We start from the raw sequence: 57671 nt of genomic DNA, 5'->3' as shown, positions 1-57671 counted from the left end.
GTACCTCGTGCCCGGTGTGCTGTTCCTGATGGTGTTCCAGATCTTCCCGGTGCTCTACACCATGAGCACCTCGGTGACCAACATGAGCGACGGTCACCGGGGAAGCAAGGAGCAGGCCATCTCCGCCGTGGAGTCCCTGTCCGTGACCCGGACCGCGGACTCGCAGGAGTACGACCTCACGATCGCCACGGTCGGCGACCCGGAGACCGGTGAGCTGGCCTTCCTCCTCACCGACGACGAGGGCGGCGCCTACGTCGGTGACGCGGACGGGCTCAGTGAGCTCAGCGGCGCCACCGTCGAGGACTCGGGGAAGGTCACCGAGGCGTTCGGCTACACCATCCTCACGCCGGCCGAGGTCAACGAGCGCAGCGGCGAGCTGGCGGAGTTCGCCGTGCCCACGGGCAGTGGCGCGGGTATCCGCTCCAGCGGCCTGTCCACCGCCTACGAGGGCAGGGCACTGCGGGTCTACGACGAGTCGTGCGACTGCGTGACCGACACCGAGACCGGCGAGGTGTACACGGCCGACGACGAGCGCGGCGCCTTCTACAACGACGAGGGCCAGCGCCTCCCCCAGGGGTGGCAGGTCAACGTGGGCGCCGACAACTTCGCGCGCTTCCTGCTCGACCCGACGTTCGCGGCGTCGTTCTTCAGCATCCTGCTGTGGAACATCGTCTTCGCCGTGGCGGTGACCGGCCTGGTGTTCGTCGTCGGTCTCGCCGTGGCCCTGACGCTGCACGTGCCGAGGATGCGCGGCAAGGTGTTCTACCGGGTTCTGGTGGTCCTGCCGTACGCGATGAGCTCCCTGGCCATGTACCTGCTCTGGCGGGACATGTTCAACACCGACTTCGGTGTCATCAACCAGATTCTCGGTCTGCGGATCGACTGGTTCGGCTCGGTGTGGGGCGCGCGGGTCGCGGTCATCCTCGCCAACGTCTGGCTGGGGTACCCGTACATGTTCCTCGTGGCCACGGGGGCGCTGCAGGCGATCCCGCGTGAGCTCGGACACGCCGCGCAGATCGACGGCGCCAACCCCTGGCAGTCCTTCCGGCACGTCACGCTGCCGCTGCTGATGGTGGCGATGACGCCGATCCTGGTCGCCACGTTCGCCTTCAACTTCAACAACTTCAACGCGGTATGGCTGCTGACCAGGGGCGGACCGCTGTTCTCCGACAACTCCACGGCCGGTGCCACCGACCTGTTGATCACCTACACCTACCGGCTGGCCTTCAACGAGGCCACCGCGCAGTACGGCTACGCCGCGGCGCTGTCGGTGATGATCTTCCTGATCGTCTCGGTGATCTCGGTGACCAGCCTGTGGCGGAGCAAGGCACTCAAGGAGGTGGCCTGATGTCGGTCGACACCGTGCGGACGACGCAGAGGCGCTACCGGCGCGGCGCGGGCACCCGGTTCGGTCTGTGGGCCACCCGCCTGGGCTGGCGCCACGTGGTCATGTGGGTGGTCGCGGCCTTCGCGCTCTTCCCGGTGATGTTCGTGGTCTCGGCCGCGCTCAACCCGCTCGGCACGCTGAGCAGCTCACAGCTGTGGCCCACGGGGGCCAGCCTGGACAACGCCCGGGACCTGTTCGCGAACACGCCGTTCACGACCTGGTACGCCAACTCGCTGTTCTTCGCGCTCACGAACGCGGCGGTGACGGTGCTGCTGTCCGCGCTGGCCGCCTACGCGTTCAGCCGGATGCGGTTCACGGGCCGCAAGGTGGGGCTGATCGGGCTGCTGGTCATCCAGATGTTCCCGCAGTTCCTGGCGATCGTCGCGCTCTATCTGATGTTCACCTCCATCAGCGAGTACTACCCGGCGATCGGCTTCGACACGCGCTGGGGCCTGCTGCTGGTGTACCTGGGCGGCGCGCTCAGCATCAACACGTGGTTGATGAAGGGCTTCTTCGACACCGTGCCCAAGGAACTGGACGAGTCGGCGCAGATGGACGGGGCCACACACGCCCAGGTCTTCTTCCGGATCATGCTGCCGCTGGTCACCCCGGTGCTGGCGATCGTGGGCCTGCTGGTGTTCATCTCGACCATCAACGAGTTCCTGCTGGCGAGCGTGTTCCTGCGCGACACCGAGGCCAAGACCCTGGGGCTGGGCCTGTACCAGGTGGTCGCCTCGTCCCGTAACGCGAACTTCGGGATGTTCTCGGTCGGCGCGATCATGCTGTCACTGCCCACCCTGATCGTGTTCTGGTTCCTGCAGCGCTTCATCACCGAGGGGCTGACCTCCGGAGCCGTCAAGGGCTGACCGCCCACCGCACATGACAGAGGCCGTGCCCCGAGGGGCACGGCCTCTGTCGTTTCGTCCGGCGCAGCCTGGAGGTCAGGCGTCCCGAACCACTACTTCTTCTTCTTGTCCTCGCCGCCGCTGTCGGTCGACAGCGCGGAGATGAAGGCCTCCTGGGGCACCTCGACCCGGCCGACCATCTTCATCCGCTTCTTGCCCTCCTTCTGCCGCTCCAGCAGCTTGCGCTTACGGCTGATGTCGCCGCCGTAGCACTTGGCGAGCACGTCCTTGCGGATGGCGCGGATGTTCTCACGGGCGATGACCCGGGCGCCGATGGCGGCCTGGACGGGGACCTCGAACTGCTGGCGGGGGATGAGCTCGCGCAGCTTCTTGGTCATCGCCACGCCGTAGGCGTAGGACTTCTCCTTGTGCACGATCGCCGAGAAGGCGTCGACCGGCTCGCCCTGCAGCAGGATGTCCACCTTGACCAGGTCCGCCGCCACCTCGCCCTTGGGCTCGTAGTCCAGGGAGGCGTAGCCCTTGGTCCGGGACTTGAGGTGGTCGAAGAAGTCGAAGACGATCTCGGCCATGGGCAGCGTGTAGCGCATCTCCACCCTGTCCTCGGACAGGTAGTCCATGCCGTGCAGTTCGCCGCGCCGGTCCTGGCACAGCTCCATGATCTGGCCGATGAACTCCGAAGGGCTGAGCACCGTGGCCTTGACCACCGGCTCGTAGATGGCCGCGATCTTCCCGGCGGGGAACTCGCTGGGGTTGGTCACCACGTGCTCGGTGCCGTCCTCCATGTCCACCCGGTAGATCACGTTGGGCGCGGTGGAGATGAGGTCGAGGTTGAACTCGCGCTCCAGGCGGGCCCGGGTGATCTCCAGGTGCAGCAGGCCGAGGAAGCCGCAGCGGAAGCCGAAGCCCAGTGCGGCGGAGGTCTCCGGCTCGAACACCAGCGAGGCGTCGTTGAGCTGGAGCTTCTCCAGCGCGTCGCGCAGGACCGGGTAGTCGGTGCCCTCGATCGGGTACAGGCCCGAGAACACCATGGGCTTGGGCTCCTGGTAGCCCTCCAGCATGTCGCTGGCCGGCCGGTTCAGGGCGGTGATGGTGTCACCGACCTTGGACTGGCGCACGTCCTTGACGCCGGTGATGATGTAGCCGACCTCGCCGACGCCCAGGCCGCCGCACTTGGTGGGCTCGGGCGAGCTGACGCCGATCTCCAGGATCTCGTGGGAGGCCCTGGTGGACATCATCTGGATGCGCTCGCGCGGGCTGAGCTTGCCGTCGATGACGCGGACGTAGGTGACGACGCCGCGGTAGGTGTCGTAGACCGAGTCGAAGATCATCGCGCGGGCGGGCGCGTCGGCGTCGCCGACGGGCGGCGTCATCTGTGTGACGATCTCGTTCAGCAGGTCCTCGACGCCCTCGCCGGTCTTGGCGCTGACCTTGAGCACGTCGGAGGGCTCACAGCCGATGATCCCGGCGAGCTCCTCGGCGTACTTCTCCGGCTGGGCGGCCGGGAGGTCGATCTTGTTGAGCACCGGGATGATCGTGAGGTCGTTGTCCAGCGCCATGTACAGGTTGGCGAGGGTCTGCGCCTCGATGCCCTGCGCGGCGTCCACCAGCAGGATCGCGCCCTCACAGGCGGCCAGGGAACGCGACACCTCGTAGGTGAAGTCCACGTGGCCGGGGGTGTCGATGAGGTTGAGCGTGTAGGTCTTGTCGTCGATCGCGGTGAAGGGGATGCGCACCGCCTGCGACTTGATGGTGATGCCGCGCTCGCGCTCGATGTCCATGCGGTCCAGGTACTGGGCGCGCATCTGTCGGTCCTCGACGACCCCGGTGATCTGGAGCATCCGGTCGGCCAGCGTCGACTTGCCATGGTCGATGTGCGCGATGATGCAGAAGTTGCGGATCAGCGCGGGATCGGTCCAGTTCGGCTGTGCCACCGTGCTCCGTTCACAAGTTGGGTTCGGGGCCGCGCGCGAGATCCGCGCCGTCCCGCCGTGGTCAGGGCCTACGGCATCGTCCATCATCCCACGACGGCGGGGTGCCCTCTCCGGGGGGACCGCCGCCGCCCGTGCGGCAGTATGGGCACGGACGCGGGACCGGGACCGGTCCCCCACGGCCTTCGCCGCTACCGGTGGATCACCGGGAACGGTCCGCGGACATCCGGTCCCGTGCCCAGATTATGCGACCTGGGACCGGGAAGGGGCCGTCGCGGCGCACATCGTGCGGGGTTGGCGGCCGTGGAAGGAGTGGGCCGGTGAAGTGGCTGTTGACACGGGTGCTGGCGGGCGTGGCCGCGGTCGCGGTCGTGCTGGCGGGGGCGGGTGCGCTGCTCGCCTACCAGTACTCGGGCGACCCCGCCCCGTGGGCGGCGTCCCAGGGGTCCGACGCCGCGTGGGTGGGTTCATGGGAGGACACCGACGCCCTGGCCGCGATCCTGGATACCGGGGGCGTCGACACGGTGTACGTCCACGCGGGGGACATCGGTGACGCGGGCGTCGTCAGCCGGGTGGAGGGCACCGGCGAGCTGTTGTCGTGGCTGGCCGACGAGTATCCCGACGTGCGCCCGCTGGCGTGGCTGAGGCACGTGCGTACGGGCTCGTCACTGGTCCGGGACCGGTTCGGGGCCGACGCGCGGGAAACGCTGGCGTCCCAGGCCGCGGAGGTGGCGGGTGACGGGTTCGCGGGCGTGCACCTGGAAGTGCGGCCGGTGACCGTCAACGACCCGTCGATGCCGGAGCTGGTGTCGATGGTCCGCGAGGAGCTGGGCGGGGATCCGGTGCTGTCGGTGCGGGCCCAGCACGTGGAGCTGCTGCCGGGCGGCCGCATGCCGTCGTTCGTGGTCCGGCGCGAGGAGAAGTACTGGTCGAAGGGGTACCTGGACCGGGTGACCGAGGAGGCGGACGAGGTCGTCCTGCCGGGTGTGGACGCGGGCATGCCGACCGAGGCGATGTACGGCGGCTTCATGGTCCGTCAGGTGCACGAGGCCGTGGCGGCGCTGAGCACGCGCGACGAGGTGACCCTGCGGTTCGGACTGCCCACCTATGACAGTCGGGCGTGGGGCGAAGGCGGGGAGCACGAGTCGCCGGAGACGGCCCTGGCGGGGGTGCGTCTGGGTATGACCGGCGCGGAGCCCCCGGAGTCGATGACACTGGGAGTGGCGTTCTACCTGGCCGACGAGGCGGACGCGGTCGACCTCGCGGCCTACCGCGCCGGCTGGCTCTGACACGGGATGCGCGAAGTGGTGCCGGGGTGGGGCATACTGGAAGTCCGTGTCTCGGACTTCCACGGTATCCCGTGGTCTCTCACACCCAGCGTCGGCGCCCACGCCGGCCTCTCGCGGAACGGCTGCCCGTGAGATGAGCCGCCTGATCGACCGACGCGCAGATCTGATCAACTGGAGCACGTTTTCGCATGGCGAACATCAAGTCGCAGAAGAAGCGCATCAAGCAGAACGAGAAGGCTCGTGTCCGCAACCAGGCGGTGCGCTCGCAGCTGAAGACGGCCATCCGCAAGTTCCGTGAGGCTGCCGAGGCCGGGGACGTCGAGAAGGCCACCGTCGCTCAGCGCGACGCCGCGCGACTGCTGGACAAGGCGCACAGCAAGGGCGTCATCCACAAGAACCAGGCCGCGAACCGCAAGTCCGCGATCGCCAAGCGCCTGCGGGACCTGCAGCCCGCCGCCTGATCCAGGCTCGACGGACCCGGCACGGTGGTGACACCGGGCCGGGTCCTCTCATGTGCGGGCGGAGTTATCCACAGCGGGAGATCGCCTGATGACACAGGGTTGAGGCTTCCTTACCGTTGCGTTCATGACCCTTCACCGCCGTCGGCGCCCGCACACTCCCGCACCCCAGGACCGGCTCCGTGCGCTCGGACCGGCGGCCTCCCCCGCCGTACAGCGCCTGCACGCCCGGATCCCCCGCCCGAGCGAGGCCGGGCCCGGGACGGGGCCGCCGCCGATCCCCCGCGCGCCGTACGCGCTCGACACGGCCGACGCGCCCTACGGCCCGCCCGTGGACGCCGCGGACGAGGCCGCGCTGGACACCACCGTCCAGCGCACCCGCCTGGTCCCCCCGGTGGAAGCCGACCCGGACGCCGTCCCCACCGAACGCCTCCGCCCGGCCCGCGGCCGCAGCCACGCCGAACCACGGGCCGTCCGGCCCGGCCCCACCGGGGCCGGGGGCCACCGCCCCGCCCGCGTGTGGCGGGGCCCCTCCCCCGCCCGGGAGCAGGAGGCACCGCGGGACCGGCCTCTCCGGCCGACGCGCGCTTCCCCGGGCCCTCACGCCCGGCCGGCGGATCCCGTCATCGGACCGGCGCACGGTACTCAGCACGGACACGGCGCCCGACCGGGCGCCGAGGCCCCGCCCGGGCCGGAGTACCGTGCCGGGGCGCCCGGTAGCGCCGACGCCGGGCGGGAGGGAAGTACCCGGGCGCAGCGGCGGGCCCGGGAGGGCGGGCCGCCGCGGGCGCGCGGTGTGGGGCCGGGTCTCGGCGGCGGGGAGGGAAGGCCTCCGTCGGGATACACCGAGTTCGATCCCGCCGAGTCCCTCCTGGAGCGCTGGACGCGGCGGTGGACCGCCCAGGCGGCGCTGTCGCGGCGGGCGGTGCTGGCTCTGACGGTCCTCGGGTTCCTCGCCGTGGGCGCGACGCTGATGGCGCTGCGGGACCGGCCGCAGACCGTCGAGCCGAACACGGCCGTGCAGGCGGCGGCCGGCCCCGCACCGCGGACGAGCGCTGCTCCGGGCGGGGACGTGGTCGTCCACGTGAGCGGTGACGTGGCCGACCCCGGGCTGTACACGCTGGCCCCCGGAGCGCGGGTCTCCGACGCCGTCGACGCGGCGGGCGGCCCGCTCCCGGACACCGATCTCGACCGGCTCAACCTGGCGCGCCCGCTCACGGACGGCGAGCAGATCGTCGTGGGCCCGCCCGACCCCGAGGGCACCGCGGCCGGTACGGCGGGCGGGTCACTGGTGAACGTCAACCGGGCCGACGCCGCGACGCTGGAGACCCTCCCCGGGATCGGCGAGGTCATCGCGGCCAACATCATCGCCCACCGGGAGGAACACGGCCCCTTCGTCCAGGTCGAGGACCTGGTCGACGTGAGCAAGATCGGCGACGCGGTCCTGGCGGACATCGCACCCCTGGTCACGGTGGGGTGAGCGTCCGGTGACGACGTGGCTCGGCACGGACGCCGACGGCTGGGACCGGCCGCCGGACCTGCGCCTGCTGGCACCGGCGGTGTCGGCGTGGCTGACGGCGCTGGCCGCGCTGGCGGTGCCCCCGTGGGTGTCGTGGTCGTTCGCCGCGGCCGCGGGCTGCGCGGCGATCGGCGCCTACGTCGCTGCCCGGCCGCCCTGGGAGGCCCTCGTCCTGACCGCCGCGGCCGTGCTGACCTGTGCCGGGACCGTGGCGGCGGTGACCGGCGCCCACGTGCACCGGGTGGTGTCCAGCGCCGCCGCCGAGGCGGTCGGGCACGGGCGCGCGGTGGAGTTCACGGGAATCGTCACCGCGGATCCGCGGGCGCGGTCGGGGACACCGCGGCCCGGGCGTGCGGAGTGGGTGATCCAGGCGCGCACCTCGTGGGTGGACGGCGCCGACCCAGAACGGGGCGCGCGGGCACCGGTGGTCGTCCTGGCCTCCGGTGAGGGCTGGGACGGGCTCCTGCCCGGGCAGGAGTTCCGGGTCGGCGGCCGTTTCGTCGCGGCCCCCGACGATCCCCTGACGGCCGCGCTCGTGCTCGTGCGCGGTCCCCCTGAGCACGTGGCGGAGCCGAGCCGGGCCCAGGCGCTCGCGGGCGACGTGCGCGCCGGGCTGCGCCGGGCCGCCGGTGAGCTGGACCAGCCCGAACGCGGCCTCCTGCCCGCGCTGATCGTCGGTGACGCGTCCGAGCTGCGGCCGCAGACCGCCGAGGACTTCCGGGCGACCGGGATGACGCACCTGTTGACCGTGTCCGGCGCCAACCTCGCCGTGCTGACCGGGTTCGTGCTGGCGGTGGCCCGGCTGGTACGGGCTCCCCCGTGGGCGTCGGTCCTGGGCGGCGCGGTGATGATCTGGGTGTTCGTGCTGGTCTGCCGACCCGAACCGAGTGTGGTGCGGGCGGCGGTGATGGGCTCGTTGGGGCTGCTGGCGCTGGCCGCGGGGCGGCCGCACGCGGCGCTGGGCGCGCTGAACGTCACCGTGGTCGGTGTGCTGTTCGTGTCGCCCGGGCTGGCCGACTCCTACGGTTTCGCGCTGTCGGTCCTGGCCACGGCGGGCATCGTGCTGTTGGCGCCGCCCTGGACGAGGTCGTGGTCGCGTCGGCTGCCGCTGCCACTGGCCGAGGCGTGCGCGGTCGCGGCGGCGGCGCACGTGGCGGTCGCCCCGGTGCTCGTGCTGTTGTCGGGCGAGGTCTCGTGGGTGACCGTCCCGGCCAACGTGCTCGCGGCGCCGGTGGTCGCCCTGGTCACCGTCTGCGGGGCCGTGGTGGCGGTGCTCGGCGTGGTCTGGGGTGCCGGAGCGGCGGTGGCGGTGTATCCGCCCGGTTGGGGAGCGGCGTGGATCGCGTCCGTGGCCGAGGTGGGGGCCAGGGTCCCCTTCGGAGCGCTGCCGTGGCGGTCGGACGTGGCCGGCGGTCTGCTCCTGGCCGGGCTGTTCGTGGTCCTGCTGCTCACGCGCGGGCGGGTCAGACGCGCGGTCGCGGCGGGTGCGGCGGCCGTGGTCGTGCTGGGTCTGGCCGCCCGCTGCCTGCCCGGCGGATGGCCCCCGCCGGGGTGGGCGCTGGTGGCGTGCGATGTCGGACAGGGCGACGCCTTCGTCCTGTCGGTGGGGCCGGGCACCGCGGTGGTGGCCGACACCGGGGAGGAACCCGAACTGATCGACGACTGCCTGGACCGGTTGGGGGTGCGCGACGTCCCCCTGCTGGTGCTCAGCCACGACCACGCCGACCACGTCGACGGCGCACCGGGCGTGCTGCGCCAGCGCCGGGTGCACACGGCGCTGGCGCCCGAGGGGTTCGCGGACTCCCCGACCGGCCGACTCCTGAAGGAGGAGGGGATCGACCTGTTGGCCGCCGAGCGGGGCCAGTCGCTGCGGGTGGGCCCGTGGCTGCTGCGGGTGCTGTGGCCCGAGGCGGGGTACGCCGGGACGTTGAACAACGCCTCGGTGGTGGCCCGCGCGGACGGACCGGCACTGTCGGTCCTGCTCACCGGCGACGTCGAGGAGGAGGCGCAGAAACTCCTGGTCGGCGGGCCGGACGCCGGGCTGCTGGCGGTGACCGTCCTCACGACGCCGCACCACGGCGCCGCGACGCAGGATTCCGCGTTCCTGGACGCCACCGCTCCCGTGGTCGCGGTGACCTCCGTGGGCGCCGACAACCCCTACGGCCATCCTGCCGCCTCGACCTGGAACCGGCTGGAGCGATCGGCCCGGGTGAACCTGCGCACCGACCGTGACGGGGACGTGGCCGTGCTCGACGGGACGGGGTCCGGTATCCCCCTGGTGGTCACGCGCGGTCCCGGGCCGACGCCGTGAACCAGCCGCCGGCGTCGGCGCGGGCGCGCCCTAGCCGGAGAGGAGGTCGTGCGGGGCGCTCCACGGCGACGGGGTGTCCTTGGCGGCGAAGAAGTCGCCGCCCTTGCGCTGCGTGTCGTCGGTCCCCCAGTCCTCGTCGTGGCCGACCTTGCGCAGGCGGGGGATGTGCTTGCGGCAGTGGATGTAGGCCTCTTCGACGTGGATCATGGTCCACATCATCGCCCGCTGCCCGGGCACCTCCGGCAGGGGCAGCCCACGGATGCGGGACCGCAGGTGGTCGTCCTCCACGAGCTTGGCCCGGCCGTTGACGTGCAGGCCGATGCGGTCGCGCTCGAAGTCGAGGAACATCAGCCCGATGTGCGGGTTCTCCATGATGTTCCCCGCGCTGGCGAACACCCCGTTGCCGCGGTACTCGGGGTAGACCAGGGTCTGGTCGTCGACGACGTGGACGAAGCCGGGCGGCCCGGCCCGGAAGCTGGAGTCGCACTCGCCCCTGCCGTCCGACGTGGCGATGAACAGCATCTCCTGCCGGGCGATGAACTCGCGCATCCGGGGGTTGAGGCGGTCCAGCATCTGGTCCTGGTAGAACCGGTCGGCGCGTGCGGCCGTCCCCGTCACGGCCTGGACATGGCGCTCGCCCGTGGTGCCCGGTGCGCGGTTCTGGTCGGTCTCACTCATTCTGCACGAACTTTCGACGGGGCGTGGGGCGGGACGGGGGTGTCGGCCGACCGGTCAGCGCGACGGACGGTAGGCCCGGTCGCGGCCCGGGACGGTGTAGGCGTGCCTGGGCGGGGGCGCCTGCGGGTTCCCCTGCGCTGGGGCGGGGACCGACGGCGGAGCCCCGTACGCGGGTGCGGGGGCAGGGACCGACGGAGGCGGAGCCCCGTACGCGGACCCGTGTGAGGGGACGGGAGCTGGGCCGCCCCCGGAGGCGGGCGGACCGGAGGGAGCGGACTCCGCCGAGGGCGGTGGAGCACCGGGCGAGCGCTCGGGGTCCGCCTGCCCGGCGGCCCGTTCCGCTCCGGCGAGCATGTTGGCGGTGATCCATTCGTAGACCAGTACCCACGCCGAGCTCATGGAGGACGACCAGGTCGGGGAGATCTCGCTGACCGCGCGGACCAGGGACCGGCCGACGAAGGGGTAGTGCTCGGGCTTGACGTGCAGCTCCCTGTGGTGCTGCGCGCCCAGGTCCTGCAGGTAGACGGCCACGTCGTCCGGGGAGTCCAGGTGCTGGACGACCTCCAGCAGCGCCGAGGCCATGCGCTTGTGCTGCGGGCGCAGATCGTCGGGGAACATGGCCCGGACGCCGGGTGCCATGGCGAAGAGGTTCTCGTAGAAGCGCTCCGCGAGCCGGGTCGATCCTGCGGGCAGCTTCGCGCACGACGCGCGGACCGCCTCGATGACCGACTCGTCGGGCAGTGGGACTTCGGTGATGCGGCGGGGAGACAAGGGCGGTTCCAGGTGTTCGGGTAGCGGGGACGCACCGGAGGGAAGCGCCGGAGCCCGGTGGGGGAACGGGCACGGAGGTCCGGACACGGGCGTTCGCCCCTGGACGGGCCGCCGGGGGACCGGTCGGGCTGCGGGTCTTCGCTGCCGGGTTCATGCCTCGGGCTCTGGCGGAGCCGGCGGTCCGGGGACCGCCACGGCTCCCGGCGAGCTCACTCCGATGGGGTGGAGACGGTCCGGACCCGTCGTCCGGGGTGCGGTCTCTGGCTGTAGGACGTCGGTCCGCTGGGGTCGCCTGTCCCGCCCGGGCCTACCGTCCGGGGGTGAGGGGAGGGGGTGCGGAGGCTGTCCGACAGAATCGAGAATGCGAGTTCTCTCAACGCTGCCTGGCCTTTTCCGGCCCCGAGATCCGCTGGTGAGCGGTTCCCGGGAGCACATGTCGGGGAGGCTGTGGGGCGCGTACGCACGCATACGTCGCTCTATGTGCCGATTTCGCGATGCACTGTAACAGAACATCCCACAGGACACACAGTTACCGGGGTGTAACTCGGGCACCACATCTGGGCATCGGCTCTCACCTGCGCGTCCAGACCGCTTCTCGTCCGTCTGCGGGACGGGCCGTGCGGAGCGAACCTCCCCGAACGCCCGCGCAGCGCGGTCGAACGGTCCCCGGACCGTGGCATGCTCGGTGTATGCCTGCACCCGCCCTGATCACCCTCATCGTCGGCGACGAGGAACTGCTCGTCGACCGGGCCGTCGCCGCCGTCGTCGCGGCGGCCCGGGAGGCCGACCCCGGCGTGGACGTGCACGACCTGACCCCCGCCCAGGTCGGCGTGCACACCCTGGTCGAAGTCACCTCGCCGTCGCTGTTCGGTGACCGCCGGGTGGTCGTCCTCCGCTCCGCGCAGGACCTCACCAAGGACCTGTCCGCGACGGTCACCGACTACCTCAAGGCCCCGGCGGACGACGTCTACCTCGTGCTCACCCACGCGGGCGGCGCCAAGGGCAAGGCGCTGCTCCAGGCCGCGACCAAGGCGGGCGCCCAGCGCATGGACTGCAAGGGTCCGAGCAAGGGCCCCGAGCGCGTCGCCTTCGTCAAGGGCGAGTTCGCCTCCGTCGGCCGCACGATCGCCCCCGACGCAGCTCAGGCCCTGCTGGACGCGGTCGGCACCGACCTGCGGGAGATCGCCGCCGCCTGCACCCAGCTGATCGCCGACACCGAGGGAAGGGTCGACGCCGCCGCGGTCGCGCGCTACCACTCGGGCAGGGCCGAGGCCTCCGGCTTCACCGTCGCCGACCGCGCGGTCGAGGGTCGGCTGCCCGAAGCCCTGGAGCAGCTGCGCTGGTCCCTGTCGGTGGGTACCGCGCCCGTCCTGATCAACAGCGCGCTGGCGGGCGCCGTGCGCGGCATCGCCGTGGCCGCGCAGCCGCCGCGCGGCACGAGCGAGGCGGACCTGGCCAAGCGCGCCAAGGTCCCGCCGTGGAAGATGCGCACACTGCGCCAGCAGGCGCGCGGCTGGAGCTCGGCCGGGATCACCCGCGCGATGAGCGTGGTGGCCGAGACCGACGCCCTCATCAAGGGCGCCGGACGCGATCCCGCGTACGCGCTGGAGCGCGCCGTCATCGAGATCGCCCGGGCCCGCGGGACCCGCTGACCGCCCGACGGGCACCGTCCGCCCCGGTTCCGCCCGCGCCTCAGCGGATGGTCTGGCCGCCCTGCCACACGCGCAGGGTGTTCAGCCCCATGGACCAGGCGAAGGCGCCCTCGTGGTCGGCGTCCCACTGGACCAGGTCGGCCAGGCTGCCCGGCACCAACAGGCCGCGGTCGTTGAGCCCGAGGGCGCGCGCACCGCCCACGGTCGCGGCGCTGAGCGCCTCCTGCACCGTCATCTCGAACATCGACACGGCGAGCGAGATCACCAGCGGCATCGACATCGCGCCCGACTGGCCCGGGTTGTGGTCGGTGCCCAGCCCCACGGGCACACCGTGGTCGAGCAGGGCGCGCACGGGCGGCATGCGCCGTTCGTGCAGCGAGGTGGTGGGGCAGGCCACCACGGGCGTGCGCGTGGCGGCCAGCGCGAGGATGTCCTGCTCGTCGGTCTCGTGGAGCAGGTCCACCGACGAGCACCCCAGCTCCGCGGCCATGCGCACGGCACCGTGCCGCGGGCGCGAACACGCGTGCAGCGTGGTGCGCAGGCCCACGGACTGGCCGACGCCGAGCAGCATGTGCGCGTCCTCGGTGGTGAACTGCTGGTTGTCGCAGTACACGTCGACGCCGTCGGCGCCCGCCAGGGCGGCGTCGCTGAGCCAGGACGCGGCGGCGCTCACGTACTCCCTGGGCCGGCCGAAGAACTCGGGCGGCACCCCGTGTGCCGGGAAGAACGTGACATGCAGGCGGGGCATGCCCGGTTCCTCCTCCAGTGAGCGCAGCAACCGCACGTCGGCGAGCTCGCCGTCCCGCGTCAGGTGGTAGCCGGTCTTGGCCTCCAGGGTCGTGCACCCGGACAGCACCCAGTGCCGCAGCCGCTCGCGGACCGCGTTGCACAGGGTCCAGGGGTCGGTCCCACGCGTGATGGTCACCGTGGTCGAGACCCCGCCGCCCGCGGCGAAGATGTCGCCCCTGGAGGCGCCCTTGGCCCACATGTTGACCTCGGCGTAGCGGTCGCCCGCGTACACCGGGTGGCAGTGGGCGTCGACCAGGCCCGGGGTGATCAGGCCGCCGCCGATGTTGATGACCTCGTCGACGTCGGTGAGGTCGTCCACGACGCCGGGGACGCGCTGGGGAAGCTCGGCCGCGGGGCCCACCCAGGCCACGCGGTCGTCGTGGATGAGGAGCGCCGCCTTGGTCAGCAGTTCGTTCCCGGTCCACAGCCGACCGATGTTGGTGAGCAGTACCACCGTCATGGCGTCAGTCCCGACCTCGCCGGTTCAGGCCCGCGTGCGCGGACGGGGGGCGCGGGGCGCGCGGGAGGACGGGGTCGGAGCCGAGGGCTCTCCGCCGAGGGTCGCGGGAAGGAGACGGGAGGGCGGCATGGCTTCCTCGATTATCTGCAGCGGTCCGACTGGGCCGGCCCTGCGACCGCCGGGGCCGCCGCGATGCCGCCGCAGTGGGATGGGGGAGGCTGTCGGGGGACAGCGGCCACTCTCGGCCAGTGCTCCAAAACCGTAGTCCATTCCCGGACTCCGTGTACACCTCTGCTGAATGACGAATGCGAGCGAACCGGAACGACACTCACAGATGCCAAGAGTGACGAACGCCACCCGGGAACCCGTGAGCTGCCCGTGAGCTGCCCTTGCGCCACCGCATCCGCACCGGTCACGCCGGTCGGCGAACGTGAGACCCCACGACGAACGGGCCGGGACACCCGGTCGGGCGTCCCGGCCCGCGGCCGGTCGGAGCAGACCTGCTCAGGCGGTACTGAGCACGTACTCCTCCAGCCGTGAGGCCAGCAGTTCGGGCACGAACGCGTGGATCGCGGTGCCGTCTCCGGTGTGCTCCTCGCTGAGGATGCGGCCCTCCTCGTGCACCTTGGCCACGAGGTCGCCCCGCGAGTACGGCACGAGGGCGTGCACCTCGTGCGCGAGTTCGGGCAGCGCCCCGGCGAGCGCCGCCACCAGGTCCGCCACCCCCTCCCCGGTGCGGGCGGAGACCTCGACGACGTCGGGGTAGCGCGTGCGCAGCACCTTGAGGAGGTCGGGGTCGGCGGCGTCGACCTTGTTGACCACGACGAGTTCGGGCACGTCCGTGGCCTCGATGTCGGCGAACACCTCGTGGACCGCCCGGATCTGGCTCTCGGGGTCGGGGTGCGACCCGTCGACGACGTGCAGGATCAGGTCCGAGTCCGCGACCTCCTCCAGCGTGGAGCGGAACGCCTCCACCAGCTGGTGCGGCAGGTGCCGGACGAATCCGACCGTGTCGCTGAGCGTGAACGCCCGGCCGTCCGGCGTGCGCGCCTGGCGGACCGTGGGGTCCAGGGTGGCGAACAGGGCGTTCTCCACCAGCACCCCCGCTCCGGTCAGGCGGTTGAGCAGGCTGGACTTCCCGGCGTTGGTGTATCCGGCGATCGCCACCGAAGGCACGGCGCGCGTGCGCCGCACGTCGCGCTTGACGTCGCGCGCGGTACGCATGTGCGCGAGCTGGCGCCGCAGCTTGGCCATCTTGTCGTTGATGCGCCGGCGGTCGGTCTCGATCTTGGTCTCACCGGGGCCGCGCAGGCCCACACCGCCGCCCGCTCCGCCGCCGCCGGAACCACCGGCCTGCCGGGAGAGCGAGTCACCCCAGCCGCGCAGTCGCGGCAGGAGGTAGCTGAGCTGGGCGAGTTCGACCTGGGCCTTGCCCTCGCTGCTGCGCGCGTGCTGGGCGAAGATGTCCAGGATCAGGGCGGTCCGGTCGACCACCTTGACCTTGACGACGTCCTCCAGCTGGCGCAGCTGGCCGGGGGTGAGTTCACCGTCGCAGATGACGGTGTCGGCCCCGGTGGCCATGACGATCTCACTGAGTTCGGCGGCCTTGCCCTTGCCGACGTAGGTGGCGGGGTCGGGCTTGGACCGGCGCTGGGTCAGGCCCTCCAGGACGAGGGCACCCGCGGTCTCGGCCAGGGCGGCGAGCTCGGTCAGTGAGTTGTCGGCGTCGGCCTGCGTGCCGTTGGTCCACACTCCGATCAGGACGACGCGTTCCAGGCGCAGCTTCCGGTACTCGACCTCGGTGACGTCGGTGAGTTCGGTGGACAGTCCCTGGACGCGCCGGAGCGCGTGGCGCTCGGCGAGTTCCATCTCGCCCCGGTCGGGTGAGGTGGTCGGGTCGTCACCCCCCTGGTCCGCGGCGGGCCCGGTGGTGTCGATCCCGTCAGTGGCGGTGATCGCCTCACGGAACCCGTCCTCACCGCCGGCCTCGCGGCCGGGCTGGGCGGTTCCGTGGTGGTCAGCTGTATTCATATCCCTCCAGGTGGGTCAACGCGTCCGGCGCCCCGGATCTTCCCGGTGCGACCATGGGTACGAGGTCGATCGTCGCACCTCACCATCGCTGTGGCACCTCAATTATCGCAGGAGGGGTGACCCGAGCCACGGTGCCGTGCGGCAGCGGAACCGCACGGAAGGAGGGGGTCTGCTCAAGAACCTCGGAAGTTTCCAGGAGAAGTTTGCGCAAGCTTCGCATAACGGGAAACTAACTGGTCATGTGACCCGCGAGTGACGTTGACCGCTCGACATCAAGATAGTAGCTTCGTTTCCACATACCAGAATCAACTTTCGTATTGCGGAAGGTCTTCCATGGGCGCCACACACGGGGTCGAGATCACCGGCCCTCTCCACGACCGCTTCGACGAGATCCTGACCGAGGAGGCCCTCGCCCTCGTCGCCGAGCTCCACCGCACCTTCGAGGCGCGCCGCCAGGAGCTGCTCTCCGCGCGCCGGACCCGCCAGGAACAGATCTCGGCCGGGGCCGACCTCGACTTCCTCCCCGAGACCAGGCACATCCGCGAGGACGACAGCTGGAAGGTCGCCGACCCCGCCCCGGGCATCACCGACCGCCGCGTCGAGATCACCGGTCCCACGGACCGCAAGATGACCATCAACGCGCTCAACTCCGGCGCGAAGGTGTGGCTGGCCGACTTCGAGGACGCCAACACCCCGCTGTGGGAGAACATGATCGGCGGGCAGCTCAACCTGCGCGACGCGCTGGACCGCGCCATCGACTTCACCTCGCCCCAGGGCAAGACCTACGCCCTCAAGGACGACGCCGAGCTCGCCTCCATCGTCGTGCGCCCGCGCGGCTGGCACCTGGACGAGAAGCACATCCTCGTCGACGGCCAGCGGACCAGCGGCGGGATCGTCGACTTCGCGCTCTACTTCTTCCACTGCGCCCAGCGCCAGCTCGACAAGGGCAAGGGACCGTACTTCTACCTGCCCAAGATGGAGAGCCACCTCGAGGCCCGCCTGTGGAACGACATCTTCGTCCTGGCCCAGGAGCGGCTGGGCATCCCCCGCGGCACCATCCGCGCCACCTGCCTGATCGAGACCATCCCGGCGGCGTTCGAGATGGAGGAGATCCTCTACGAGCTGCGTGAGCACTCCGCCGGTCTCAACGCGGGCCGCTGGGACTACCTCTTCAGCATCATCAAGACCCACCGCACCCGCGGGCGCAGCTTCCTGCTGCCCGAGCGCAACGCCGTCACCATGACCGCGCCGTTCATGCGCGCCTACACCGAGCTGCTGGTCAAGACCTGCCACAAGCGCGGTGCGCACGCCATCGGCGGCATGGCCGCCTTCATCCCCTCCCGCAAGGACGCCGAGGTCAACAAGACGGCCTTCGCCAAGGTCCGCGACGACAAGTCCCGCGAGTCCGGCGACGGCTTCGACGGCTCCTGGGTCGCCCACCCCGACCTGGTCCCGGTCGCCAAGGAGATCTTCGACGGCGTCCTGGGCGAGCGCCCGAACCAGATCGACAAGCAGCGCCCGGAGGTCGAGGTCTCCGCCGCCGACCTGCTCGCCGTCGACAAGACCGAGGGCGGCGTCACCCTCGCCGGCCTGCGCGGCAACATCAACGTCGCCCTGCAGTACCTGGCGACGTGGATGGGCGGCAACGGCGCGGTGGCCATCCACAACCTCATGGAGGACGCCGCCACCGCCGAGATCTCGCGTTCCCAGATCTGGCAGTGGCTGCACAACGACGTCACGCTCGACGGCGGCGAGAAGGTCACGGCCGAGCTGATCAAGCAGATCATCGACGAGGAGCTGACCGCCATCCGCGCCGCCCTCGGCGACGCCTTCGACGAGGGCCTGTACCAGCAGGCCAGCGAGCTCTTCACCGAGGTCGCGCTCGCCGACGACTACGTCGACTTCCTCACCCTGCCCGCCTACGAGCGCATGCCGTAGGTCCCGGCCACCCCGCGCGGTGCACCGCCGCGCAACACCCGGGCGGCGCCCCTTGCCTCGGCAGGGGGCGCCGTCGTACGGTCCTTCCGAGGAACCTCCGGAGAGCGGAATGCGCTTCTTGCGCTCTGGAAATCTCGGAAGGGAAGGCCCCCATGTCCGAGTCGACACGCACCGCGGCCACGGCCGTGGACGCGCTCATCCCCCGGCTGCGCGAGATCTGCGGTCCCGACGGAGTTCTCACCGACACCTCCCAGCGGCGCGTCTACGAGAGCGACGGCCTCACCCATCACCGCTCCCTCCCCGGCGTCGTCGTGCTGCCCACGACCGCCGAACAGGTCGCCGCCGTCCTGCGCCTGTGCTCGGACCACGGCGTCCCCTTCGTCCCCCGAGGCGCGGGCACCGGACTGTCGGCGGGAGCGCTTCCGCACACCGAGGGCGTCCTCGTGGTCACCTCGCGGATGCGCCGGATCATCGAGATCGACCCGGACAACGAGTGCGCCGTGGTCGAACCCGGGGTCGCCAACCTCGACATCACCCGGGCCGCGGCGCCGCACGGCTACTACTACGCGCCCGACCCCTCCAGCCAGCAGGTGTGCTCCGTGGGCGGCAACGTCGCGGAGAACTCCGGGGGCGCCCACTGCCTGAAGTACGGGTTCACCGTCAACCACGTGCGCGGCCTGGACGTGGTCACCCCCGGCGGTGACCTGGTCCGGCTGGGAGGCAAGTCCCCCAACGCCCAGGGCTACGACCTCATCGGCGCGTTCGTCGGCTCCGAGGGCACCCTGGGCATCGCCACCCGGATCACGGTCGGGCTGACCCGGTCCCCGCAGAAGACCGTCACCCTGCTCTCCGCCTTCCACTCCATGGACGCCGGGGGCCGCGCCGTCGGCGACATCATCGCCGCCGGGGTCCTGCCCTCGGCCGTGGAGATGATGGACGCCCTGGCCATCGAGGCCGCCGAGGAGGCCGTGGCCTGCGACTACCCCGAGGGCGCCGCGGCCGTGCTCATCGTGGAGCTGGACGGCCCCGCCGCCGAGGTCGACGTCCAGCTCACCGAAGTGGAGCGGCTGTGCCACGGGGCCGGGTCGTTCGAGACGCGCACGGCCGTCGACGACCAGGAGCGCGCCCGGATCTGGAAGGGCCGCAAGTCCGCGTTCGCCGCGGTCGGCCGGATCAGCCCCTCCTACATCGTCCAGGACGGCGTCGTCCCGCGCACCGCCCTGCCCGACGTCCTGCGAGCGATCGCCGCCCTGTCCGCCTCCAGCGGGATCAGCGTCGCCAACGTCTTCCACGCCGGGGACGGCAACCTGCACCCGCTCGTGCTCTTCGACGACGACGAGCCGGGCGCGGGGGCGCGCGCGGAGGTCGTCTCGGGCGCGATCCTCGACCTGTGCATCCAGCACGGCGGCTCCATCACCGGGGAACACGGGGTGGGCGTGGACAAGGTGTGCACGATGCCGCGGATGTACGCCCCCGACGACCTGGAGACCTTCGACCTGCTGCGCCGGGCCTTCGACCCGGCGGGGATCGCCAACCCCGACAAGCTCCTGCCCACGCCGCGCCTGTGCGGGGAGCAGGCGGGTGTGCGCAAGGGGGCGCACCCGCTGGTGGAGTCGGGGCGGGCCGAACTGTTCTGAGGCCGGACCCGGTCCGGGCCGCCGAGACGAGAGGGAGGCCGCGTGGCACTCGCTGAGGACCTGGCCGTCGAGGGCTGCGGCCTTCGGGCGGGCACCGCCGACGACGCGCTGGGCGCGACCGGCCCGCGGGCGGCCGACGGAGGACACGCGCTGATCCCCGGCCACGTGGCCCGGCCCGCCGGCACCGAGGCGCTGGCGCGGGTGATGGCGGCCGCCGCCCGCCACGGCCTGACGGTGCTCGCGCGCGGCCACGGCACCGCCGCCGACTGGGGCGCCCCGCCGCGCGCCCCGGACCTGCTCGTGGACACCACCGGCCTGTCCTGGATCGATCACATCGCCGGCGACCTGGTCGTGGAGGTCGGCGCGGGCACCCCGATGCGCGAACTGGGCGCGGTGCTGGCCGCCGCCGGGCAGCGCCTGTCCTACGACCCCGTCCGCGCGGACGCCACCGTGGGCGGCCTGTTGGCCACGGGGATGAGCGGCCCGCGCCGCCTGCTCACCGGTGCACTGCGCGACCTGGTGATCGGCATGACGGTCGTGCGCGCCGACGGCGCCGTGGCCCGCAGCGGCGGCCGGGTGGTCAAGAACGTGGCCGGATACGACCTCGCCAAGCTGCACACCGGCGCTCTGGGCACACTCGGCATCATCGTGTCGGCGGCCTTCCGGCTGCATCCGCTGCCGCCCGCGCTGCGCGTGATCACCGCGCGGGTCCCCTCCCCGGACCGCGGCCGGAGGATGCTGGCGGCACTGCGCGCCCGCACGGCCGTGCCCTCGGCCGTGGAGTTGGACTGGCCCGCGAACGGGCCCGGCCACCTGCACGTGGTGCTGGAGGGCACGCCCGAGGGCCTTCCCACCCGGGTCGACGACGTGTGCGCCGCCCTGGGAAGCGGGGCCGCCCCCGAGGTCGGCGAGGAGCTGCCGCCCGGGTGGGGTGTCCTCCCCGACCGGGGGACGCTCGGGTTCGTCACGTGTCCGCCCTCCGAAGCACTGCCCGTCGCGGCGCGTGTGGGCGAGGTCGCGCGCGCCGCCGGCGCCGACGTGCGCGTCCGGGGCTCGGCGGCCGCCGGCGCGCTCTACACCGCCTTCGCCCCGGGGACCGGTGCCGCCGCGATCGCGGAGGTCGCCGCCGGGGTGCGTGCACGGCCGGACTGCTCGCTGAGGGTGCTGCGCGCCGAGCCCGCCGTGCACGAGGCCGGGGTGAACCTGTGGGGCGAGGTTCCCGGGCTGCCCCTGATGCGCGCGATCAAGGACTCCTTCGACCCCGGTCACCGCCTCGCCCCCGGGCGGTTCACGGGCGGTATCTGACGGCGACCACGCAAGGGAGAGCCCCGTGAACGACCTGCCGGCCCCTGGAGCGGGCCAGGACCAGCGCCCCTTCGGCGAGCTCCTCGACGACTGCGTCCACTGCGGGTTCTGCCTGCCCACGTGCCCCACGCACGTCCTGTGGGGCCAGGAGATGGACTCACCGCGCGGACGCATCCACCTCATGGCGCAGATGCACGACGACGACGTCCTGACCGAGACCGCGGTCGGGCACTTCGACAACTGCCTGGGCTGTCTGGCGTGTGTGTCGTCGTGTCCGTCCGGTGTGGCCTACGACGCCCTCATCGAGCACACCCGCCACACGGTCGAAGAGCGGCACGAGCGCTCCCCCGGCGAGCGGCTGCTGCGCGGCGCCGTCTTCTCCCTGTTCCCCTACCGGCGCAGGCTGCGGCTCCTGCGCGGGCCGCTGCGCGCCTACCAGGCCAGCGGGGCGTCGTCGCTGGTCCGGCGGTCCGGACTGCTGGACCGTCTCTCTCCGTCGCTGGCCACGATGGAGCGGGTCGCGCCGCCGCTGTCGGCCGCCCCGCCGCCGCTGCCCGAGCGCCTCGCCGCGGTGGGCCGCCCGCGTGCCCGCGTGGGCATGCTGGTCGGCTGTGTCCAGGGCGCGTTCTTCCCGGAGGTCAACACCGCGACGGCACGCGTGCTCGCCCTGGAGGGCTGCGACGTCGTGATCCCGCGCGACCAGGGCTGTTGCGGAGCCCTGTCGGGCCACACCGGGCGCCTGGCGGAGTCGGCCCGGTTCGCCCGCCGGCTGGTGGAGGTGTTCGAGCGCGCGGGCGTGGACCGGGTCGTCGTCAACTCGGCGGGGTGCGGCTCCAGCATGAAGCACCTCGACCGGACGCTGAGCGAGGCCGGCGCCGACGCGGCGTGGGTGCGGCGCGGCCGGGAGCTCTCCGCCAGGGTCGTCGACCTCACCGAGTTCCTGGTGGAGCTGGGTCCGCGCGCCGAGCGCCACCCGCTCCCGCTGCACGCGGCCTACCACGACGCCTGCCACCTCTCCCACGGCCAGGGCGTGACGAGCGCTCCGCGCGAGCTGTTCGCGGCGATTCCGGAGCTGAGGGTGTCCGACCTGCCGGACAAGGAGATCTGCTGCGGGTCGGCGGGCGTGTACAACCTGCTCAAGCCGGAGCCCGCACGCGAGCTGGGCGACCGCAAGGCCGAGGGCGTGGTGACGACCGGAGCCCCGGTCCTGGTGTCCGGCAATCCGGGGTGCACGCTGCAGATCGCCGCGGCCGTGGAGCGCGCGGGCGCCTCCGTGGCGGTGACGCACACCGCGCGGCTGCTGGACGCCTCGCTGCGCGGGCTGAGCGTGGAGCGACTACTCGGGAAGGGGTCGGTGTCGGGGCCGAAATCAGCCGCGGCCCGCGATTAGATCCGACCCGATAAAGGAAACACCGACAGCGCACCTGACCTGCGAACACCACGGAAAGCACCCCATGACCTGCCGGAACGCGGATATTGGCAGGCCAGAACACGACCATTGTCCGCCCGTTCGGGAAAGACGGGTTTCCCGGCACCACGCCATTGATAGCCCGATCCCTTCCGGGTAGGTTCTCCCCTCGGGGGCCACCACGGAAAGGACCCAGCAGACGGCGGCCCCGGAGAGGGACAAATGAATACATGGAAGAAGGCCGTCGCGACCCTGCTCATCGGGGCCGGACTCGGTGTCGGCGCGGCCGGCGTCGCCGCCGCGCGCGAGATCACCCAGGTCGGCGGCGGCACCTGGTACCACGGCGTCACCCCCTCGTACGTGTACTCCGACTACTTCCACTCCACCCGCTGCCACGGGTCGACCGCCGTGGGCACCTACACCGTCCGCAGCGCCACCTACGGCCCCGGCTACACCTCCAAGGCCTCCGCGCCCCGTGCCGGTTGGGGCAACGAGACCTACTGGCGGGTGTGCTGACCCGCGTCCGCACCGGCGACCCGTCGGCCGCGCAGGCCGACGGGCCCCGAACCACTCACCGCCCCAGGGACCCATGCCTCGTCGGATCATCGTCTTCGCCCACGCGGCGCTCCTCTTCCTCGCCTCGCTCGTCGCCTTCCTGTTCTGCGCCGGGGTGGAGACGACGCTGCAGCTTCCCGCCGAGCGGTCGGCCAGCGTGTGGATCGTCGACAACGACGGCACCCACGACATCGACGAGGTCGCGGCCACCGTCCGCCGGTTCGCCGAGGACCGGGGCGCCGCCGTCGGGTTCGTCGCCCGTGACCCGGCCGACCTGGCGATGCACACCCACGTGTACCTGGCCGCCCCCGATCCCGACTCGCGCGAGGCCGGCTGGCTCAGCGACGGCTATCCGACCTTCGACCCGGCCTTCACCGTCGACGTGCACCCGTTGGAGGAGTTCGCCGGCATCGGCCCCAACGGGTACTACTTCGTCTTCGGCGCCCCGGAGTCCGCCGCGGCCCTGGAGGAGGCGCTCTCCGCCCACGGCCTGAGCACCGCGCCCGGTGCGACGACCACCGAACCGTGGCACTTCTTCGCCGGCGGCCACATGCTCCACCTCTCCGTGATCGCCCTGCTGGTCGTGGGATCGGCGACCGCGGCCGGTGTCCTGCTCGCCTCGCGCGACTACGCCGTCCTCCGGCTGAACGGCCACTCCTACGGCAGGATCCTCCTGGCCGACCTTGCCGCGATCGCCCGCCTGTGGGCCCTCCTCCTGCCCGCGGCCACCGTCGCGGTCCTGGCCCTGCTCGGCCTCTACAACGGGTGGAGCCAGATCTGGTTCTACGCCCGGGTCGCGCTGGCCTGCGCGTCGCTGCTGGCCGCCGCGGCCCTGGCGGTGCACGCCCTCACGCTGGCCCTCGTCCACGCCACCGCGATCCTGCCGGCCCTCAGGGGCCGCGTGCCCGTGCGCGGCAGCCTCGCGGGGATCTACCTGATCCGGGTCCCCGTCCTGGTGCTCGCCCTGACGCTCATCGGCACGGTCGTCGCCACGGCCCAGACGGTCCGCGACCAGAACACCGCGCTGGACCTGTTCGCCGAGCACGGCGACACGTCCCACCTGGCGCTGAGCCCGCACTACGGCTGGGTCGACGAGGACGACTACGCCGCCCTGGACGCGACCGTCGGTCCGTGGCTGCGCGAGACCGACCGTGCGGGCGAGATGGTGCTGGCCATCCGACTCCCTCCAGAGCAGTGGAGCCGCCCCACCGCAGACGCGCCCGACCGCGGGCCGCTGGTCGTCAACGACACCTACCTCGCCGAGCATCCGGTCACCGCCCCGGACGGAAGCCGCTACGGCGCCGACGACGGTGTGCGGGTCCTGCTGCCCGCGTCACGGGCCGCCGACGAGGACGCCGTCACCGAGAACGTGCGGGCATGGCTGGACATGGTCTCGGGGGACGCCGACCCTCCCCCCGTGAGCGTGCTGCCCTCCGCCGACGGCCAGACCCTGTTCACCTACGGTTCCCGGGGCACGGGCCCATCCCCGTTCCTGCCCCAGGTCACGGACCCGATCGTCATCGCCCTGCCCAACGGCGGCGTCCTGTCCGACACCAGCTACGCCAACAACCTGACCAGCCGAGCCACCGTCTTCCCCGACCCGGCCGTCGCCGAGGACTTCCGCGCCGAGCACCCCGACGCGGCCCGGTACATCGTCGCGGTGGAGACGCTCACGACCACCGCGCGCAACGACCTCGACGTCCACCGCACGATCCTGCGCAGCGAGCTGTTCAACCTCGTCGGCGTCGGCGCGGTGCTGATGGTGACCGCCATCGGCGCGTGCCTGGTCTACGTCCGCACCCGGTCCCAGCACATCTTCGTCCGGCACATCAGCGGATGGACGTTCGCCGCCACCCACCGCAGGCTGCTGCTGGCCGAGGCGGGCATCGCGGTGGCCTTCGTCGGCTGGGCCACCGGAGACACCCTCGCGGGGCTGGCCGCCCAGGGCGACCCGGCCCGGTACACGCCACCGGGTACGGCGACCACGACGGGCGCCGAACCGTTCTACGCCCTGGCCATCGCGCTGGCCTCGCTCGCGATCACCGCGGTGACGCTCGTCCACTTCCACCGCCGTATCGTCCGTGAGGGCGCCTCGCAGGCCTGACAGATCCGAGGAACACGATGATCACCGTGGAGAACCTGTCCAAGTCCTTCGGACCGCGCACCCTGTGGGAGGGACTCGGTCTGACCGTCGAGGCGGGCCGCACGCTCGCGCTGGTGGGGCCCAGCGGTTCGGGCAAGACGACGCTGCTCAACTGTCTGGGGCTGCTGGAGCGGCCCGGCGGCGGGCGGATCCTGTTCGAGGGCACCGACGTCACCCGCCTGGGCCCGGGCCGCCGCCGCAGGTTCCGCCGGGACAGGCTGGGCTACCTGTTCCAGGACTACGCGCTGATCGAGAACGCCACCGTCCGGGCCAACCTCGGTGTGGCCCGCCGGCAGGGCTCACCCGACGACGCGGCGGCCCTGGAGCGGGTGGGGCTCGCCGACCGGGCGCAGGAGAAGGTGCACCGGCTGTCGGGCGGAGAGCGGCAGCGCGTGGCCCTGGCACGGCTCCTGGTCAAGCAGCCGTCCCTGGTGCTGGCCGACGAGCCGACCGGAGCGCTGGACGCGGACAACGGCGCGATGGTGGTCGACGTGCTGCGGGAGTTGAGCCGTCAGGGCCGCGCGGTGGTCATCGCGACCCACAACGCGCGCGTGCGCGACGCCTGCGACTCCGTGTTCGACGTCGGCGCCCGGAAGGCGCTGGAACCGTCCTGACCCCGGGGGCAGCGCGGATCAGGCTCCGGTGAGGGCCAGGAAACGGTCCACGGCGACCCGCGCCTGAGCGCGCACGTCCCCCTCGACGGGCGCGGGCTCGCCCAGGAGCACCCGGATCTGCAGGTCGCGGACCACCAGGCCGTAGAAGAGCTGGAACGCCTCCTCCGGATCGTCGAGGCGCAGCACCCCCGCCCCGGCCAGGTGGCCAAGGAACTCCGCGACCAGGGGGCCGGTGGTGTGCCGACCGTGCCGCAGCAGGAGGCCGGCCAGTTCGGGTGAGGTCATGGCCGCTCGGTTGAGCGCCACCGAGACGTCGCCGACCAACAGGGTCAGCAGGTTCCGAGCGACGGCGGTGAGCGTGGCGCGCGGGTCGGCCGACCGGTCGAGCGCCGTCGCGACGGCCGCGTTCACCTGCTCGGCCTGCCACTCGATGAGTGCGGCCAGGAGCCCCTGGCGGTTCCCGAACCAGGCGTACAGGCTCTCCTTGGACGAACCGGCGCGTCTCGCCACAGCCTGCATGGTGATGCCCGAGACGCCGCGTTCGAGGAGTTCGGCGAGCGCGGCGTCCAACGCGGCCCGACGCCGTCGCGCCTGCTCTCCCGAGCGGGGCCGACCCCGGCGCGACGGTCCTCCTACTGCCATGGGCACCTCCAGGCCTTCCAGAAATCCGAACCCATGGGTACGATTAAAAATCGAACCCGCGCGTTCCATTGATACTCGGCTTCGGAGGCCACCATGGCAGCACTCCCCTCCCCCCGGACCCCCGCGAACCCGTCGTCCGCGGCCCTCCAGCACGCCCGGGGGTGGGCGCTGGGGTCGGCCGCACTGGCCATGGGTCTCATCGCGGGCTTCTTCTACGCGTACGCCTGCTCGGTCATGATCGGGCTCGCCCGCGTGGACGACCACACGTTCATCGACACCATGCAGTGGATCAACGCCACGGTGCGGAACCGGTGGTTCGCTCCCGGCTTCTTCGGCGCGCTCGGTCTGACCGCCCTCGCCGTCCTGCTGCACCTGCCGCGCGACGGTCGGCGGACGCTGGTGTGGACCGTCGGGGCCCTCGCGCTGTACGCCGCGGCGTTCGGCGTCACCATGGGGGTCAACGTGCCGCTCAACGAGCAGCTGGCGGCGGCCGGGGACCCCGCGCTGATCGACGACCCCGCCTCGGTCCGCGCGGCCTTCGAGGACCGCTGGGTGGCGTGGAACACCGCCCGCGCGCTCGCCTCCGCCGCGGCGCTCGGCTGCCTGCTCCGGGCCCTGGTCCTGCACGGCGGGGCGTCCCGGCCGAAAACCGCGGCTACACCAGGCCCGTCTCACCCTCGGCGACGATGACGGCCGGACCGCTCAGGCGGGCTCCGTCGGCGTCCAGGTAGACCGTGCACTCCCCCCCGAGCACGCGCACGCGCCACGTGGCGCCCTCGCCCTCGGGGGTCGCGGCGGACGCCGCGGCGACGATGCCCGTACCGCACGAGCGGGTCTCCCCCGAGCCGCGCTCGTAGACGCGCATCTCCAGCACACCCGGCGCCACCTGGGCGTAGACCTCGACGTTGGCGCCCTCGGGAAAGGCGTCGGTGTCCAGCTCCGGAGGCTGGGACAGGTCCACGCCGGCGACCGGGCCCTCGACCTCGCAGGCCAGGTGCGGGTTGCCGACGGAGATCTGCGCGCCGTGGACGACCTGGCGGGCGAGCTTGGCCGAGGAGGTGCCCTGCATCTCCACCCGGCCCATGTCGATGGTGATGTTCCCGTCGGCCTCCACCGACACCCCCTTGGCGCCGTCGCGGGTGCCGACCTCGAACCGGTCGCCGGCGACCAGACCCGCGTGGAGCAGGTAGCGGGCGAAGACCCGCACCCCGTTGCCGCACATCTCGGCGACCGAGCCGTCGGCGTTGCGGTAGTCCATGAACCACTCGGTCCGCTCGGCGGTGCGCGCCGCCGGGGCCAGGGCCTCGCCCAGGGCCCGCGTGCGCACGACTCGCAGGATGCCGTCGCCGCCGATACCCGCCCGGCGGTCGCACAGCAGGCGGACCGTCTCCTCCGTGAGGTCGGTCTCCCCGTCGGGGTCGGGGAGGATCACGAAGTCGTTCTCTGTTCCGTGGCCCTTGGCGAATCGCATGCCGACCATCCTAGGGTGTGCGCCGCGGACGGAGTCCACGGCGCACACCAGCGGGTCAGCGGGTCGGACCGTCAGCGGGTCGCGACGCCGCGCTTCCACCACGGGCGGGCCGCCCAGGCGGCCATCGCCAGCCCGGCGGCGATCACGCCCGCCGTCATGATCCACTCGTTGGACCCCTCCGGCCCGTACACGCGATGGTCGGCGCCCACGTCGATGGCCGCGGTCGAGCCGTCCACCGGGCAGGTCTCCCTGTCACGCCCGTACAGGTAGACGTCCGCGCGCTCGGGCCCCCCGGAGTCCGGGACGTAGGAGCCGTAGCACGTGCACGACTCGTGCCCCGGGTGCTGGACGCACTCCACGTGCGAACCGCTGAACACACCCGGAGCCCCCTCGGCGCGGGCGGCCCGCAGGCTCCGGTCCACGTTGGAGGCCCCCGCGTAGACCACGAGCGCGGCGATGAGCAGCAGCACCACCGTGAACGCCGAGCCCCGCCGACGGGCCGGAGCGGTCACGGGCGGGCCTCCTGCGCGCAGTCGCACCGCATCGCCTCCCGTTCCCGCTCGTTCGGGCGCGCGTGCAGGTACATGGCCACGACCATCGGCACGAACACGACCGAGTTGTAGAGCAGGTGCAGTTCCACCCGGGGGATCAGCAGCTGGATCAGGCTCGTGGGAGCGTCCATGCCGGCGATGTTGACCCCGCTGATCGCCTGGGTGAGCAGCAGCAGGTGCTCGAAGTGGTGCCAGACCTGGACGAGCAGCGCCGTGATCCACCAGGCCTTCGACCGGCCGGTGAAGCCCGGCAGCAGCAGGAGCAGGCCGACCAGCATGACGAAGGCGTAGCCGTAGTGCAGCCATTCGGAGGTGACGAGCCAGGGGAAGGGCATGCCGAGGAGGCCGCGCGCCTCGGGCACCGGCCAGTCCATTACGTAGATCTGGACGGCCTGCACGATGTGCTCGGCCCAGTGGGCCAGGACGATCACCAGGAACAGGCGCAGGCACAGTCGGTGCCGACCGGTGTTCAGCGCCTCCATCGTCCGCCGGTAGCGGCCGTCGGGGCGCGGCTGTGCGGTGGAGGTCACGGGGCCACCTCTGTCTTCTCGGCGGGGGCGGCGGGGCCGGTCGTGGCGGTCCACCGCGCGAACCAGGGCGAAGCCACCAGGAGCGCTCCCCGCAGCAGGCAGGTCAGGACGAGGGCGAAGAAGAGCCCGAACACCACGTGCAGGCTCACCAGGATCCCGTAGACCAGCGCGGTGGTGAGCCCGAAGACCACCTGGTTGCGCCGCCGGGAGGGCGTCGTGCCCGGGTCCGTGATCATGTAGTTGGTGAAGAGGATGAAGGCCACACCGGTCAGCGGGGCCAGGGCGGCGACGAGCATGTGGTCCAGCAGCAGCCAGCGCAGGACGGCCTGCAGGACGAATCCCCCGACCCACCCGAGGATCAGCGGCCAGCGCTGGGTCAGGTTGACGTTGAGCATGGTGCCGGCCATGAGGATCCCCAGCGGGATCAGCCAGTCCACGGTGCCGAAGGCGTCATTGGTGAAGTGGTAGGGCGGGGCGATGCCTACCCACGGGAACAGCAGCAGCGTCACCGCGATCCCGAGGTTGGACGGGTTGAGGAAGTGCCGCTTGCGGCCGGCGACCGGGATACGGAACAGGTACTTGCTGCTCACCGCGATGGACACGGCGAACAGGTACGGCCAGAGCGAGGTGTTGCCCCACAACAGCATCGCGCACGCCAGGCCCGCGATGTGGGTGGGCAGCAGGTAGTCGACCATGGCTCCGGGGCCGCCCGCGTACCCGGGCCTGCGTCCCTGCGCGCGGGCGTCCATGGTCTCCAGGACCAGGTCCAGCGCGTAGCCGAACAGCACCGCGACGATGGGCGTGATCGGCGACTGCTCGAAGCCCAGGAGGAGGTGCCCCACGATGTTGAACACGGTGATGGAGGTGGCGAACATGCGCAGGGCCTTCAGGCGCCGGTCCACGGGGGGCTTGGTGCCCGTCGCGGGCGCCTCGGGCGCCTGCGGGTCCCCCGCCCCGGTGTCGGCGGTCCTCTCGCCGCCAGGTCTGGTCACAGTCATCGGACAACCGCCGTTCCGTCGTCGTCGAGCAGGATCGTGTGGGTCCCCGGCTCCACCGCCAGGTCCGCGCTGTGGAGACGGCCCCGGCCGTCCCTCCAGGTGAAGGTGAGGGGCAGGTCTCCCTCGGGAGCCGCCAGGTGGACGATGGAGTCCGAGCTGCCCACGTGGCCGTTGGCCGGGAAGAGCTGGCGGACCTGCGGGGGGTGGGCCGGGTCGTCGACCACGGCGGTGGCGCCGATGGCGGGCGTGGTGGCGTCCCCGACCGCGCCAGGGCGCACCAGGCGCAGGACGACGCCGGGGGCGGCGTCCGGGGCGGCGTTCAGCAGCAGGCGTGAGTCCTCCCACTGGTTGGCGACCACCGCGTCCAGGAGGGCGTCGCCGTTGACGTCACCGAAGGAGTACGCCCGTGTGACGTCCTCCTCCGCGATGCCGACCGCCTCGGCGAGGTCGGTGTAGCGGCCGTCCTCGCCCCGCACCCAGAACGGGTTGGTCTCGTGGCCGGACAGGTCGTCGCCCGCGGCGAAGGTGGGCCACACCCACGGGTACTTGAGCAGCTGGTCGTTGCCCATGGCGATCTCCTGCAGCTCCGGCCAGCGCGTGTGCTCCCCCTTGAGGAAGCCCGTCGCCTGGAACAGCTCCTCGGTGCCGTCGTTGTCGAAGTCGCCGGCCTTGACGTCCCAGGACCATCCGCTGCGCGCCAGCCCCAGCCCCTCGCTGTCCTCGTCGAAGGGCACGCGCCCCTCCAGGAGGTCGGAGCCCTCGCCGTCGGGCACGAAGGCGAAGTTGCTCTCGTGCAGCGCGTAGGGGCTGGTGATGTTGCTGACCACCATCGTCGGCAGGTCGGAGCCGTCGACGTAGGTGAAGGCGACGCCCATCCCCTTGAAGGAGCCGTTGCCCATGACCTGTGACTTGGGCGTGGTCATGTCCCGCTCCCCGTCCACGAGCTCCAGGCTGACCTCGCCGGGCGTGGACCTGTTCACGAGGAGGTTGTCGTTGCCGAAGTCGTTGCCCAGGTAGATGTCGGGAACGCCGTTGCCCGTCAGGTCCTGGAAGCCGATCGCCAGGGTCCAGGCGTTCATGACCCGTTCGGGAAGCGCGTTGCTCGCGTCGGTGACCCGCGGCGGGGCGTCGGCCTCTCCGGTGGGCTCCGTCAGCAGGATCCGGTTGCGGCCGGCGTTGGTGGCCAGGCCCATGCTCTGCTGCATCTCCATACGGGTCTCGTCGTCGGCCTCGGGGTCCAGGACGCGGGCACCGTCGGGGAAGTAGTTGCCGACGAGGACGTCCAGGCCGCCGGAGCCGTCGATGTCGGCGACGTTGAGCGCGGTGGTGTTCCAGACCTGCATCGGCTCGACCAGCTCGTGGGCGGTGAAGTCCTCGGCCGCCGGGGCCGCGCCCGGCTCGCCGGAGTTGAGGAAGATGACCGGTGAGCGGCCCCAGTAGTAGACGAGGACGTCGAGGTCGCCGTCCTCGTCCAGGTCGGCGGGGACACAGCCCATGGGGGCCATCGTGTGGTCGTAGGGAAGGCCCTCCGGCCGCAGTTCGGCCACCGGGTAGTCGTCCTCACCGCTGCCGGGCGCGTTGCGCAGGGTGACGCTGTCGTCGCGGGGGTCGACCAGGCACGCGTCCGCGGACTTGCCGGTCCCCCGCATGTCGGCCAGGGCGCCGCCGGCCCCGACCGAGGAGATCCACCCGCGGAAGTGGTCGAGGGCGGGTGCGACCTCGCGCTCATAGCGGGCGTCGTCGGGCTCGGAGTTGAGGGCGAGTGTCTCGAAGTCGAAGGGCGCCGCCCCTTCGGCCTGTTCCCGTTGACTGGCGGCGGGGCGGACGGTGAGGACGCCGAGGGCGCCCATGAACGCCAGGGCCAGCGCTATCGTCGCCACGCGGTACATCTGCCGCATTCAGGGCTCCTTGGAGGCGGCGGGTGGTCGCGCCACCCGTCGGGTTCGGGACGCTTTTCAGGTTCACCTAGGCCGCCGTACCGGATCCATATCCATTCTTGCGGAGCACGGGGCGCACAACCCGCAATCCAGGAGGCGCTACCGGAACGGGCGCGGTGACATGTTCTGATCGCACTCGTTCAATTCACTTCGGAAATGACCCCGGAGACTCTGAGCGCCGGCCGCGGACATCCCGGCACGGGACCAGCCCGCCTCGACGGACAACCCCGCCGCCCTCGGAGCCGCCGGGGCGAACCGCAATCGTGAAGATGCCCGTGGCAGCGGTGCCGCCATACCGTCACCTGACGGAACAGCCATCGGCCAACGCGAGGAAATCTGTTGTGAGTGATGACATCACGTTTTGCCAGACTTGCCGAAACGTCCCGGTTACCAAGTTCCTTTCACTCGGCGCGCAACCCGCCTGCGAATTTCCGAAGAATCACGAGGAAGCCGAATCCGAACGGACCTGGCCGCTCGATCTCGGGTTCTGCTCACAGTGCAGCCTGGTCCAGTTGATGGAACCGGTCAGCGAACGCATTCTCTTTTCCGGCGACTACCACCACCTGGCCGGGCTGACCAAGGGATTTCGCGACCACCTGCAGGTCCTGGCGGACGAACTGGCGGCACGGCGGGACCCCGACCCGCGATCCCGCCGGGTCATCGAGATCGGCAGCAACGACGGCAGTCTGCTGGACGCACTGGCCGAACGCGGCTTCGACGTCCTGGGCGTGGACCCGTGCGGTTCGGTGTCGCCGAACGGGTCACCGGTCGTCACCGAGTACTTCGGCTCGGAGGTCGCGGAGCGGCTGATGTCCAGCCGCCGGCCCGCGAACATGGTGGTGGCCACCAACGTGTTCGCCCACGTCACGGACCTGCACGATGTCCTGGACGGGTTGTGCACGATCCTGGACGCCGACGGGATGTTCGTGTCCGAGTCGCACTACCTGCCGGAGCTGCTGCGGTCCCTGCAGTACGACTTCGCCTACCACGAGCACTCGCGGTACTACTCGCTGACCGCGTTGCAGCACGTCCTCGGGATGCACGGGCTCGAGGTCTTCCATGTCGAACTCGTCGACACCCACGGCGGCTCCGTCCGCGTCTACGCCGGGTTCCGGGGCGCGCACGAGGTGCGTGCGTCCGTGACCGCGCTCCGACGCGAGGAGGACGCCCAGAGGCTGACCGACGAGGCCACCTACCGGGACTTCGCCGCCCGTGTGGAGGACCACCGGGTGCGCTTCCGCCACCTTCTGAAGGAGTTGGCCGCCGACGGGTCGCGGATCGCCGGCTCGTCCTGCCCCGCCCGGGCGGTGACCCTGCTCAACTACTGCTCGCTGGGACCGGCCGACATCGACTTCGTCTCGGAGATCAGTCCGCTCAAGATCGGCCGCCTCTTCCCCGGTGTCCACCTTCCGGTGGTCTCCCAGGAGGAGCTGTGCGGCCCGGAGCAGCCGGACTACGCCGTGCTGTTCTCCTGGCACATCCTGGACGAGCTGAGCTCCCGACTGCGCGAAGAGGGGTTCCGCGGGAAGTTCGTCGTTCCGCTGCCCGAGCCCCGCGTCCTCACCGAACTGTAAGGAGTCCTCCATGCGTGTTGCATTCGTCATGTGGCCGGCGGCGGCACATCTGTATCCGTTCGTTCCGCTCGCGTGGGCGCTGAAGGCGGCGGGGCACGAGGTGTGCGTCGTCTCCCACGCCTCCATCGCGGAAACGACCGCCTCGATGGGGCTGACCCCGGTCTCGTGGTGCGACCCGAACAGCATTCCGGTGCCGATGGGCCCGGGACGCCCCTACCCGGAGGAACGCGCGGACCTGGCGCGCATCACCGAGGCCATGGCCTTCGGACCCGATGACCCCGACCGCGAGCACTGGGACGTCTTCACCCAGTTCTACCTCCCCTCCATGTGGGACTTCGTCCCGTTCAAGGGCGACCCCGGCGAGCCGATGCCGGCGATGGACGGCCTGGTGGAGTTCACGCGCACCTGGAAGCCGGACCTGGTGCTCTGGGACCCCTGCGTCCCCGGAGCGGCGGTCGCGGCCCGGGCCTGCGGTGCGGCTCAGGCACGCTGGTGGACCGCCCCCGACGTGTTCTGCCGCAGCATCGACAGGTTCACCGAGGTCACCGGGCGGCCGGGCGCTCCGGCCGTGGAGAACCCACTGGTCGAGACCGTGCGACCGATGGCCGAACGCTACGGCGTCGAGGTCGACACCGAGCTGCTGTTCGGGCAGTGGACCCTCAACCCGCAGCCCCCGGCGGTGGGACCGGACGTGTCCGCCCGGACCCTGCCGGTGCGGTGGGTCCCGCATTCGGGCCAGGAGGTCATGCCGGAATGGATATACCCGGTGCCCGAACGCCCGCGGGTGGCGGTGTCGCTCGGCCTGTCCGAGCGGCAGTTCATGGAGGGCGGCTGGAACCACATCCCGGCCCTGCTGGAGGCGCTGTCCACACTGGACGTCGAGGTCGTCGCCACGTTGAACAAGACGCAGCTGGAGGCGGTGACCACGATCCCGGACAACGTGCGCGTGGTCGAGTTCGTCCCCCTCAACCAGCTCATCCCGACCTGTTCGCTGCTCATCCACCACGGCGGCATGGGCACCGTGATGCCCGCGGTGGCGAACTGCGTGCCGCAGATCGTGGTCGACTTCGTCGGCCACGAGATCTCCGCGACCGCATCGGGGGGCCGGATGGGCCGCTCCCGGTACAGCTTGGGGCCGGCCCTGTCCAGGTATGTCACGGAGACCGGCGCGGGACTGGTCATGAACGTCAGCGACCCGTCGGCCGACGAGATGCGCGAGCAGATCACGCGGGTGCTGACCGAGTCCTCGTTCCAGCGGGGGGCCGCGCGGGTGCACAACGACATGCTGGCCACCCCCAGTCCGGCCGAGATCGTTCCCGTCCTGGAGCGGATGGCCGCCCAGTACCGGCACCCGGAGTAGACGACGCGCCGACCCGCCCCGCGGACGTGCCCCGTCGGCAGGCCTCCCCTGTCGGCGGGGCACGTGTACGGCCCGGGAGCACCCCGCCCCGGCGGCGTTCGCGGCGGCGCACCGGCCGCTGCCCGTGCGCGTACACGGGTCGGCCGACAGGAACAACCACCGCTGTGGAAGGACCACACCATGACGCCGACCGGCACCGTGTCGGATCTGTTCGCCGAATTCTCCGTCACCGAGGACCCCGACTTCTACGGCTCGTTCGACAGCGCCGAGCAGCGAGCGGTACTGGCCGTACCCCAGGTCATCCAGGCCGCCTGGAAGGCGAACGACCCGGAGATGTTCGCCCGCGTCTTCGCCGAGGGCGGCAGCCTGCTGATGCAGCAGGACCAGCTCACCAGCCGTGAGGAGATCCGGTCCTACATGGCACGCGGGTTCCGGGGCGGGCTCCGGGGCGCACGGGTGACCGGATGGCCGTTGAACGTCACGTTCCTCGGGGAGGGCGTCGCGGTCGTGGTCACCCAGGGCGGCATCATCCTCGACGGGGAGTCCGGGATCGCGCCGGAGCGGGAGATCCGGGCCCTGTGGACGATCGTGGCCGAGGACGGCCGGTGGCGCCTGCTGTGCCACCACGGCACACCCCTTCGCTAGGGCGTGTTCCGTGGATGCCGCCCGTCGCGAGCGGCGCGTCCAGTGGTGCTCTCACCAGGCCGGAGAAGGGGGATCCCCCCTGTGCGGGCTGCGCCGCCGTCGCACAGCGCGGGCCGGGACGATCCCCCTTGCCGGCTCATGAGAACGCGGTGAGAGCGCCGCCGGGGCGACGCGTGACAGGGCGGGTACCCGCCGCGCACGCCCCAGCAGGGCGCCGGAGTCCGCCGCCGGGCGGCGGACTCCGGCGTGCGCGTTCGGGCTACCGGCCGGGCAGCGACCGGGCGAACGTCCGCAGGTCGGCGGCGAACAGCGCGGGCTGCTCCATGGCCGCGAAGTGGCCGCCCCGGTCGTACTCCGACCAGTGGGCGATCGGGCCGAAGTCGCGCTCGGCGAACGCGCGGATGGGCAGGGCCGGGTCCTGCCCGAAGACGGCGACGCCGATCGGGACTTCCACAGGCTCGGGTGCCACCCCCGGGGTGAACAGGGCGCCGAGGTAGGCGGCGGACTCGCAGTAGAGCTGGGCGGCGGACGTCGCGGTCGCGGTCAGCCAGTAGATGCTCACGTTGGTCAGCAGGCGGTCCCGCCCCACTTCCTCCTCCGGGGTCTTGACCGCCTTGTTCCATTCGTGGAACTTCTCCACGATCCACGCCAACTGCCCAGCGGGCGAGTCGTTCAGGCCGTAGCCGACGGTCAGCGGCCGGGTCGACTGCACCCGCATGTAGGCGGACATCTCGGCGTCGAACCGGCCCAGCTCGGTCAGGCGCCCCAGGTCCGACTCCGACAGCCCGGACAGTTCCTCCGGGTCTCCGGACGGGGTCGTGAGCAGCATCGTCACGTGTGCGCCCAGCACGTGCCGGGGCGCCACCCGAGCGAGTTCGAGGGAGATGATCGATCCCCAGTCCCCGCCGGCGGTGACGTAGGAGTCGTAGTCGAGCCGACGCATCAGCTCCGCCCAGGCCCGGGCGACACGGCGCACGTCCCAGCCGGGTTCCGTGGTCGGCCCCGAGAAGCCGTGCCCCGGCAGGGACGGGATGACCAGGTGGAAGGCGTCGGCCGGATCTCCACCGTGGGCGCGCGGATCGGTCAGCGGGCCGATGAGGTCAAGGAACTCGACGATCGATCCGGGCCAGCCGTGGGTGAGCAGCAGGGGGCGGGCCTGCGGCTCCGCGGACCTGACGTGCAGGAAGTGCACGTTGGCGCCGTCGATCTCGGTGGTGAACTGCGAGTACCGGTTCAGCTCCCGCTCGGCGGCCCGCCAGTCGTAGTCGGACTGCCAGTAGTCGGCCAGCTCGCGCAGGTAGCCGGCGGGCACGCCGCGTTCCCACCCCGGGCTCGACACGGTGACGGGCCAGCGGGTCGAGGCGAGACGCCGGCGCAGGTCGGCCAGGTGGGATTCGGGGATATCGATCCGAAAGGGTTTCATGGGGGCTGCCTTTCTCGGCATCGTGCGGAATTCGGGGTGCGTTCCACAGGGGCCACGGAGTCGAGACCATCCTGGTCCGGCAGAACGGACGTGTCCCCTTCCGGATTGCCCTTTCTCCGTGACCTGCCAGGACTCGGACAGCGCATGTGAGAAGACGCGCCGATCAGGTACGGGGGAGCATGATTTCTCTGACTGTGGCCGTCATGTCGATTCCCTGGAGTGGAGGACATTGTGTCCGAGAACGTCGTACCGTCGTCGGACGAACTGATCAAGCGGGCCGACCAGTTGGTGCCGTTGATCAGGTCGAGAGCGTTGTCCGCGACGCAGAACCGCAATCTGGACGACGAGGTCGTCGAGGCGTTGGCCGAGGCGGGCATGTTCGAGCTCCGGCGCCCGCTCCGCTACGGCGGGTACGAAACGAGCGCGCGCGGCCTGTTCGACGTGGTGAGCACCCTGTCCGCCGGAGACGGTTCGACCGGGTGGAACACCGCGGTGTGGGCGATCGGTTCCTGGATGGCCGCCGCGTTCCCCGACCACGTGCAGGACGAAGTCTTCGCCACCCCGGCGACGCGGATCTGCGTGGTGCTGAGCCCGACCGCGGTCGCCACCGAGACCGACGGCGGACTGCGCGTGAACGGGCGCTGGCGGTTCATGAGCGGCGCGCGGCACAGCCACTGGCAGATCATCATCACCATGGCCCCGGCCCCGGACGGCAGCCAGTGGCCGGTCGCCGCACTGGTCCCCATGTCGGAGCTGAAGGTCGAGGACGACTGGTACGCCTCGGGACTCGCCGCCACCGGCAGTGTGACCACGGTGGCCGAGGACCTGTTCGTGCCGCTGGAGCGCACGCTGCCGATGCCCGCGATCCTCCAGGGCCAGTACGCGACCGAACTCAACGCCGACTCCCCCGTGTTCCGTACCCCGATGATCCCGACCGGCGCGTCCGGTTTCATCGGAGTCGCGGTCGGCATGGGCCGCGCCGCCCTGGACGAGTTCCTGGGTCGGCTGCCGGGCCGGAAGATCACGTTCACCGACTACGCCGAGCAGAGCGCGGCACCGGTGACCCACTTCCAGGTGGCCGAGGCGGCTCTGAAGCTGGACGAGGCCGAGTTCCACGCGCACAGGATGGTCGACCTGCTGGACGAGAAGGGCACCGCGGGCGAGCCGTGGACGCTGCGGGAGCGGATGCGCAACCGGGGCTGGCTCGGACGCCTGGTCGAGCTGGTCGGGGAGTCCGTGAACACGCTGGCCGACGCGAGCGGCGGATCGTCGATCTACACCTCGGTGCCGATCCAGCGCATCCAGCGGGACATGCAGGCGTTCACCCTGCACGGGCTGATGCACCCGAACACGAACTTCGAACTCTACGGCCGTGAGCTCTGCGGGCTCGAACCCAACACCATGTACATCTGACGCGGTACCGCCCGCCCCTCCCCCCGCGAGCCGGCCGCGAGGCGCCGTCGTCCTCGACGGCCGCCTCGCGGCCGGCTCGCGGGGCGTCGTCCGTCCGGCACGAGCGGCCGCGGGGCCGCGCGCGACCGTGGACGGGGGCGCACAGCCCGCCCCCGTCCACGGTCCGTGGGGATACCCCGGGTCAGGTGTCGGGAGTCAGCGAGGGCAGGACCTCCCTGACGTCGATCCATTCGTAGAGCGGTTCCCCGCCGGGGCCGGGCGCGGCGGAGAGGTGGGCCGCGATCTCGAGCGCGCGCTCGTAGGACTTCACGTCGACCATGCACCATCCGGCGACCAGCTCACCGCTCTCGGATCCCTGGCCCTCGGCGGTGACCGGAGCGGCGCCGGGGCCGTCGTAGCGCACCCAGGTGCGCGTGGGCAGGAGCGCCTGGAGGTCGACGAACTCGCCGCTCTCCCCGAGGAGTTCCGGAAACTTGTAGAGGAAGGCGGTGTGCGCCTCCGCGTCCTCGGGAGCCCACTCCTCCATCGGGGGCACGGGGCGGTGCGGCTCCGGTCCGCCTCGGTAGTGCTTGATCAGCAGGTATCTCGGCATGATGGTCTCCTGGTGTGACGGCCGCGTCCTTCCCGGCCCTCGTCTGGTGGGCGGAGCCGGTCGCAGCCGTCCACGGGGGATCCCCGCGTGGAACCGCTCGCCGGACTCCGAGGACATCGTGCACGGGCCCCGTGCGTTGGCCAACCCCTCATCGACCGCCGTCTCGGCCCCCGTTCTCGGCGAAGGAGCGGATCGATGCCGCGATGTAGTCGATCATCTCGTCGTTCAGCCCCGGGTAGACCCCGACCCAGAACGACCGCTCCGTGACGATGTCGCTGTTGGTGAGCTCGCCGACGACGCGATAGCGCACGTCCTGGTAGGCGGGATGGCGCGTGAGGTTGCCGGCGAACAGGTGGCGGGTGCCGATCTTGCGCCCCTCGAGGAACCCGATCAGTTCCGAGCGGCTGAAGGGGGCGTCCTCGGTGAGGGTGAGCACGAACCCGAACCAGCTCGGGGTGCTGCCCGGGGTCTCCGAGGGCAGCAGGAGGTAGGGCGTTCCCTCCAACCCCGCCCTCAACCGGGCCCAGTTGTCCCGCCGGGCCGCCGTGAACGAGTCGAGCTTGTCGAGCTGGGACAGGCCGAGCGCGGCCTGGATGTCGGTGGACTTCAGGTTGTAGCCGACATGGGAGTAGACGTACTTGTGGTCGTAGCCGGCCGGCAGCGTTCCCTTCTGGTGATCGAATCGCTTGAGGCAGGTGTTGCTCTTGCCCGGCGCGCACCAGCAGTCGCGGCCCCAGTCCCGCAGCGACTCGACGATCTTGGCGAGCAGCGGCCTGGAGGTCAGCACACAGCCGCCCTCGCCCATCGTGAGGTGGTGCGCGGGGTAGAAGCTCGTGGTGGCGAGGTCGCCGAAGGTCCCCGTCGGCCGGCCGTCGTAGAGCGAGCCGACGGCGTCGCAGTTGTCCTCCAGGAGGAACAGGCCGTGCTCGGCCGCCAGCGCCGCGATCTCCGCGGCCGGGAAGGGGTTGCCGAGCGTGTGTGCCAGCGCGATCGCCCGTGTCCGCGGGCCGATGGCCTCGGCCACCCGTTCCGTGGTCGCGTTGTAGGTGGCCAGGTCGACGTCGACGAACACCGGGACCAGGCCGTTCTGCACGACGGGGTTCACCGTGGTCGGGAAGCCGGCGGCGACGGTGATGACCTCGTCCCCCGGCCGCAGGCGGCGCTCCCCGAGCAGCGGCGAGGTCAGGGCGGTGATCGCGAGCAGGTTGGCCGAGGACCCCGAGTTGGTCAGCAGTGCCGTGCGGACCCCCATACGGCGTGCGAACGACGACTCGAACTCCCGGGCCGAACGCCCGTGCGCGATGCGCAGGTCCAGGGCGGCCTCGACCAGCGCGACGCGGTCGGAGGCGTCCAGCACCGCGCCCGAGGGCCAGATCTCGGTGTGCCCCGGGACGAACGGCCGGGACTTGTTGGCGTCGGCATGGTACTTGGCCACGTCGGCGAGCAGTTTCTCCTTGCGGTCGCTCATGAGCGTCTTCCCTGTCGGGACGGCGGTCTGCCGGGCCGTTCCGGCGTCCGACAACCGTGAGGGGCGGGCTGGTCGCGGGGATCGATGTCCATGTCGGCCTCGCCGCCGCGGATACGGCAGCACACCAAGGACACGCAGGGTTCTCCCCTCTTCATGGATCTCCTCCTTCACGAGCGGTCCGGTGCTGTCGCACACCGCGCCCCGGGGCCTGGTGGCGCCGGGGCGGCACCTGTCGGCGGCCGCGCGGTTCAGCCCCGGTACTCCTCCAGTACGTCCACCCCCCGGCTCGCTCCGCCGCAGTCGGCGATGATCTTCTGGTACCGCCGCACGCCTCGGCTGATCTCCTGGTCGTGCCTGATCCGTTCGACGGCCCCGCGCAGGGTCTCGGCGTCCAGGGTGTCGGGGTCCAGGCATCGTGCCAGGCCCTCGGCCTCGGCCCGCTGTGCGATCAGCCTGCACATCGGTACCGGTGGCACGACCACCATGGGGACGCCGTGGGTCACCGCGTCCATGAGGGTCTTGATCCCCGTGTGCGACACGGTCGCCGTGGCGTTGCGCATGACATCGACCTGAGGGAAGTACGGACGCACCTCGAAGTTCGACGGAAGGGGTCCGAGTTCGGCGACGTCCAGCTTGTGCGCGGCCATGGCGACCTCCCAGTCGAGGTCGCCGAAGGCCTCGAAACAGGTCCGGTAGAACCGGGGGTTGTTGTTGAACAGCGTGCCGAACGAGATGTAGAGCAGTTCCCTGTCGGGATCGGCCGGCGCCCACCGCGCCGTGTGCGGCCGGCTGTCCTCCAGGGGTCCGATGAAGTGGAACCGGTCGTCGAACGTGTCGGCCTCGTACTGGAAGTCCCGGGGAATCAGGACGAGGTTGAGATCGGCGACCGAGCTTCCGTCGAGGGCGTCGTCCTGCCACGTCACGCCGTAGTCCGCCGCGGTCTCCCGCATCGTCTTGTAGTAGCGCTGCCACGGCCACCCGGGGTCCGCCGACTCCCAGTCCTCCTCGATCGCGATGGCGTCGCGCATCCCGAGGGTCTCGTGAAAGGCGAAATGGGGGACGATCGCCGCCGAGGGCACGTCGAGGAGCTTCGCCAGCAGCCGCCCCACCTCGGTGGTCAGGTCGTAGCAGAGCACGTCGGGCGGGTCCTGGCGGAACTCCCGCAGAAGGATCGGAAGGCTGTCCCGGACGCCGCCGGCCATGTCGGTCAGCATCGCGTCGACGCGTTCGTCGGTCGCCCCCTCCGGCCAGTACATGGGAGGTACGCGGGCCGGGATGGTGATGACCCTCGCCCCGGAGGCCGCGACCGCGGGGACACACTCCTGGCCGGTCGCGTAGGTGACGCGGTGGCCGCGGGACAACAGCTCCGGGACCAGCGGGAGCATGGGGTTGACGTGGCCGTGGGCCGGTTGGACGACGATCGCGACATGCATGGGTGTGGCCTCCCGGTCTCGGGGTGTCGGTCGGTGGCCCGCGGCGGCCGGTGGACGCCGTCGGTGCCCGCGGGGCTGCTGGTGGGCGGCGCTTCGCCGGCGCCGCACCGGAAGCGATCCGGCGCTCCCGGATCGGGACCTGTCCATCGTCCGGCGCGTGGCCGCCCACGCTCGTCTCCTGGGTTGCGGTCCCCCCGGGGGACCGCGATGGCGGCGGCCCCGCCGCTCCTGGGCCTCAGGAGCGGCGGGGCCGTCGGCGCTCGGGACGGTCGGCGGTCAGGCCGCGCGCTGCGCCGGGCGCGCGGAGCCGATCAGGTCGGCCGCCCGTTCTCCGATGACGATGGCCGACGCGTTCGTCGCGCCCCGGCCCACCGTGGGCATCACCGAGGCGTCGGCGATGCGCAGGCCCTCCAGCCCCTGCACACGCAGCTCGGAGTCCACGACCCGGCCCATCGCCGCGCTGCCGGCGGCGTGCCAGATCGACTGCGCGAAGCGGCGGACGAAGGTCAGGATCTCGTCCGCGTCGTCCGAGGCCGGCACCTGGTGGGGACGCGTGGTGTAGCGGCTGAGCGCCGGCTGGCGGGCGATCTCCAGGGCGGCCCGGACACCCTCGACCGCCACCGTCCGGTCGTTCGGCTCGGCCAGGTAGTTGTGTTCGATCTTCGGCTTGGACGTCGGGTCGGAACCGACGATCGACACCTGTCCGCGGCTCTCGGGTGTGAGCATGACCGGGCCGTAGGTGATCGCGTGCTCGGTCGGGACCGACAGTCCGCTGTCGGGGAACATCATGGGTCCGCAGTAGAACGAGACGTCCGGTGCCGGAAGGTCCGGGCGGGTACGGATGAAGCCGCCGGCCTCGGGGCCGTTGGAGGTGAACGGCCCGGTGCCGTGTTCGAGGAACTCCGCCATCTCGGCCTCACCGGCCGCGATCGTACTCACCGGCTCGTCGTGCGCGTAGATCAGCGGGACGAACATGTGGTCCTGCAGGTTGCGCCCGACCCAGGGGTGGTCCACCAGGACGTCGACTCCCGCGCCCTCCAGCACCGGGGCGGGACCGATCCCGGAGTACATCAGCAGGGCCGGGGTGTTGTAGGCCCCGGCGGAGAGGACGACCTCGGCCTCGGCCTGCACCGTCATCTCCTCGCCGAACCGCTCACCCGTCACCCCGGTCACGCGGGTGCCGTCCACCACCAGGCGCAGTGCCCGGAAGTTCGAGATCACCGTGAGGTTGGGACGGTCGGCGACCGGGTGCAGGAAGGCGTCCGCGGCGCTGCACCGGCGGCCATCGCGCTGGGTGAGCTGGAACCGGCCGAAGCCGTCCTGCGTCCCGGCGTTGAAGTCGTCGTTCGCCGGGTGCCCGGCTTCGAGGGCCGCCTCGACCAGGGCCGTCATCGACGGGTTGTTCGATCGGCCGTCGGCCACGCGCAGGGGGCCGCCGACGCCGTGGTGGAAGGAGGAGCCGCGCTCGTTGTCCTCACTCCGGCGGAAGTAGGGCAGGAGCTCCTTGTAGCTCCACCCGGGCTGGCCCCAGCCGTCGTAGTCGAGCGGGTTCGCCCGGATGTAGAGCATCGCGTTGATCGAGCTCGTGCCGCCCAGGACCCGGCCCCGCGGCAGGAGCATCCGGCGCCGGTCGAGGTGCTCCTCGAAATGGGAGTCGTAGTCCCAGTCCACCCGGGTGCGGAACAGCTCCCCGAACAGGGCGGGGATGTGGATGGTCTCCATGGTGTCCGGGCCACCGGCTTCGAGCAGGCACACGCGGACGTCGGGGTCCTCGGAGAGACGGGAGGCGAGGACGCACCCCGCCGAACCGGCTCCGACGATGATGTAGTCGTACATCTCAACTTCCTCTCAAGCGGGGGCCGGAGACGGACCGGCCCCACCGGTCACTGAGCGATGTCACCCTCGGAGCCGAGCCGCGCGACCACCTCGGTCACGGCCCGGCAGGCTCGCGCCACCTCCTCACCGGTGGTCACGAGTGGCGGGGCGAGCACCAGGTTGTGGGCGTACGGCCGCGCGATCACGCCGTGCCGGGTACGGATCTCGAAGGCGACGGCCTCGCCCACTCCCCAGTCCATCGGCACCTTGTGCTCGCGGTCCGACACCAGCTCGACCGCGGCGAGGGTGCCCTCGACCCGCACGTCACCGACAGCCGGCAGGCCGACGAGTCCGGCCAGTCCCTCGCGCAGCTCGGACTCGATCTCGCGGGCCCGCTCCAGCAGTCCCTCCCGCTCGATGACCTCCACCGTCTCGAGGCCGAGAGCACACGCGACCGGGTGCCCCTGGAAGGTGTAGCCGTGGAAGAACCCCTCCTCGCCGATGACGGTGTCGGCGATCTCGTCGGTCATCAGGGTCGCCCCGAGCGGGGCGTATCCGCCCGCGACGCCCTTGGCCATGGTGATCATGTGGGGGCGCATCCCGCGGCCCGGCGAGTCGAACCACGTGCCGAGCCGGCCGAGGGCGGTCACGACCTCGTCCGCCACGAGCAGGATGCCGTGCCGGTCCAGGACCTCCTGCATCCGCGGCCAGTAGTCCTCCGGCGGTGCGATGACGCCGCCGCCCGCCATGACCGGCTCGCCGATCATGGCCGCGATGTTGCCCGCCCCGATCCGCTCGATGGTCCGTTCGAGCTCGTCGACGCAGAAGTCGGTCACGTCCGCGCCGCCGTACATCTCGGCCCGGTAGGGATAGGGCGGTGTCAGCTTCTCGAAGTCGGGCAGGTTCGGCCCGACGCCGTGCTGCATCTGCGGCAGGCCGGTGGCCGTGCCGCTGCCGTAGGTCGCGCCATGGAACGAGTAGTGCCGCGAGAGCACCCAGGTCCGGTCGGGCTCACCCCGCCGGTGGTGGAACAGCCGGGCCGCCTTGATGGCGGTCTCGACGGCCTCGGAGCCGCCGCTGGAGAAGAACACGCGGTCCAGTCCCTCTGGCGCGAGCCCGGCGAGACGGGCCGCGAGCCGGATGGCCTTGTCGTTGGAGAACTCCAGCAGGCTGGTGAAGAACTCGATCTTCTGGATCTGCTCCGAGGCGACGGCGGCGAGCTCCGGCCGGCCGTGGCCGATCGGCGAGTGCCAGACCCCGCCGCCGGCGGCGTCGAGGTACTCGTTGCCCTCGGCGTCCCACACCGTGGCGCCCTTGCCGCGGGTGATGATCACACGGTCCTTGATGTAGCCGCGCTGCATGGACCGCACGAGGTGTCGGCGGTCCAGCTCGTCGAGTTCGGCTGCGCTGAGGGAATCGTTGGTGCCCATGGAGGAACCTCCGGGGAAGAAGGGGTGGGTGCGGCTCGGTGCTCGCCCTGTCACAGTGCCGGTCCGGCCGCTGGGCGCGCGTCTCTCCTCTTGCGGTGCGGCGGTCGGCGGTCCGTCATGTCACGGTCCGATCCGGGCGGTCGGGCTCGCCGCCGGTGTCGCCGCCGTCCCCCGTGGTGGTCCGGCGGCCGGGACCCTCGCTCCGCGGACGCGCCCAGCGCCGCATCGCGGGCCGCTCGACGGCGACGAACAGCAGCCGGGACACGAGCAGCGTGACGGCGGCCAGGCCCAGGATGAAGAGGATTCCGGCCACCGTGCCCATCTTCGCGAAGGGGCCCGCCGCGCTGTCCGGGTGCAGGCGTCCGACCGCGAAGAGCGCGAGCATCATCAGCGGAAGGTGCACGAGGTAGAACGCGTACGAGGCCTCGCCGGCCCAGACGGCGGGACGGCTCTCCAGCAGGCCCGGCCTGCGGGGGTCGCGCGAGGCCGAGGCGCCGATCAGCAGCGCCACGGGGAAGGCCCACAGTCCCGCGAACGCGTAGATGTGCGGCAGGAAGAGCGCCGCGGTGTAGACGGCCACGGTGAGGGCCGCCGACCATCCCAGGCCGATGCCCACGAACCTCCGCTCCTGCACCAGGCGGGCGGTGAGCATGCCCAGGACGAAGTCGGGCAACCGGGTGACGGGGAAGAACAGGAGCAGCTTCTGCTGCAGCCAGGTGCCGCCGTCGAAGGCGGGACTGGCCGGTTCGCTCGGAGTCACCGCGCCGACCACGACCGGGATCGCGAGGATGAGCAGTCCGGTGGCCACCCACCACAACCACACCCGGTCGCGGCGGATCCGCCGCACCAGCACATAGAACAGCGGGAACACCGCGTAGAAGAAGACCTCGACCCCCAGTGACCACGTCGGGCTGTTGGGGGACTGCGCCGCGAACTCGAAGTTCCAGACCCAGGCCTGCAGCAGGAACAGGTAGTTGACCAGAATGGGGTAGATCTGCATCCCCAGGCCGATCACGAACACCACGGCGACGGCCGGGAGGAACACCACGAGGTGGTTCGGGACGATCTTCATGAAGCGTCGGCGGTAGAAGCCGAGGACCGGATCCCCGGCCCTGGCCGACCAGGTGAGCACGAAGCCGCTGAGTACGAAGAAGAACGACACACCCAGGTATCCGGCGTCGTGGGCGACGGTCGAGAAGCCTCCCGCGACGGCGGGGTTCGCGAACGGCGACAGGAACGCGATGTGGGTGATGAAGACCAGCAGGGCGGCGACGAAGCGGAGGCTCGTCAGTGCCGGGCGCGCGTCTCCGCGCACGTCGATCGAGTCTGGGGTCATGCGGTTCACTCCCTCGTGGGTCACGTCCGTCCGCGGGCGCGGCGCCCGGGACACATCCGGCTCCGGCCGCGTCCGGCGCGGGCTCGCGCGGGCAGAGCCCGACGGTCCCGCGGAAGCGACGGCGGGCACGTCCTGTCCTGTGCGCGCCAGCCGCCCGACGGCCCTTCTCCCGTGACGGAGGGAGGGACCGGGCTCGGTCACCGCGGGCACTGGGACGGCCTCCCGGTCGACGGTTCACTCCCGATTCCGTGCGGCGGACCGAAGGTGGACCGGGGCCGTCGTGACCAACAGTGGCACGCGCGATTCAGGACCGCTTCTTGTCGCGTGCGGTCAGCAGCCTGACCTCGATCGAGGCAATGCCGTTGTGGAAAGAAAAAGCGCGGGGCCCCGTGCGGCGGGGAGATGTCAGACATCTCCACTCACCCGCACGGGAGCCCCGCTGGTTTCTTTCCCTACCCTATTCTGACTCGTCGCGGATTTCCGGTGATGGTGTGACCACCGGAGCGAATGATCCGGTGGGGAACCCTACTCGGACTCGTATTCGTCGTGCCGGAGGATGGGCCGCACAGGATCGGTGTAGCGGTCGCTGGGCTTCTCCCATTCCTCCTGCCGGCCGAGCGCTGTGAGGTCGAGCAGATGGTACGTGGTGTCGAAGACCTCGGTGCCGCGGGCGTAGGTCGAATAGGTGTGGAAGATGCGGTCGCCGTCGCGCAGGAAGACGCTGGCCCCGGGCACCTCCATGCCGTCGAACCCGCTCAGACCGTCGTTGACCAGGGCTTCCCGGTCCTTGAAGTTGTACCAGACCGGGACCTTGGCATCGTCCAGAGTCGTGTGGAAGTCGTAGTTGAAATCGCTGTTCCCCGAGGAGTACCAGGTGAAGTCCCAGCCCATTCGCTCCTTGTAGGCCAGCAGTTTGGAAAACGGAGCCCGCGACACCACGGCCAGCGAGGTGTCACGCCGGTGCAGATGGGCGAAGTTGCCGAAGTTGTCCACCAGGAAGGAGCAGGCCGGGCAGCCCTCGTCCCAGTCGGGGTGGAACATGAAATGGTAGACGATGAGCTGCCTGCGCCCCTCGAACATGTCGAGCAGCGACGTCTCCCCCGTTGGCCCTTCGAGAAGGTATTCCTTGTCGACCTCGACCATGGGCAGTTCGCGTCGGGCGGCGTTCAGTGCGTCCCTCGCCCTGGTCGCCTCCTTCTCCCTGACCAGGAATTCCTTGTGGGACTCCAGCCATTCATCCCGCGAAACGATTCTCGGCAGTGCCATCATCTACTCCTCTGGTTTTCCTGGACTGTCACGTCCCGCCACGACGGTGCGTGGCGGAGCTCTGAGGCGCGGCGTCCGGCCCGCGACCGGCGACGCCGGCGGCGATGTCGGCCCGCAGGGCCGCGACGTCACCCGACCCGGAGAACCTGCCCACCGCGCCGGTCACGGCGGCGGTCACCTCCGGCGCGCACGCCGAGCCGTGGGCACACGACGGCACGAGCCTCGCCCGTTCGAGGTCCGCGATCGCCGCTCGCTGGTACTCCGGGTAGTCGGCGGGGTCGGCGTCGGTGCGCACCGGGATGGACCCCTTCCTGGTGTTGAACGCCTTCTGGCCCTCGATGCTGCCGACCGCCCTCAGCCAGCAGTGCGCTCCCTCCGGGTTGGGAGCGCCCCTGGGCAGGACGAACGCGTCGCCGAGCCACTGGAAGGTCCCGGCGGTCCCCGGGAACGGCTGGTACCTGCAGTCGCCGAGCCCGGCCTCCTCCAGAGCGCCGACGACCCAGTCGCCCATGAACAGGTAGCCGGCCGCTCCGCCGCTCAGGAGCTTCGCCGCCTCGGGCCAGTGCAGGTCGTCGCGGTCCGGGTTCGTGTACGACAGCAGCGTCCCGTAGGCGTCGAGCGCCCCGCCGATGTCACGTCCGGACCAGTCGGACTCCCCGGCCCACAGCGACTCGAACCGTTCGGGTCCGAGCTCGGAGAGCAGGACTCCTTCGAGGAGTTCGAGCTGCGTCCAGGCGGCACCGAGCGCGAGCGGGTGCTCGACGCCGGCGGACCTGAGCGCGTCCAGGTCGCGGACGAACTCGTCGAGGGTGGCGGGCCGACCCGTGAGTCCGGCCCGGGCCAGGACCTCCCCGTTGCCCCACAGCATCAGGCGGTGGACACCCGCGGGCACGGTGTAGATCTTCCCGTCCACGGTGAGGGCGTCGAGCAGTCCCCTGGGCAGGACGTCGACCAGGCCCCACTCCACGAACCGGTCGTCGAGTGCCGTGAGGTGTCCGGCGTCGATGTGGTCCGCCAGTTCCCCGCCGGGATGCGCTTGGAAGCTGTCCGGCGGGTCGTTCTCGCGCAGCCGGGACCGCAGGACCCGTCGCGGATCCGGGGTCCCGCCTCCGGCGACGACGGGATTGACGAACCCATGCCCGGGACACGCCTGCGCGAACACCTCCCCCAGGGCGTCGACCGCGGCCTTCTCCGCGGCCTGGTCGGGATCGTCGTCGGTCGCCCAGGCGAAGACCTCGACCTCGGCGGCGCCGGGGGCGGGGGATCCGCCGGCCCTCATGTCGCGGCCCGGTGCGTTCCGCGGTCGGGGCCGCCGGGGGTGAAGGTCACGGGAAGGTGCTTGATCCCGTTGACCAGCGACGACTTCAGCCGCACCGGCTCTCCCGCGACACGGATGTCGGGAATCCGCGTCAGTATCTGGCGGAAGATCACCGTCAGCTCCAGGCGGGCCAGGTGCGCACCGAGGCAGAAGTGCGGCCCCGGCCCGCCGTAGCCCACGTGCGGGTTCGGATCGCGCAGCACGTCGAAGCGCGCCGGGTCGTCGAAGTAGCGCGGATCGCGGTTGGCCGCCCAGTGGAACATGAGCACCTTGTCCCCCGGGCCCAGCCGTCGGCCACCGATCTCCACCGGTTCGGCGTCCTCGGCGACGGTGCGCCGCTGGCACATCACCGGTGAGGACCAGCGGACGATCTCCTCCACAGCCGTGGGCGTCACCCCGCCGATGTCGGACAGCCAGACGGCCCGCTGCTCCGGGAATCGGGTGAGGAGTTCGATGCCCCAGCTGATCGCGTTGCGGGTGGTCTCGTTGCCGGCGCTGACGAGCAGGATGAAGAAGCTGGCCAGCTCCGTGGGGGTGAGCGCCTCGCCCTCGATCTCGGCGTTCAGCAGCGTGGAGATCAGGTCGTCGGTGGGGTTCGTGGCTCTCTGCTCGGCCAGCCCGTGCATCAGGTCGGCCAGTGCCCGGCTGGCACCGAACATCACGCCCAGGGGATCGTCATGCTCGGCGACGAAATCCGGGTCCGCGAGGCCGAGCAGCAGGTTGGTCTGCTCGTCCACGAACTCGTGCTGGCTGCGGGGGATGCCCATCATGTCGCAGATGACGCGGAGCGGAAGTTTCGCGGAGATGTCGGTGACCGCGTCGCACTCGCCCCTCTCGATCACCTCGTCGACGATCTCCGTGGCCACCTGGGAGACGTTGTCCATGAGCGCGTTCACCATCTTGGGGGTGAAGACCCGGGAGACGATCCGCCGCAGCCGGCCGTGCCGGGGACCGTCCATGGTGATGATCGACTCGCCGAACTCGGCCATCATCTCGGCCGGCAGGTCCACCACGCTGCCGGTCCCCCGGCCGGAGATGAACCTGTTCGCGTCCCGTGTGACCTGGAGGACGTCGTCCATCCGGGTCAGCGCGTAGTAGCCGGGGCCGCGCGGTGCCCCGCCGAAGTCCGGTTCGGGGTAGAACGGCAGCGCGGACCGGGCGCGCAGCGCGTCGAAGGCGGCGTGCCGGTACTCGATCGGCTTGGACCAGAAGCCGTCGACGTCGTTGATGTCGATCGCGTCCACGTCACTGAAGGTACTCATGCGTTCAGTTCCTCTCGTCGAGGCGGGCGGAGTCCGCACTCGCGTCTGTCTGGGGGGATTCCGCGTCGGGGGCGGGGGCGGCGGCCGGAGCCGGGCGCTTGCGGCTCCACCGGCGCATCATGGGCATCTCCACGAACTGGTACAGGCACCATCCGCCGAGAAGGGTCACGGCGAACAGGCCGAGCAGGGCCAGGACGGCGACCGGTGTGGAGAATGCCGCGCCGCCCGTCACGCCTCGAAGCCAGAAGACCGTCACGGCCTGGCACATGTAGAAGCCGAAGGAGACCTTGCCGAACCAGACGAGGACGCTGCCCCGCATTCCGGTTCGCGCTCCGCGCATGTCCGCGTCGGCGAGCGAGGCCACCAGGACGCCGATCGGGACGAGTGTGATCAGGTTGATCGAGTACGGCACCGGGGCGAACAGGGTGGCGACATAGCCGAGCACCATGATCGCGGCCGCCGCCAGCGGAGGGATCCGCACCCACTTTCCCGCGAGGACGATGTGCGCGAGGAACGCCCCGAGGAGGAACTCGAACATGCGCCCGACCGGGAAGAGGTAGCTGAGCCAGTACTGCAGGTTGGTCAGGATCACCCCTTCCATGCCGGGAGGACTCGGAAGGACGGTGGCGATGAGCACCTGGTACAGCGTGAGGCCCGCGACCATCGCCGCCGCCCCGAACCAGAGCGTGCGCGCGCTCATCCGGGCGATCGGCCGGACCAGGAAGGGGAAGGTCAGGTAGAAGAGGAGTTCGCAGGCGAGCGACCAGGACGGCATGTTCATGCTCTGGCTGACCTGGAGGTCGGGGAACCAGGAGTGCAGCAGGAGCAGGTTGGGCAGCCACACCCGCCAGGTGACGGCACCGCCGGCGAACAACAGCATCACCAGCGCCCACATGGCCACGTGGCTGGGGAAGATCTTCACCAGCCTGCGCCGGATGAACGCCCGTGCCGAGAAGTCGGGTCCCACCGACCAGGCGAGCACGAACCCGCTGAGCACGAAGAAGATGGAGACCCCGACGAAGCCGCTGTTGCTGAAGAACCATCCGTACCACTGCGCGACCGTCTCGTCGGCGAACGGGCTGATCGCCGGCTCCGTGGGCATGATCGGGTTGATGCTCAACCCCGTGTGGAAGAAGAACACCATCAGGGCGGCGAAGAACCGCAGCCCCGTCAGCGAGTTCAACTGCCTCGGTGGCGCGTCCGTCCTCTGAGATCCGACTCTGACCTGCCCAGGCTCCGCCATGTCGCCGTTCTCCTTTCGTGGGGGGGTTCCCGGTTCGGGACAGGAGGAGCCGGCCGCATGACGAATGGTCGGTGCGTCGGACTTCCGTGACGTCACGGGAAAAGGCACGAAGGCCGCCCGTCCGGTGACGAGGAATAGCGGACTCCGGCTTCCCGGCGCGCAGGGTGGAGCTTTTCACCATCCCTTACGACATCTTTATTCGCGCTGGCCGGTCGGCCCTCCTTTCGAAAACCCTAGAGCTCACGAACCCGCGCGGACATCTCCGTTATTGCTGTGTGGGACGGATGTGGCCGAGCGAGGGGAAAGTGTCGGAGAAGGCGCGAGGGGCGGCACGGTACGACTCGGAATCAGGGGTGTCACGGGGAGTCGGCGGGGTCGCCCTCCGGGACCGGTGCCGGTTGCTCGGATCCGATGGGCTGGACGTGGCGCATCGTGATGTAGACCACGACGGCGAGCACGAGCAGCGTGACCGCGCCGCAGAGCGCGACGGTGTTGAAGGCACTGGTGAACGCCTCGCGGGCCGCGGTCGCCAGTTGCTCGTCCAGCGGGGGCGCAAGTGTCTGGGAGACGGTGACGGCGCTGGCGAGGTCTTCGCCGGCTGCCGCCGAGGCGGCCGCGGGGACACCGGAGGGAACGGCGATCCAGCCGGTGTAGAGCACGGTGGCCAGGCTGCCCATGGCGGCGATGCCCAGGGCGTTGCCGAGTTCGCCGCTGGTGGTCGAGAGGGACCCGGCCGATCCGCTGCGTTCCGGGGGTGCCGCCTGCATGGTGAGCTGGTTGCTGATCGCGGGGACCGCGCTGACCCCGGCGTAGGAGATGCACACGCCGATGATGAGGACGGCCAGGCCGTCCACCGGCGGGACCTGGGACATGACGACCATGCCCAGAGCGCTGAGCATCAGCCCGCCGATGATCACCCGGCTCGGGTGCAGCCGTGTGGCCAGCGGCCCGGAGAGCTGGACCCCGACGATCGCCACCAGCGAGGGGACGATGAGCCACAGTGCCGCGACGAACGGGCTGCGTCCGTCGACCAGTTGCAGGTACTGCGCGATGAGCAATCCGGTGCCCGCCTGGACGATACCGGTGACCATGAAGACCGTCAGGGCACCGGCGACCGCGCGGACCCGGAACAGGCTCACGTCGAGCAGCGGATCGGCCAGGCGGCGCTGGCGGCGGACGAACACCGCGCCGATCACGACACCGACGACGCAGGCGACCGCCGGGAACGGCTCCCAACCGTCGCGGGCCAGCTCCTTGAGCCCGTAGATGATCGAGAGGATGGCGACCAGCGACAGCGCCACGCTGGAGAAGTCCAGGCGGGCGGCGTTCTCGTCGCGTGACTTGGGCAGCAGCGCCGGGCCGACCAGCAGGAGCAGCCCCGTGATCGGGACCGCGATCACGAAGACCGAGCCCCACCAGAACGAGTTCAGCAGGAACCCTCCGACCGACGGGCCCAGGCAGAGCCCGGCCATGCCCACCGTCGTCCAGATGACCATGGCCTTGGTCATCTGTTTGGGGTCGGGGAACATCGTCCTGATCAGTGCCAGGGTGCAGGGCATGAACGTGGCTCCGGCGATGCCCAGGCCCGCCCGCGCGGCGATGACCATCTCCGGGCTGGTGGAGAACGCCGCCGCGATCGACAGCAGGCCGAACGCGCCGCCACCGATCAGGATCAGCCTGCGTCGGCCGATCCGATCACCGAGGCGGCCCATCGTGACCAGCGACCCGGCGATCAGGAAACTGTAGATGTCGACCATCCACAGACCCTGCAGGGCGCTGGAGTCCAGGTCGACCGCGATGTGCGGCAACGCCAGGAACATCACCGTCAGGTCGAGGAACACCAGCATCGTCGGCAGGCTCAGGACGACGAGGCCGATCCATTCGCGGGCCCCCGCCTGGGCGGGGACCGGGTGGGAGCCGCTCTCGGACTCCGTGCTATTTGTCATCTCTCCATCCAGATGATCGCGGAGCCGGTCACGGCACCACACCCGACCGACCTGCCGGCTCCCCAGGGTCCGTCGCCGGGCGGTCCGGGCCTACTTCATGTAGTTCTCAAGGGAGTCGAGCACTTCCTGCCACCCGTCGTGGAAGCTCCCGTCGCCCTCGGCCCCTTCGACGCCGCGCAGGTCGAACGTCATGCGCGTGCCCTCGTTCACCGGTTCGAGGGTGACGGTGATGACCGGGGTGTCGTCCGGGTCGCCGTCCGGGTGGCCCCAGGTGAACACCAGGCGCTCGAACGGCACGACCTCGCGGTACACGCCGCCGGTGACCACCTTGTTGCCGACGGCGTCGTTCACCATCGTGTACGTGTAGCGGCCACCCACCTGGGTGTCCATCTCCACGGTCTCGCGAGGCGTGGTCGTGCCCCGCGGGCGCCACCACTGCGCCGCGGCGTCGGGGTCGGTCCACGCCTTCCAGACCTCTTCGGGGCTCGCTTCGAAAGTGCGGACGAGCGTGAAGCCCTTGGACACGTCGATCATTGCTGCTCTCCTTCTGCTTCGTTGTCGGTCTCGCGGCCGCGTTCACGGCGGTTCCTGAGGTGCTCGTCGAGCAGGTCGAAGCGTTCAGCCCAGTCGCTGCGCTGTTGTTCGACCCACGCCGCCACCTCGTCCAGGTAGGAGGAGGAGAGCGAGCAGTCGATCCACTGCCCTCTCCGTCCCCGTGTCACGAGTCCCGCCTTCTCCAGCACCGTCAGGTGCTGGGAGACCGCGGCCCTGCTGATCGGATAGCTCTCCGCCAGCTCACTCACCGTCAGGGATCTGCCTCGAAGTCGCGTGAGGATGTCGCGGCGCGTCGGATCCGCCAGTGCGGCGAACTCCATACTGAGTCGATCCCGCGCGACCATGTAAGCACCCTCTTACCGTAAGCAACTCCTTACACGCTAACCCACGGGTGTGGGGCGGTCAAGGGACGATCCGTGCCCGCGAGGGGACCCCGGTCGCCGGTGGCCGCGGGAGTCCGGTGGCGGTTCGGGACGCCCCGCCCGCACCCGGCTCAGACCCCGGCGAGCTCACGCAGGTAGCGGCCGTAGCTGGAGGAGCCGGACTCCTTGCCGAGCACACCCAGCTGTTCGGCATCGATGAAGCCCATGCGGTACGCGGCCTCCTCGATGCACGCCAGCCGCACCCCCTGGCGTTGGGCCAGGACCCGGACGAACAGCGCCGCGTCCAGGAGGCTCTCGTGGGTTCCGGTGTCGAACCAGGCGTTCCCGCGGCCGAGGCTGACCAGCCGGGCCCGGCCCTGTTCGACGAACTGGTTGTTCAGGTCGGTGATCTCGAGTTCTCCCCGGGCCGAGGGAGTGAGCCGCGCCGCCATGTCCAGGGCCTCGTTGTCGTAGAAGTACAGCCCGGTGACGGCGAGGTTGGAGGCCGGATCGGCCGGCTTCTCCACCAGTGAGGTGATCCGGCCGGCGTCGTCGACGGAGGCCACGCCGTAGCGCTCCGGGTCCGCCACCGGATAGCCGAACAGCGTGCAACCGTCCAATCGCTCGATCTCGGTCCGCAGCACGCTGATCAGCGCGTGACCGTAGAAGATGTTGTCACCCAGGATGAGGGCCAGCGACTCGTCCCCGACGAACTCCCGGCCGACGCACAGCGCGTCCGCCAGGCCGCGGGGCCGGTCCTGTTCCGCGTACTCCAGGTCCAGGCCGAGCCGGCGCCCGTCGCCCAGGAGCCGCTGGTAGGCCTCCAGGTGCTCAGGACTGCTGATGACCAGGATCTCGCGGATGCCCGCCAGCATGAGCACGGACAGCGGGTAGTAGATCATGGGCTTGTCGTAGACGGGCAGGAGCTGTTTCGACGAGACCGCAGTGATGGGCCGCAAACGGGTGCCCGATCCTCCGGCCAGGATGATGCCGCGCATGGTGTCTCCGGTCTGCAGGATGTGCGTCGGCCTCCTACGCCGCGGTGTCGCGGCGCAGCGGCCTCCACCATCGGGGGTTGTCGCGGTACCAGGCCACCGTCGAGGCCAGGCCTTCGCTGAACGCGACCCGGGGTCTGTAGCCCAGGGCGCGCAGCTTCGCGTCGTTGATCGAGTAGCGCCGGTCGTGGCCCGGGCGGTCCGGCACCGCGCGAACGCGTTCCGGGCCGGCCCCGCAGGCCTCCAGCAGCAGCGTGGTCAGCCGACGGTTGGTCAACTCCTGTCCGCCGCCGATGTTGTAGGCCTCGCCCGGCCGACCCTTCTCCAGCACCAGGTGGACGCCCCGGCAGTGGTCGTCCACGTGCAACCAGTCGCGCACGTTGAGGCCGTCGCCGTACAGGGGGACCGTGCCCCCCGTCAGCAGAGTGGTCACGAACAGCGGTATGACCTTCTCGGGGTACTGGTAGGGCCCGTAGTTGTTGCTGCACCGGGTGACGCTCACGTCCAGGCCGTGGGTACGGGCGAACGCGCGGGCCAGCAGGTCCGCGCCCGCCTTGGCCGCGGCGTAGGGGGAGTTGGGCAGCAGTGGGCTCTCCTCCGTCCACGAGCCGGAGTCGATGGAGCCGTAGACCTCGTCCGTCGAGACGTGGACCACCCGGGGCACGCGCGCGTCCTTCGCCGCTTGGAGTACGGCGGCGGTACCGAGCACGTTGGTCCGCACAAAGGCGTCCGCGCCGTCGATCGAGCGGTCGACGTGCGTCTCGGCTGCGAAGTTGACCACGGCGTCGTGGCCGGGCATCAGCTCCGCGAGCAGCCGGGCGTCGCAGATGTCGCCGCGGACGAAGGTGAGCCGGGGGTCCTCGCGCACGGGCGCGAGGTTCTCCAGATTGCCCGCGTACGTGAGTTTGTCGAGCGCGGTGACCCGTACGCCGGACGCTCCGTAGGCACCGGAGAGCAGCCTCCGGACGTAGTTCGAGCCGATGAAGCCGGCGGCGCCGGTGATGAGCACGCGCATGCCCGCCTCCTCAGCGCTCTACGGCCGGACACGGGCCTGTGCCCGCCCGACGTGCGGTCGTGGACGCCGCCCGGCCCCCCGGAGCCCCGCCGCGAGGGTCGCGGCGCCGGTGCTCCGGGAGGCCGTGGTCCCGCCACGGGAACCGTGCCCCCCGGTGCCGTCGGCCGGTCCGGTGGTCGGTGCGCCCGCGGGCCGGGTGGCACCCGCGGGTGTCCAGCGGAGCCCGCGGCGTGCCCGGTGTCAGGACCCGCCCTCGGGTCCCGCCCCTCGTGCTCGGCATAGCCCTCCCCTTCTCGTCGTCGGGCGGTGGTGGGGACCGGGAGTGTCCGCACCGCGGTCGCCGGAGCGGCCCCAGGACGGCCGCCGCGTCGTCCCCCACCGTGTCTCGGCGGCCGCTTCATCGTCCGGCTGCCGGGCACGGGCGCGCTTCTCCGCGTTTGCGCACCCGCCGCCACGGTCCAGGCGCGGGCCGCGCACAGCAGGATCCGAGAAGTGCCCTGCGCCCTTCCCGGCGCAGACTGAGTGGCAGGTAGGGAGGTGCCTTCGCGCCTCGAAGCCGCCGCGCACACGTATCCCGCGGTCCACCGAGGACCGCCACCGCCCCGGCCCGCCTCGGTTCGGCCCGGCGCGACCGGAAGCCGGGACGGCTCACCGCCGCGGCGGATCGGACCAGTCCGTTCATCACCATCGAGAGGCTCCATCGAAGGGAGTGGCTGTTCATGTCCATGGACACCGCATCTGCAATGACCGACCTGGACTCCTACTACGGGGAGTTCACCGGAGCGAAGGAGAAGGAGGTCCTGGGCGTGCCGCTGCGCCTCGTCGAGGCGTGGTCCCGCAACGACGCGGCGGGCGTGGCCGAGGTCTTCACCGAGGACGGGATCCTCATCCTCCCGGGGGATGTGTTCAAGCAGGGCCGTGAGGAGGTCAGGGCCTTCATGGCGGCCGCGTACGCGGGCCCGTTCAAGGACACCGGGGTGACGGGCGCCCCCGTGGACGTGCGGTTCGCCTCCGATGACGTGGCGGTGCTGCGCACCCATGGCGGGATTCTGGCCCCGGGCGAGACGGAGATCAACGAGGAGCTCGCGGTGCGGTCCACCTGGGTGGTGGTCAAGCGCGACGGAACGTGGCAGCTGGCCGCCTACCAGAACAGCCCTCGCGGGGCGGGCGCCACCCTGCGCTGGTGACTTCGCCGTTCCTCCACCACAACAGACGGGAGATGCAACATGACGGACCAGGCAGCATCGCTGGTTGCCCAGGCGAAGGAGTGGGCGGGCCGCTACGGCGCCTACCCGAACGGGCCGGAGGGAGCCGCGCTCACGGTTCCGCTCCGAGCCCACGCGGCGTGGGAG

The 57671-nt window shown here is 71.2% G+C and carries 48 protein-coding genes (2 of these 48 running past the window's edge); 21 read left to right on the top strand and 27 right to left on the bottom strand.

All coding sequences use genetic code 11. The features are described 5' to 3' along the window. Positions 1–1348 carry the 3' portion of an ABC transporter permease subunit gene (locus M1P99_RS19640; RefSeq protein WP_304454065.1) on the top strand. It extends 260 nt beyond the left edge of the window, so 1348 of the gene's 1608 nt are visible here — the last part of the coding sequence; its start codon lies beyond the left edge, outside the window; the stop codon is at positions 1346–1348. Next, positions 1348–2253, top strand: a complete 906-nt coding sequence (locus M1P99_RS19635; protein ID WP_304454064.1) for a sugar ABC transporter permease — start codon at positions 1348–1350, stop codon at positions 2251–2253. Before M1P99_RS19640 ends, M1P99_RS19635 begins: the two co-directional genes overlap by 1 nt. Before the next feature lie 92 nt (positions 2254–2345). Here M1P99_RS19635 and lepA read toward each other — a convergent pair whose 3' ends face one another. Then, positions 2346–4184: a translation elongation factor 4 gene (gene lepA, locus M1P99_RS19630; protein WP_304454063.1), complete on the bottom strand. Its 1839-nt coding sequence runs from the start codon at positions 4182–4184 to the stop codon at positions 2346–2348. 317 nt (positions 4185–4501) lie between these two features. Here lepA and M1P99_RS19625 point away from each other — a divergent pair, with 317 nt between their 5' ends. The 4 genes from M1P99_RS19625 (at position 4502) to M1P99_RS19610 (ending at position 9758) form a co-directional block, all read left to right on the top strand. Further along, complete coding sequence (locus M1P99_RS19625) at positions 4502–5470, top strand: hypothetical protein (RefSeq protein ID WP_304454062.1); 969 nt, start codon at positions 4502–4504, stop codon at positions 5468–5470. Positions 5471–5658: 188 nt separating this feature from the next. Further along, entirely contained in the window at positions 5659–5931 is a 273-nt protein-coding gene (gene rpsT / locus M1P99_RS19620) for a 30S ribosomal protein S20 (RefSeq protein WP_304454061.1), read from the top strand. Between the two features lie 124 nt (positions 5932–6055). Continuing rightward, entirely contained in the window at positions 6056–7408 is a 1353-nt protein-coding gene (locus M1P99_RS19615; protein ID WP_304454060.1) for a helix-hairpin-helix domain-containing protein, read from the top strand. A 7-nt stretch (positions 7409–7415) separates the two neighbouring features. After that, on the top strand, positions 7416–9758 hold the full coding sequence (locus M1P99_RS19610; RefSeq protein ID WP_304454059.1) for a ComEC/Rec2 family competence protein: 2343 nt from the start codon (positions 7416–7418) through the stop codon (positions 9756–9758). 30 nt (positions 9759–9788) lie between these two features. Here the strand turns inward: M1P99_RS19610 and M1P99_RS19605 are convergent, their stop codons facing one another. Both M1P99_RS19605 and M1P99_RS19600 read right to left on the bottom strand, forming a co-directional pair. Beyond that, the gene (locus M1P99_RS19605; RefSeq protein ID WP_304454058.1) at positions 9789–10436 is read right to left on the bottom strand and encodes a pyridoxamine 5'-phosphate oxidase family protein; all 648 of its coding nucleotides are present in this window, start codon (positions 10434–10436) and stop codon (positions 9789–9791) included. Between the two features lie 54 nt (positions 10437–10490). Beyond that, a complete protein-coding gene (locus M1P99_RS19600) occupies positions 10491–11207 on the bottom strand; it encodes a globin domain-containing protein (RefSeq protein WP_304454057.1) in 717 nt (238 codons plus the stop codon). A 689-nt stretch (positions 11208–11896) separates the two neighbouring features. Here M1P99_RS19600 and holA point away from each other — a divergent pair. Beyond that, positions 11897–12859, top strand: a complete 963-nt coding sequence (gene holA / locus M1P99_RS19595; protein WP_304454056.1) for a DNA polymerase III subunit delta — start codon at positions 11897–11899, stop codon at positions 12857–12859. Positions 12860–12899: 40 nt separating this feature from the next. Here holA and M1P99_RS19590 read toward each other — a convergent pair whose 3' ends face one another. Then, on the bottom strand, positions 12900–14108 hold the full coding sequence (locus M1P99_RS19590) for an amidohydrolase family protein (protein WP_304454055.1): 1209 nt from the start codon (positions 14106–14108) through the stop codon (positions 12900–12902). A gap of 504 nt (positions 14109–14612) precedes the next feature. Then, entirely contained in the window at positions 14613–16139 is a 1527-nt protein-coding gene (gene hflX, locus M1P99_RS19585; protein WP_304454054.1) for a GTPase HflX, read from the bottom strand. Between the two features lie 333 nt (positions 16140–16472). Here hflX and aceB point away from each other — a divergent pair, with 333 nt between their 5' ends. From aceB to M1P99_RS19550, 7 genes are all read left to right on the top strand, one after another. After that, positions 16473–18077, top strand: a complete 1605-nt coding sequence (gene aceB, locus M1P99_RS19580) for a malate synthase A (RefSeq protein WP_304454053.1) — start codon at positions 16473–16475, stop codon at positions 18075–18077. 152 nt (positions 18078–18229) lie between these two features. Further along, positions 18230–19714, top strand: a complete 1485-nt coding sequence (locus M1P99_RS19575; RefSeq protein WP_304454052.1) for an FAD-linked oxidase C-terminal domain-containing protein — start codon at positions 18230–18232, stop codon at positions 19712–19714. 108 nt (positions 19715–19822) lie between these two features. Then, complete coding sequence (locus M1P99_RS19570; protein WP_304455757.1) at positions 19823–21019, top strand: FAD-binding oxidoreductase; 1197 nt, start codon at positions 19823–19825, stop codon at positions 21017–21019. Between the two features lie 34 nt (positions 21020–21053). Continuing rightward, positions 21054–22409: a (Fe-S)-binding protein gene (locus M1P99_RS19565; protein ID WP_304455756.1), complete on the top strand. Its 1356-nt coding sequence runs from the start codon at positions 21054–21056 to the stop codon at positions 22407–22409. A 240-nt stretch (positions 22410–22649) separates the two neighbouring features. Beyond that, entirely contained in the window at positions 22650–22943 is a 294-nt protein-coding gene (locus M1P99_RS19560; protein ID WP_304454051.1) for a lactococcin 972 family bacteriocin, read from the top strand. 73 nt (positions 22944–23016) lie between these two features. After that, entirely contained in the window at positions 23017–25086 is a 2070-nt protein-coding gene (locus M1P99_RS19555; RefSeq protein WP_304454050.1) for a hypothetical protein, read from the top strand. 17 nt (positions 25087–25103) lie between these two features. Further along, positions 25104–25739 (top strand): ABC transporter ATP-binding protein, encoded by a 636-nt coding sequence (locus M1P99_RS19550; protein WP_304454049.1) that lies wholly within the window; start codon positions 25104–25106, stop codon positions 25737–25739. Positions 25740–25757: 18 nt separating this feature from the next. Here the strand turns inward: M1P99_RS19550 and M1P99_RS19545 are convergent, their stop codons facing one another. Continuing rightward, positions 25758–26381: a TetR/AcrR family transcriptional regulator C-terminal domain-containing protein gene (locus M1P99_RS19545; RefSeq protein WP_304454048.1), complete on the bottom strand. Its 624-nt coding sequence runs from the start codon at positions 26379–26381 to the stop codon at positions 25758–25760. Positions 26382–26474: 93 nt separating this feature from the next. Here M1P99_RS19545 and M1P99_RS19540 point away from each other — a divergent pair, with 93 nt between their 5' ends. Further along, entirely contained in the window at positions 26475–27071 is a 597-nt protein-coding gene (locus tag M1P99_RS19540; protein WP_304454047.1) for a DUF1772 domain-containing protein, read from the top strand. On the opposite strand, the gene dapF is transcribed toward M1P99_RS19540, so the two are convergent. From dapF to M1P99_RS19515, 5 genes are all read right to left on the bottom strand, one after another. After that, on the bottom strand, positions 27037–27861 hold the full coding sequence (gene dapF, locus M1P99_RS19535) for a diaminopimelate epimerase (RefSeq protein WP_304454046.1): 825 nt from the start codon (positions 27859–27861) through the stop codon (positions 27037–27039). The two genes, M1P99_RS19540 and dapF, sit on opposite strands and share 35 nt — an antisense overlap. Positions 27862–27923: 62 nt before the next feature. Further along, positions 27924–28364 carry a hypothetical protein gene (locus tag M1P99_RS19530; protein ID WP_304454045.1) on the bottom strand — a complete coding sequence of 147 codons (441 nt, stop codon included), beginning with the start codon at positions 28362–28364 and terminating at the stop codon, positions 27924–27926. Next, on the bottom strand, positions 28361–28933 hold the full coding sequence (locus M1P99_RS19525) for a hypothetical protein (RefSeq protein WP_304454044.1): 573 nt from the start codon (positions 28931–28933) through the stop codon (positions 28361–28363). The genes M1P99_RS19530 and M1P99_RS19525 overlap by 4 nt, the downstream gene beginning before the upstream one ends. Beyond that, positions 28930–29931 (bottom strand): enediyne biosynthesis protein UnbU, encoded by a 1002-nt coding sequence (locus tag M1P99_RS19520; protein ID WP_304454043.1) that lies wholly within the window; start codon positions 29929–29931, stop codon positions 28930–28932. The genes M1P99_RS19525 and M1P99_RS19520 overlap by 4 nt, the downstream gene beginning before the upstream one ends. Beyond that, positions 29928–31829 (bottom strand): VCBS repeat-containing protein, encoded by a 1902-nt coding sequence (locus M1P99_RS19515; RefSeq protein WP_304454042.1) that lies wholly within the window; start codon positions 31827–31829, stop codon positions 29928–29930. Before M1P99_RS19515 ends, M1P99_RS19520 begins: the two co-directional genes overlap by 4 nt. A 308-nt stretch (positions 31830–32137) precedes the next feature. Between M1P99_RS19515 and M1P99_RS19510 the strand changes: the two genes are divergently transcribed. The 3 genes from M1P99_RS19510 to M1P99_RS19500 all read left to right on the top strand — a co-directional run bounded on the left by M1P99_RS19510 (position 32138) and on the right by M1P99_RS19500 (position 35447). Continuing rightward, positions 32138–33442 carry a class I SAM-dependent methyltransferase gene (locus tag M1P99_RS19510; protein ID WP_304454041.1) on the top strand — a complete coding sequence of 435 codons (1305 nt, stop codon included), beginning with the start codon at positions 32138–32140 and terminating at the stop codon, positions 33440–33442. Between the two features lie 10 nt (positions 33443–33452). Next, the gene (locus M1P99_RS19505; RefSeq protein ID WP_304454040.1) at positions 33453–34802 is read left to right on the top strand and encodes a nucleotide disphospho-sugar-binding domain-containing protein; all 1350 of its coding nucleotides are present in this window, start codon (positions 33453–33455) and stop codon (positions 34800–34802) included. Positions 34803–34982: 180 nt separating this feature from the next. Continuing rightward, positions 34983–35447, top strand: coding sequence for an SgcJ/EcaC family oxidoreductase (locus M1P99_RS19500; RefSeq protein ID WP_304454039.1), 465 nt, complete (start codon positions 34983–34985; stop codon positions 35445–35447). 259 nt (positions 35448–35706) lie between these two features. Here M1P99_RS19500 and M1P99_RS19495 read toward each other — a convergent pair whose 3' ends face one another. Next, positions 35707–36870, bottom strand: a complete 1164-nt coding sequence (locus M1P99_RS19495; protein ID WP_304454038.1) for an epoxide hydrolase family protein — start codon at positions 36868–36870, stop codon at positions 35707–35709. Between the two features lie 231 nt (positions 36871–37101). On the opposite strand from M1P99_RS19495, the gene M1P99_RS19490 reads away from it, so the two are divergent. Next, positions 37102–38283: an acyl-CoA dehydrogenase gene (locus tag M1P99_RS19490; RefSeq protein WP_304454037.1), complete on the top strand. Its 1182-nt coding sequence runs from the start codon at positions 37102–37104 to the stop codon at positions 38281–38283. Positions 38284–38464: 181 nt separating this feature from the next. Here M1P99_RS19490 and M1P99_RS19485 read toward each other — a convergent pair whose 3' ends face one another. The 15 genes from M1P99_RS19485 to rfbB all read right to left on the bottom strand — a co-directional run bounded on the left by M1P99_RS19485 (position 38465) and on the right by rfbB (position 56319). Beyond that, positions 38465–38875, bottom strand: coding sequence for a YciI family protein (locus tag M1P99_RS19485; RefSeq protein ID WP_304454036.1), 411 nt, complete (start codon positions 38873–38875; stop codon positions 38465–38467). Between the two features lie 148 nt (positions 38876–39023). Continuing rightward, positions 39024–40343, bottom strand: a complete 1320-nt coding sequence (rfbH, locus tag M1P99_RS19480; protein ID WP_304454035.1) for a lipopolysaccharide biosynthesis protein RfbH — start codon at positions 40341–40343, stop codon at positions 39024–39026. A 248-nt stretch (positions 40344–40591) separates the two neighbouring features. Continuing rightward, positions 40592–41776 carry a macrolide family glycosyltransferase gene (locus M1P99_RS19475; RefSeq protein ID WP_304454034.1) on the bottom strand — a complete coding sequence of 395 codons (1185 nt, stop codon included), beginning with the start codon at positions 41774–41776 and terminating at the stop codon, positions 40592–40594. A 276-nt stretch (positions 41777–42052) separates the two neighbouring features. After that, positions 42053–43612, bottom strand: coding sequence for a GMC family oxidoreductase (locus tag M1P99_RS19470; protein WP_304454033.1), 1560 nt, complete (start codon positions 43610–43612; stop codon positions 42053–42055). 47 nt (positions 43613–43659) lie between these two features. Next, positions 43660–45021 carry an aspartate aminotransferase family protein gene (locus M1P99_RS19465; RefSeq protein WP_304454032.1) on the bottom strand — a complete coding sequence of 454 codons (1362 nt, stop codon included), beginning with the start codon at positions 45019–45021 and terminating at the stop codon, positions 43660–43662. 115 nt (positions 45022–45136) lie between these two features. Further along, positions 45137–46357 (bottom strand): acyltransferase, encoded by a 1221-nt coding sequence (locus M1P99_RS19460; protein WP_304454031.1) that lies wholly within the window; start codon positions 46355–46357, stop codon positions 45137–45139. Between the two features lie 525 nt (positions 46358–46882). After that, positions 46883–47623 (bottom strand): DUF899 domain-containing protein, encoded by a 741-nt coding sequence (locus M1P99_RS19455; protein WP_304454030.1) that lies wholly within the window; start codon positions 47621–47623, stop codon positions 46883–46885. Positions 47624–47651: 28 nt separating this feature from the next. Beyond that, positions 47652–48902 (bottom strand): ABC transporter substrate-binding protein, encoded by a 1251-nt coding sequence (locus M1P99_RS19450; protein ID WP_304454029.1) that lies wholly within the window; start codon positions 48900–48902, stop codon positions 47652–47654. Next, positions 48899–50203 carry a cytochrome P450 gene (locus M1P99_RS19445; protein ID WP_304454028.1) on the bottom strand — a complete coding sequence of 435 codons (1305 nt, stop codon included), beginning with the start codon at positions 50201–50203 and terminating at the stop codon, positions 48899–48901. Before M1P99_RS19445 ends, M1P99_RS19450 begins: the two co-directional genes overlap by 4 nt. A gap of 4 nt (positions 50204–50207) precedes the next feature. Further along, positions 50208–51386, bottom strand: a complete 1179-nt coding sequence (locus tag M1P99_RS19440; RefSeq protein ID WP_304454027.1) for an acyltransferase — start codon at positions 51384–51386, stop codon at positions 50208–50210. A 416-nt stretch (positions 51387–51802) separates the two neighbouring features. Further along, entirely contained in the window at positions 51803–53392 is a 1590-nt protein-coding gene (locus M1P99_RS19435; protein ID WP_304454026.1) for an MFS transporter, read from the bottom strand. A gap of 90 nt (positions 53393–53482) precedes the next feature. Beyond that, on the bottom strand, positions 53483–53926 hold the full coding sequence (locus tag M1P99_RS19430) for an SRPBCC domain-containing protein (RefSeq protein ID WP_304454025.1): 444 nt from the start codon (positions 53924–53926) through the stop codon (positions 53483–53485). Next, complete coding sequence (locus tag M1P99_RS19425) at positions 53923–54291, bottom strand: metalloregulator ArsR/SmtB family transcription factor (RefSeq protein WP_304454024.1); 369 nt, start codon at positions 54289–54291, stop codon at positions 53923–53925. The genes M1P99_RS19430 and M1P99_RS19425 overlap by 4 nt, the downstream gene beginning before the upstream one ends. A gap of 149 nt (positions 54292–54440) precedes the next feature. Continuing rightward, on the bottom strand, positions 54441–55307 hold the full coding sequence (rfbA, locus tag M1P99_RS19420) for a glucose-1-phosphate thymidylyltransferase RfbA (protein ID WP_304454023.1): 867 nt from the start codon (positions 55305–55307) through the stop codon (positions 54441–54443). 34 nt (positions 55308–55341) lie between these two features. Further along, positions 55342–56319: a dTDP-glucose 4,6-dehydratase gene (gene rfbB, locus M1P99_RS19415; protein ID WP_304454022.1), complete on the bottom strand. Its 978-nt coding sequence runs from the start codon at positions 56317–56319 to the stop codon at positions 55342–55344. Between the two features lie 719 nt (positions 56320–57038). On the opposite strand from rfbB, the gene M1P99_RS19410 reads away from it, so the two are divergent. Both M1P99_RS19410 and M1P99_RS19405 read left to right on the top strand, forming a co-directional pair. Continuing rightward, a complete protein-coding gene (locus tag M1P99_RS19410) occupies positions 57039–57506 on the top strand; it encodes an SgcJ/EcaC family oxidoreductase (protein ID WP_304454021.1) in 468 nt (155 codons plus the stop codon). A 39-nt stretch (positions 57507–57545) separates the two neighbouring features. Beyond that, positions 57546–57671, top strand: the start of a protein-coding gene (locus M1P99_RS19405; protein WP_304454020.1) for an SgcJ/EcaC family oxidoreductase. 330 nt of this gene lie beyond the right edge of the window; the window shows 126 of its 456 coding nt (coding positions 1–126); the start codon lies at positions 57546–57548; its stop codon lies beyond the right edge, outside the window.

Source organism: Nocardiopsis sp. YSL2 (assembly GCF_030555055.1).
In the GTDB taxonomy this organism is placed as follows: domain Bacteria; phylum Actinomycetota; class Actinomycetes; order Streptosporangiales; family Streptosporangiaceae; genus Nocardiopsis.
The sequence above is the reverse complement of the archived record's forward strand: the minus strand, read 5'-3'. Positions and strand labels throughout refer to the sequence as shown.

Excerpts from the sequence above, each read along its gene's own strand:
- M1P99_RS19500 (WP_304454039.1), top strand. The coding sequence starts at position 34,983 with ATGACGCCGACCGGCACCGTGTCGGATCTGTTCGCCGAATTCTCCGTC.
- rfbH (WP_304454035.1), bottom strand. The coding sequence starts at position 40,343 with ATGAGCGACCGCAAGGAGAAACTGCTCGCCGACGTGGCCAAGTACCAT.
- M1P99_RS19425 (WP_304454024.1), bottom strand. The coding sequence starts at position 54,291 with ATGGTCGCGCGGGATCGACTCAGTATGGAGTTCGCCGCACTGGCGGAT.
- M1P99_RS19615 (WP_304454060.1), top strand. The coding sequence starts at position 6,056 with ATGACCCTTCACCGCCGTCGGCGCCCGCACACTCCCGCACCCCAGGAC.
- hflX (WP_304454054.1), bottom strand. The coding sequence starts at position 16,139 with ATGAATACAGCTGACCACCACGGAACCGCCCAGCCCGGCCGCGAGGCC.
- M1P99_RS19575 (WP_304454052.1), top strand. The coding sequence starts at position 18,230 with ATGTCCGAGTCGACACGCACCGCGGCCACGGCCGTGGACGCGCTCATC.
- dapF (WP_304454046.1), bottom strand. The coding sequence starts at position 27,861 with ATGGTCGGCATGCGATTCGCCAAGGGCCACGGAACAGAGAACGACTTC.
- M1P99_RS19635 (WP_304454064.1), top strand. The coding sequence starts at position 1,348 with ATGTCGGTCGACACCGTGCGGACGACGCAGAGGCGCTACCGGCGCGGC.
- M1P99_RS19470 (WP_304454033.1), bottom strand. The coding sequence starts at position 43,612 with ATGTACGACTACATCATCGTCGGAGCCGGTTCGGCGGGGTGCGTCCTC.
- rfbA (WP_304454023.1), bottom strand. The coding sequence starts at position 55,307 with ATGCGCGGCATCATCCTGGCCGGAGGATCGGGCACCCGTTTGCGGCCC.
- M1P99_RS19435 (WP_304454026.1), bottom strand. The coding sequence starts at position 53,392 with ATGACAAATAGCACGGAGTCCGAGAGCGGCTCCCACCCGGTCCCCGCC.
- aceB (WP_304454053.1), top strand. The coding sequence starts at position 16,473 with ATGGGCGCCACACACGGGGTCGAGATCACCGGCCCTCTCCACGACCGC.
- M1P99_RS19430 (WP_304454025.1), bottom strand. The coding sequence starts at position 53,926 with ATGATCGACGTGTCCAAGGGCTTCACGCTCGTCCGCACTTTCGAAGCG.
- M1P99_RS19590 (WP_304454055.1), bottom strand. The coding sequence starts at position 14,108 with ATGACGGTGGTACTGCTCACCAACATCGGTCGGCTGTGGACCGGGAAC.
- M1P99_RS19505 (WP_304454040.1), top strand. The coding sequence starts at position 33,453 with ATGCGTGTTGCATTCGTCATGTGGCCGGCGGCGGCACATCTGTATCCG.
- rpsT (WP_304454061.1), top strand. The coding sequence starts at position 5,659 with ATGGCGAACATCAAGTCGCAGAAGAAGCGCATCAAGCAGAACGAGAAG.
- M1P99_RS19410 (WP_304454021.1), top strand. The coding sequence starts at position 57,039 with ATGTCCATGGACACCGCATCTGCAATGACCGACCTGGACTCCTACTAC.
- M1P99_RS19545 (WP_304454048.1), bottom strand. The coding sequence starts at position 26,381 with ATGGCAGTAGGAGGACCGTCGCGCCGGGGTCGGCCCCGCTCGGGAGAG.
- M1P99_RS19605 (WP_304454058.1), bottom strand. The coding sequence starts at position 10,436 with ATGAGTGAGACCGACCAGAACCGCGCACCGGGCACCACGGGCGAGCGC.
- M1P99_RS19475 (WP_304454034.1), bottom strand. The coding sequence starts at position 41,776 with ATGCATGTCGCGATCGTCGTCCAACCGGCCCACGGCCACGTCAACCCC.
- M1P99_RS19495 (WP_304454038.1), bottom strand. The coding sequence starts at position 36,870 with ATGAAACCCTTTCGGATCGATATCCCCGAATCCCACCTGGCCGACCTG.
- M1P99_RS19460 (WP_304454031.1), bottom strand. The coding sequence starts at position 46,357 with ATGACCCCAGACTCGATCGACGTGCGCGGAGACGCGCGCCCGGCACTG.
- M1P99_RS19455 (WP_304454030.1), bottom strand. The coding sequence starts at position 47,623 with ATGGCACTGCCGAGAATCGTTTCGCGGGATGAATGGCTGGAGTCCCAC.
- M1P99_RS19540 (WP_304454047.1), top strand. The coding sequence starts at position 26,475 with ATGGCAGCACTCCCCTCCCCCCGGACCCCCGCGAACCCGTCGTCCGCG.
- holA (WP_304454056.1), top strand. The coding sequence starts at position 11,897 with ATGCCTGCACCCGCCCTGATCACCCTCATCGTCGGCGACGAGGAACTG.
- M1P99_RS19520 (WP_304454043.1), bottom strand. The coding sequence starts at position 29,931 with ATGACTGTGACCAGACCTGGCGGCGAGAGGACCGCCGACACCGGGGCG.
- M1P99_RS19450 (WP_304454029.1), bottom strand. The coding sequence starts at position 48,902 with ATGAGGGCCGGCGGATCCCCCGCCCCCGGCGCCGCCGAGGTCGAGGTC.
- M1P99_RS19445 (WP_304454028.1), bottom strand. The coding sequence starts at position 50,203 with ATGAGTACCTTCAGTGACGTGGACGCGATCGACATCAACGACGTCGAC.
- M1P99_RS19515 (WP_304454042.1), bottom strand. The coding sequence starts at position 31,829 with ATGCGGCAGATGTACCGCGTGGCGACGATAGCGCTGGCCCTGGCGTTC.
- M1P99_RS19555 (WP_304454050.1), top strand. The coding sequence starts at position 23,017 with ATGCCTCGTCGGATCATCGTCTTCGCCCACGCGGCGCTCCTCTTCCTC.
- M1P99_RS19485 (WP_304454036.1), bottom strand. The coding sequence starts at position 38,875 with ATGCCGAGATACCTGCTGATCAAGCACTACCGAGGCGGACCGGAGCCG.
- M1P99_RS19465 (WP_304454032.1), bottom strand. The coding sequence starts at position 45,021 with ATGGGCACCAACGATTCCCTCAGCGCAGCCGAACTCGACGAGCTGGAC.
- rfbB (WP_304454022.1), bottom strand. The coding sequence starts at position 56,319 with ATGCGCGTGCTCATCACCGGCGCCGCCGGCTTCATCGGCTCGAACTAC.
- M1P99_RS19550 (WP_304454049.1), top strand. The coding sequence starts at position 25,104 with ATGATCACCGTGGAGAACCTGTCCAAGTCCTTCGGACCGCGCACCCTG.
- M1P99_RS19510 (WP_304454041.1), top strand. The coding sequence starts at position 32,138 with ATGCCCGTGGCAGCGGTGCCGCCATACCGTCACCTGACGGAACAGCCA.
- M1P99_RS19560 (WP_304454051.1), top strand. The coding sequence starts at position 22,650 with ATGAATACATGGAAGAAGGCCGTCGCGACCCTGCTCATCGGGGCCGGA.